The following is a 55,276-nucleotide window of genomic DNA, read 5'->3' as shown; positions in this document are numbered from 1 at the left end:
ATGCCGTCGGTGAAGACGAACACCTCGTCCCGGTCGACCTCGATGAAGACGGTCAGCTCGGGGTTCTTCAGGTCGACGGGCAGCCGGTACTCGTCGTTGATCGCGCCGCCGACGAGCCGGTCGAGCTCGTTGGAGGTCAGCGGGAAGCGCTTGTCGCGGCGGCGGGAGCGCACCGCGAAGCGGGCCCCGCGGGCGACCTCCTCGCGGTCGCGGATCAGTTCCAGGCCGGCCTTGAGCACGGTGTCGGGGTCCTTGGCCACCCGCCAGGCGCGGTGGATCCACACCAGGCCGGGCACGTCGGCGACCCGCCGGGCCACCGCGTCGGCCTGCTCGACGTCCGACCCCTCGGGCAAGAAGATCGCGACGACGCCGTGGCGCCGGCGGACGTCCGTCTTGAGGCCGAGATCCTGGAGCGCGAAGCGGATGTTGTCGATCAGGCGGCGCTCGAACAGTTCACGGTTCTTGCCCTTGAGAACGATCTCGCCCAGCTTGAGCAGAACGCATGGCTCGCCCAGGGCGGACATCGTCATGGTGGAACCTCCGGGGAAGACGGGGAAGGCGCGGCCGCTAGGAAGGCAACGCCGCGACCCATCGAGTTTAGTCCGCGTCGAGGCCCTGCTCGATCGCATATCGGACCAGTTCCACCCGGTTGTGCAGCTGGAGCTTGCTCAGCGTGTTCTGCACGTGGTTCTGGACCGTGCGGTGGGAGAGCACCAGGCGGTCGGCGACCTGCCGGTAGGTCAGGCCCTTGGCGACCAGCCTGAGCACCTCCGTCTCGCGCTCGGTCAGCCTCGGGCCGTCGTCGTCGGCGCGTCCGGCGGGGCGCGCGGCCAGCCGCCGGTACTCCCCCAGCACCAGCCCGGCCAGGCCCGGCGTGAAGACGGCGTCGCCCTCGGCGGTGCGGCGGACGGCGTCGAGGAACTCCTCCCGGCTCGCCGACTTCACCAGGTAGCCGGACGCGCCCGCCTTGACGGCCGCCAGCACGTCGTCCTGCTCGGCGCTGGCCGACAACACCAGGACCTTGGGCGCCGGCTCGGCCCCGGCCAGCCCGGCGGCCACCTCCGCGCCGGACATGTCGGGCAGGCGCAGATCCAGCACGACGACCTGGGGGCGCACGGCCGCGGCCGCCCTGATCGCCTGCCGCCCCTCCCCCACCACGGCCACGACCTCGTAGCCCGCCTCGGACAGATCCCTGGCCACGCCGTCGCGCCACATGGGATGGTCGTCCACCACCATGACCCGCACCATGACGTCACTCTAACCGGGCCGGTCCCCGCCCATCCGCGCCTGTCCGCAGGGAAGACTGATCTCGATCTCGGTCCCGGACGGCGTGGAGGCGACGGCGACCGTCCCGCCCAGGTCGGCGACGCGCCCGCGGATGGACTGCGCGACGCCCAGGCGGCCCTCGGCGGCGGCCCGCTCCAGGCGCCCCTCCGGGATGCCGGGGCCCTCGTCGCGCACGGTGACCATGACCACGTCGTCGCAGGACTCGGCGAACACCCAGGCCCGCGCGTCCGCGCCGCAGTGCTCGCGCACGTTGTCCAGTGCGGCCCCGACCGCGGCCGCCACGCCCTCGGCCGCCGGCGTGGGCAGGACGAGCGGCGTGGCCGGGGTGGAGACCGTCACCAGCGGCGAGCCGTGCCGCATGAGCAGGGAGCGCAGGTCCGTGGCGCCGGTCGGGGCGGGGCGGGCGGCGATGAGCTCGCGCAGCGCGGCCTCCTGCTCACCTGCCAGGCGGCCCAGCTCGGCCGCCTCGCCGCCGATCTGCCGGCCGCGCCGCTGGACCAGGGCCAGCACCTGCAGGACGGAGTCGTGCAGGTCGCGGGCCAGCCGGTCGCGTTCGCGCTGGGCGGCCTCCATCTCGGCCGCGCGCTGCATGCGCTCCTCGGCCTCCTTGGCCAGCCGGGCCACGTGTCCGACAACCACTCCTGACAGGAACAGCAGGACCGCGCCGTTGATCATCACGGGCGCCTCCGGGGCGCGCACGCGCAGCCACAGGTCCGCGGCGGCGACCAGGGCCGCCGCCACCGCGCCCGCGCGCCTGCCGCCGTACACGGCCCAGGCCAGGACGGGCGCGGCGACCCAGGTGGCGGGCACGGGCATGGTGCCCGCCACGCCCTGACGGGCGCCCTCCACGTACGGGGACGCCAGCAGGCAGGCCAGCGCCGCCAGCAGGTCCACGGCCAGCAGCGGCCACCCGCGCAGCCTTTCCGACGCGTACGCGTACGTGGCTCCGGCCGTCCACAACGCCATCAGGGCGATCACCAGCCAGCCGGCGACCGGCTGCTCGTACCCGCGGTACTGGGCCATCAGCACGGCGGCGTACAGCAAAGACGCGGCGCGGAAGACGGCGATCGCGCGCCAGAAGGGCCCCTCGATGCTCATGAGACCCTCTCATGTTTCCGACACGCTGGTTGACAGATAGTTGCGTTATCCATGCGGAAGGGACAGACCGGATGACACAATCCGTCAACCCCTAATCACAAGGAATGTCGATATATGACCGCTGTTAATCATTTCACCCACGGACCGCTCACACCGCTGCTGGCGTACCTGATGTCGTGCCTGGGTTCGATGCTCGGACTGCGGCTCACCGCACAGGCGCACGCCAGCCGCGGCGCGTCGCGGGTGCGCTGGTTGATCGGCGCGGCCATCTCCATCGGCGGCACCGGCATCTGGGTCATGCACTTCGTCGGGATGATGGGCTTCGCGGTGGAGGGCACGCAGATCAAGTACGACGTGCCGCTCACCGTCGCCTCGGCCGCCGTGGCCGTGGTGGTGGTCGGCACCGGGCTGTTCCTGGTCTCCTACGGCCGCGGCCGGGCGCTGGCGCTGCTCGGCGGCGGCCTGCTCACCGGGCTCGGCGTGGCCAGCATGCACTACCTCGGCATGTACGCGATGAACATGAGCGCCCACGTCTCCTACGACCGCACGATCGTGGCCGGGTCCGTGGTGATCGCCGTCGTGGCCGCGACCGCCGCGCTCTGGTTCACGCTGCGGGTCAAGAAGCCGGTCTGGATCACCGGCGCGGCGCTGGTCATGGGCGTGGCCGTCTCGGGCATGCACTACACCGGCATGTACGCCATGCGGGTCACCGTCGACGCCGAGCCCGGCATGGTCACCGGCGCGGACGCCCTCGACTTCCTCGTCCCCCTGATGACCGTGATCAGCCTGATCACGCTGACCATGCTGCTCATGGTGATCCTCGCGCCCTCGGAGGAGGAACTGCACGAGGACGCCGAGATGGTCGCCCGCCTGGAGCTGCGCCGGCGCGCCGCCCAGCAGCAGCAGCGCCTGGCCTACCCCGCGCCGCAGGCCGCCCCCCGCCCGCAACAGCAGCAGATGATGCGCACCCGCCGCAGGTAGCCCGCGGCGACGAGCGTCCGGACGGGGCCGGACGCGACGAGGGCGCGCCGGAGGTGGATCACCTCGGCGCGCCCCGCGGTTGAGCTATCTCCTGGGTACGGCTTGCGGCGCAAAGTGGGCCGCCGACTCGCTGCGCCCCAAGCCGTACCCCGAGGGGGGTTGTAAGCGGTAACCCCGCTGCCCAGAAAGTACGGCCCGGCGCTTGCAAGCCGCTTTCAGCCAGCCGTAGAGAGCCTCACCCGAAGAACACCTCGGCCTCGGAGTACCGGGAGGCCGGCACGGTCTTCAGCTCGGCCGTCGCCTCGTCGAGCCCGACCCGGACGATGTCGGTGCCGCGCAGCGCGACCATCGTGCCGTAGTCGCCCTCGTGCGCGGCGTCGATCGCCTGCAGCCCGAACCTGGTGGCCAGCACCCGGTCGTAGGCCGTCGGGGTGCCGCCGCGCTGGATGTGGCCGAGCACGGTGGTACGGGCCTCCTTGCCGGTGCGCTTCTCGATCTCCTTGGCCAGCACCTCGCCGATGCCGCCGAGCCGGACGTGCCCGAACGCGTCGAGGGTGCCGGTCTGCAGCTCCATCTGGCCCTCGATCGGGTGGGCGCCCTCGGCCACGACGATGATCGGCGAGTAGCGGGTGCGGAAGCGGGACTCGACGTACTCGCAGACCCGGTCGATGTCGAACGGCTTCTCGGGGATGAGGATCACGTTCGCGCCGCCGGCCATGCCCGCGTGCAGCGCGATCCAGCCCGCGTGGCGGCCCATGACCTCGCAGATCAGCGCGCGGTGGTGGGACTCGGCGGTGGTGTGCAGCCGGTCGATGGCCTCCATCGCGATGTTGACCGCGGTGTCGAAGCCGAAGGTGTAGTCGGTGCCGGACAGGTCGTTGTCGATGGTCTTGGGCACGCCCACGACCTTGACGTCGCGGTCGTAGAGCTGTTTGGCCACGCCGAGCGTGTCCTCGCCGCCGATGGCGATCAGGGCGTCGACGCCGGTGGCGGCGAGGTTCTCCTTGATGCGGTCGACGCCGCCCTCGATCTTGATCGGGTTGGTGCGGGAGGATCCGAGAATGGTGCCGCCCCGCGGCAGGATGCCTCGTACGGCCTGGATGTCGAGCGGCATCGTGTCGCCTTCCAGGGGCCCGCGCCAGCCGTCGCGGAAGCCCACGAACTCGTGGCCGTACGTGCTCACCCCCTTACGCACCACGGCCCTGATGACGGCGTTGAGACCCGGACAGTCTCCGCCTCCGGTGAGCACTCCTATACGCATGGCGGGTTCCTCCCGATGGGGTTCACGAACCATTGCTCGGTGACTGCTCGCATTGTGCCTGCCGCGACGCTCAGTGGTCTAGACCAAACGCGCGGCCCTCGATCATTTCCTGTAAGCGGCGATCGTCAACCCGGGGTTGACGGCACTGCGGCGTCAACCTATGGTTGACGCATGGACGAAACCGTACGTCTCGACGACCTCATCGCCGCCATCAAAAGCCGTCATCCGGACGGCGACCCGCTCGGCCAGCTCTCCGACGCCGTCACGCTGGGCGAGCATCTCGGAGAAGTGGCCGACCACCTGATCGGCCACTTCGTGGACCACGCCCGCCACTCCGGCGCCTCCTGGACCGACATCGGCCGCAGCATGGGCGTGACCAAGCAGGCCGCGCAGAAGCGGTTCGTGGTCAAGGAGGGCGGCTCGCTCGCCGACGACCTGCGCAACTACGCCCGCTACACCGACAAGGCCCGGGTCGCGGTGGTCAAGTCCCAGGAGGAGGCGCGCCTGTCGGGGCACGACCACATCGAGGTCGGGCACCTGGTGCTCGGGCTGCTGCACGTGCCCGAGGCGCTGGCCGCCTCGACCATGGCCACGCTCGGGGCCTCCCCCGAGGCGGTCAGGGAGGCCGTCACGGCGGCCATGGCGCCCGGCGGCGGGCAGTCGCCCGTCACCCTGCCGTTCTCCGCGCAGTGCGCCAAGGCGCTGGAGCTGACCCTGCGCGAGGCCCTGCGGCTCGGGCACAACTACGTCGGCACCGAGCACCTGCTGCTCGGCGTGCTCTCCCTGGAGGAGGGCCCGGTGGTGCGGGCCCTGGCCGATCTCGGCGTGCACAAGGAGGCGGCCGAGCGGGAGATCAGGGAGCGGCTGGCGGCGATCCTGCGCGAGCGCCGCTCATAGCCGCCTCCGGCCGCCCTCGGGCCGCTCACGGGGGCCGCTCACGGCCGCCCTCGGGCCGGCCCCGGGGGCGGCGTTCCCCGGCGGGCCCGCGCGGCCCTGAGGAGGGTGGGCGGGCCGGCCGGAGCGTCCGGCCGGGCCGGCGGCGAACCGGGTCAGCACGTTCGCCGTGGCGCGGCGGGTGAAGGCGGCCGCGGACTCCGGGACGCCGTGGCCGCAGCGCTTGCCGCGCATCGCGCACACCCACCGCATCGTGCCCGAGGCGAACACCCCGGCCCCGCTCGGCGCCGTGTAGTACGTGCTCTGCGACGTCGTCCCGCGTCCTCCGCACGAGAACGGCGAGTCGGCCAGCACCTCCACGCCCTTGGGCGAGCCGCGCGAGACCTTGTCGGTCTCCGGGCCGACCATGCCGGGGAAGCGCCGCCCCCGGGTGCCCGCGAAGATCCAGTGGCCCGGCCTGCGGACCGTGTAGGCGCCCTGGGCGGGGAAGCAGTCGTACATCTGGCCCACCAGGGCGCTCTCCGGGCGGGAGTCCCGCCACAGCGGGCACAGCCGTTCCTTGTCGCAGGCGACCGTCCTGCCCTTGATCGCGATGCGCCAGTAGACGGCGTTCGCGCCGAGGAAGGCGAGGTTCGTCCCGCTGTCCCTGGCCCTGGTGACGGCCGTGCGCATGGCGGGCGACCAGTACTCGTCGTGGCCGAGCGAGACCACGGCCCGGGCGCCGTCCAGCACGCCGGGGCCGAGGTCGAGGCTGGTGAGGTAGGCCAGGGGCACGCCGCTGCGCTCGGCCACGGCCAGGGCCGACTGCTCGAAGTCGAGGAACAGGCGGGCGCCGCCGCCGTCGTACGGGCGGTCGAAGGTGACCTCGCGCGAGCGGTCGGCGAACCCGCCGGGGCCCAGGTACAGGCTGCGGCCGCCCCACAGGTTGTACGCCTGCCAGGTGGTGACCGCGTTCACCATCACCACCCGGCCCCGGGTGGAGGCCGAGCGGACGGTGATCGGCACGTACCGCTGGGCGCCGGTCGAGGCGTCGAGCCTGATCAGGTACGCGCCCTCCGTCCAGCCGCGGGTGTCCACGGTGAGCGAGGGCTTCCAGTGGGCGGCGGTCACCATGCCGTGCACGGTCCTGGCCGGAGGCTGGCGCACGCCCTCCACCTGCGGCGACTCCCACACCTTGGCCGGGTGCGCGCCCATCCTGAACGCGCCGGCGGTGAAGCGCGGGGCGGTGGTGGAGACGTGCAGGGCGAAGGGCTGGCCGGGCAGGACGCTCACGTGGTCGGCGTAGCCCTCGATCTCGTGGTCGGCCCCGCGGGTGGTGATCCGCCAGGACTCCCCCGCGTCCACCGGCGGCGGCGACGGCCGGCCCGTCTCCGACGGCTGCGGGACGGGCGGGGCGGGCGACGCGGACGGCGCCGGCCGCACGGGACCGCCGCCGCATCCGGCGGCCGGCAGGACGGCGATCAACAGGGTGAGGAGCAGCGAGAGCTTGCGCACCCGGCCATCGTCGCGGCCCGCCTCGGGGCCGGGCCACGACTTGGCCAGATCCTTACACCGGGCCGCTTCCCGCCCGGCGTCCCTATGCGGGCAGCACGCAGGACGGGCTGGGCACCTCGTACGACTGACCGGCCGGCTCGGGCACCCCGTCCTCCAGCGTGAACACGGTCACCTCGCCGGAGTTCTGGTTGGCGACGTACAGGCGGTCGCCGGCGATGGCGAAGTGCCGGGGCCAGGCGCCGCCCGAGGGCACCTCGGCCACCGGGGACAGGTCGGCGGCGCGCAGCACCGAGACCGTGTCGGGCCCGCGGTTGGCGACGTAGACCAGGTCGCCGTCGAGCTGCAGGTGGCTGGGCGCGTTGTCGCCCCCGGCGCGCGAGGCGGGCACGACGGTGCGGCGCTCGCCCTCGACGAGGGTCACGGTGCCGTCCAGCTCGCCGGCCACGTACAGGCGGTCGCCGGCGAAGGCGAAGTGGCGGGGGCCAGTGCCGGGGGCCAGGGTGATCGGGTCGAGCGGGGAGCCGTCCAGGCGGTAACGGCGGATCTCGTCGGTGCCCAGGTCGGAGACGTGCAGGACGTCGTCGTGGAAGACGCACATGTGGGCGTGCGAGCCGGCCTGGCGGTCGGGGTCGGGGCCCGAGCCCTCGTGCCGCAGGACGACGGGGTCGCCGGTGAAGGCGCCCCGCTCGTCCAGGTGGTGCAGGCCGGCGGTGCCGTCGCCGTAGTTGGCCACGGCCAGCAGGCTCCCCGAGGGGTGGACGGCGACGTGGCAGGGGCTGTCGCCGTCGCTGGACCGTTCGTCCAGCGGGGACAGGCCGCCCTCGGTGGTGAAGGCGGTGAGCCAGCCGCGCTGCAGCTCGCCGGCCGCGTACAGCACCGGCAGGGTGGGGTGGGCGGCCAGGAACGACGGCGAGGCCACGCGGGTCAGCTCGCCGCCCACCGTGACGATGCCGGGACCGTAGCCGCCTATGTAGAGGTTCACAACGGGATCCTTCTTATGGTTGACTGGGGCAATGAATTCGTTGACGGAGGCAAGGGTTTCTGAGATCAGAGCCTTCAACCGGTTCTATACGAAAGTGATCGGCGTCCTCCAGGCAGGCATGCTCGACTCGCCCTACTCGCTGACGGAAGTCAGGGTGCTGTTCGAGCTCGCGCACGCCGAGAGCATGGAGACCGGCGAGCTGCGCGGCCTGCTCGACCTCGACGCGGGCTACCTGAGCCGGATCCTGGCCCGCTTCGAGGGCGACGGGCTGGTCGCCCGCGAGCGGTCGGCCGCCGACGCCCGCAAGCAGCTCGTCCGGCTGACCGAGGCGGGCGCGGCCACCTTCGCCGGGCTCGACCGCCGTTCGGCCGAGGAGATCGAACGGCTGCTCGGCGGCCTGCCCGAGGCCGACCGGGCGCTGCTGGTCGGCAGCATGGCGACGATCCGGCGGCTGCTCGGCGAGCCGGCCGCCCGCCCGTACGTGATCAGGCCCCCGCGGACGGGCGACCTCGGCTGGGTCGTCTACCGGCACGGCGCCCTCTACAGCGCGGAGTACGGCTGGGGCACCGAGTTCGAGCAGCTCGTGGCCAGGATCGTGGGCGCCTACGACCCCGCCCGCGACGCCGGCTGGATCGCCGAGGTCGACGGCGAGCGCGCCGGGTGCGTGTTCTGCGTGCACCAGGACGACACGACGGCCAAGCTGCGCATGTTGCTGGTCGAGCCGTCGGCGCGGGGCCTCGGGATCGGGCGGCGCCTGGTGGCCGAGTGCCTGCGCCACGCCAGGGACCGGGGCTACCGGCGGATCACGCTGTGGACGCGCGACTGCCTGGTGAGCGCGCGGCGCATCTACCAGACGGCCGGGTTCGAGCTGGAGTCGGCGGAGCGGGGCGTGGAGAACGGCGCCGAGGTCACCGAGGAGATGTGGTCGCTCGACCTCGCGGCCACCAGTTGAGCGGCCCGGCCAGGCGCATCATGCTCGGCACCAGCACCGCCCTGATCACGGTGGCGTCCGCCAGCACCGCGACGGCCATGCCGACCCCGAGCATCTGCACGAACGCCACCCGCGCGGTGGCGTAGGCGGCGAACGTGAGCGCCAGGATGCCGCCCGCCGCGGTGATCAGGGGCGCGCCGCGCTGCATGCCGGTGGCGACGGCCTGCCCGGTGTCGCCCGTCCTGTCGTACTCCTCCTTGATCCTGGACAGCAGGAAGACCTCGTAGTCCATCGACAGGCCGTAGGCGACGCAGAGCATGAGGATCGGGATGCTCGGGTCGAGCGTGCCGGTCGGGGTGAAGCCGAGCAGGCCCGACAGGTGGCCCTCCTGGAAGATCCAGACGACGGCGCCGAACATGACGCCGAGGCTGAGGACGTTCAGCAAGGTCGCCTTGAGCGGGAGCACCAGGCTGCCGGTCATCAGGAACAGCACGGCGAACGTGACGCCCAGCATGAGCGCCAGCACCAGCGGCAGGCGGTCGACGACCGAGGCGCGGTAGTCGGCCAGCTCGGCGGGATAGCCCCCGACCAGGACCTCGAAGGGCGGCGGCACGGCCCGTACGGACTCCACCAGCCGGACGGGGTCACCGGCCAGCGCCTCGGCGGAGGGCACCACCGACAACCACGCGCCCGGCCCGCGGAAGCGGGCCGGGTCGCCGTCGCCGACCCGCCGCCCGGCCGCGTGGGCGCCGGCGGCGGAGTCGACCTGGGCGACCCCGGGAACCCGCGAGAGCCGCATCGCGTACGCCGAGACGTCGGCGGCCCGCGCCGCACCCGTCGAGACGATCTGGATGGCGTCGGTCTCCTCCGCCGGGAAGGTCTGCCGGATGACCTCCTGGGTCTGCCGCGAGGACGCCTCCGGCGGCAGGATGCGGTCGTCGGCCGTGCCGAAGCGCAGGCCGAGGAACGGCGAGGCGAGCACCAGCAGCAGCGCCGCCGCCAGGCCGCCGGACACCACCGGCCGGCGCATGACCCGGACGGCCAGGCCGTGCCAGAACCCGGCTCCCCGGGTCTCGGCTCCGCCGCGCCCGGGACGCCCCGGCCCGGGCAGCATCGCGCCGCCGGCCGAGGCCAGCACTGCGGGCAGCACGATCATCGCCGCGAACAGGCCGCCGACCACGACCGCGATGCCCGCGAAGGCGAAGGAGCGCAGGAAGTCGAAGGGCAGCGCGAACAGCACGGCCAGCGAGGCGGCCACCGTGAGGCCGCTGAACAGCACGGTCCGCCCGGCGTGCTCGACGGCTCCGGCGACGGCCGCCGCGCGGTCGCGTCCGGCGCTCACCTCCTCGCGGAAACGCTGGACGACGAACAGGCAGTAGTCGATGCCGAGCCCGAGGCCCATGGCGAGGGTGAGGTTGAGGGCGAAGGTGGAGACCTCCGCGAACACCAGGACGCCGCGCAGCAGCGCCAGGCCGACCACCATGGCCAGCACCCCCGCCAGGATCGGCGCCAGGGCGGCCATCACCCGCCGCTGGTAGAGCCAGAGCAGCACGAACGCCAGCGGGAAGCTGACCAGCTCGGCCCGGACGAAGTCCTGCCTGGCCAGCGGCACGGTCTCGCGGAACACCTCCTCCCCTCCGCCGGCCCGCACCTGGAGCGGGCCCTGCTCGCCGACGATCCGCGGCACCAGCGCGGGCAGCACCCGCGCCCGCACGTGGTCGGCGTCGCCGGGGACGCGCACCACGATCAGCGCGTGCCGGCCGTCCCGGCTGCGCAGGGTGGCGGGCCTGCCCCTGGTCCAGTACGAGGAGGACTCCGCGACGCCGTCCGAGCGGCCGATCCGGTCGGTGAGGGCGCGGCCCGCCGCCTCGGCCGCGGGGTCGTCGACGGTGCCCGATCTGGGGGTGACCAGGAAGACCAGGTCGGGGCTGCCGGTGCCGAACCGGCGGACGAGCTCGGCCTGGGCCCGGTCGGACTCCGAGCCCGGCGCCTCGAAGCGGGCCAGGGAGAGGCGGGAGACCGTACCGGCGGCCAGGACACCCGCGACGACGAGCAGGAGCGCGGACAGGGCCAGCACCAGCCGGCGGCGGCGGACGAGGAGGTGGCCCAGCCTGCGCAGCGGCGGCTCGGCGGCGGCGCGCGGGCCGCGGGTGGCGACGTTCACGGCCACGCGGGCACCGCCCGCGCCGGGCCTGATGGGCAGGTTCGCATGGGATCTCCGGAAAACTCGGTAAACTACTCGTGTTTCGCTGTCGAACCCAGAAATACAAGTAAATGCTCGCATTTGTCAACGAGGTGGCCCATGCCTGAACGCACGGTCCGCAGGCAGGCGCGCGGCCTGAAGCGGATGGCCGAGATCCTCGACGCCGCGGAGTCGGTGATCGCCGAGATCGGCTACCCGGACATGACGACGAACCAGGTCGCCGCGCGAGCGGGGCTCTCCCCCGGGTCGCTGTACCAGTTCTTCCGGAACAAGGAGGAGATCCTGGACGGCCTGGTGTCCCGCTACACCGACGACCGGGACGAGTTCTGGGCGGCCCGGCTGGCGGCGATCACCCCGGACGTCCCGCTGGAGGCACTGGTGGGGCAGCTCGTGGACGAGAGCGTGGCGTTCAAGGCCGACTCACCGGCGTACTGGTCGCTGCTGTACGGGTCGGCCACCGGCGACCGGCTCGCGGCGGCCTCCCAGCGCATGCACGCCTCGCTGGCGGAGCGGATCGCGGCGCTGCTGCGACGGCGTTCGCCCGAGCTGCCGCAGGAGCGGGCGCTGCTCAACGCGACGATGGCGCTGGCCATGGTGAAGGCGGTGCTGCCCATGCTGGGGCCGGCGACGCCCGAGCGCGGCGCGGAGCTCGTGGCCGAGCTCAAGCTCATGCTGGTCCGCTACCTGACCTGAGCCCGCGGTCAGGGACGGAAGGGGCCGCGGACCTCGAAGGTGTGGCCCTCGGTGCGGCCGCGCCTGGCCGAGAAGTAGAGCCGGTCGCCCCTCGGCGAGAACGCCAGCCCCGTGAGCTCGGCCCCCTCGTGCCCGGTGAGCCGCAGGAACGGCGTGACGGCCCGGTCGGGCGCGATGACGTCGATCTCCGTCGTCTCCCTGGCCACGTAGAGGTCGCCCGAGGGGGCGGCGGTGATCGCGCGCACGCCCTCGCACAGCCGGTCGAGCGTGGAGGTGTGGGCGTCGTAGGCCCACAGGCCGGTGTCGCCCTTGGTGGTGAAGTAGCAGACGCCGCCCGCGTAGTGGCAGCCGTCGCCGCCGTCGAAGTGGCGGGCGTCCTCGACCTGGTGGCGGGCCGCGGTGAGCAGCGCGGCCGGGGACGGCACCGGCCGCCATCCGCCCGACGCGCACAGCACCTCCAGCGTGCCCTCCGTCAGGTCGCCCCAGTCGCCGGGACGGAAGCGGTAGAAGCAGCCGTCGTGCTCGTCCTCGGTCATGTAGACGACGCGCCGCTCGGGGTCGCAGGCGGCGGCCTCGTGCCGGAAGCGGCCCATGGCCAGGCGGGGGCGGGCGGCGCGGGCGCCGTAGGGGTCGCACTCGAAGACGCGGCCGCGGTCGCCGAGCTCGCACGACAGCCAGGTGTGCCACGGCGTGGCGCCGCCCGCGCAGTTGAGGTCGGTGCCGGACAGGATGCGGTAGGCGTCGGCGACCGTGCCGTCGGCGTGGAAGCGCAGCGCGGAGGCGCCGCCGAGCAGGGGCAGCTCGGAGTTGGAGACGTAGATCCAGCCTGCGCCGTCGGGGAAGCAGGCGCCGCCGTCGGGCGCGGCGTGCCAGGTGAGCCCGGCCACCTTGTCGCCCGACCGGGCCACCACCCGGCCGGTGAAGCCCGGCGGGAGCGCGAGCCCGTCGGCGGACGCCGGCGTGAGCGGCCCGTACGGGCTGATGCCGCCCTGCAAGAGCGGGCCCGTGCGGAGGAGAGTCTTGTGGGACATCGTGGGGCCTCCCTCTAGGTGCCACGCTAGTCGACCGCACCGACATGAATGGCAAGGACTCGTGACATCAAACTCTGCGCAAACCCCGCGCTCCGTCGTGGCGTGAGATCGCCGGAGGCCCTGGACGATGCGTGACAGTCCGTACCCACCGGACGGAAGATCGCCCGCCTTGGGGGCGGACACGCGAAAGCCCGGGCACTGTGGGCGTGCCCGGGCTTTTCGGGTGATGCGGCCGGCGGCCGCGCGCGGTCAGCGCTGGGCCTGGAACATCCAGTGCTGCTTGTCGATGTCCTGCGTCACGGCGATGAGCAGGTCCTGGCTGACCGGGTCGGCCTCGTCGGTGGCGCGGATGCGCTCGTACATGCGCTTGCTGATGCCGTCGAGGATGTCGGTGATCGTCGCCACCACCTTGCCGTCCTCCAGCCAGCCGCGCTCGGGCTGCTGGAGCTTGGTGGACTTGGCGACGGTCGCCGAGCGCCCGTCGGGGTTCACGCCGAGGGCGACCGCCCGCTCGGCGATGGTGTCCATGTGGGCACGGGCCAGGTCGGTCAGCTCGTCGAGCTGGAGGTGAATCGGGCGGAAATGGGCGCCGACAAGGTTCCAGTGCGCCTGCTTGGCGATCAGCGACAGATCGATCAGATCGACGAGGGCGTCCTGCAGGGCTTCGGCGACAGTGTTCTTGGCTTCACCCGAGAGCGGACCGGTGATCGTAGCCATGTCGTATTTCCTCCCCTTCAGTGGTGCTTATGCCTGTTTAGAACGTCATCCGGGGCTGGATTCTTCCGATCTTCCGGTCGTTGACAGTGTAATAGTGACAGTGTCATTGTGGAGGTATGAGCGACACCTGGACCATCGGCGAGCTGGCCGAGCACGCGGCGCGGGCGCTGCCCGCGGGCGCCCAGCCGGTCAACGGCCGGGTCCGCGACGTGCCCGGGGAACGCCTGATCAGGTGGTACACCACCATCGGCCTCGTGGACCCGCCCCTGACCCGGCGCGGCAGGATCGCCCGCTACGGCCGACGGCACCTGCTGCAACTGGTGGCCGTCAAGCGCATGCAGGCGGCGGGGCACTCGATCGCCGAGATCCAGACGGCGCTGGCCGGCGCGACGAACGCCACGCTGGCGGCGGCGGCCGGTCTCGCCGACGTGCCGTCCGCGGGCGACGGGCGGGCGGTCCCTGGTTCTCCGCCGGACAGCCCGCGCTCGGCGGGGCCCGCGTCCGTCATCGCCGCGACGACGAACGTGACGTCCGGCGGCGAGGCGAACGGGGCCTTCGACGGTCAGGCGCGTGCGGCGCGACGCCCGCCGGACGGGCGAGCCGGAGGCGGCGGCGAGCCGGGGCGTGCGAGGTTCTGGGCCGAACGGCCGGTCCGCCGCGCCCCGGCCGGGAGCGAACGCCCCGCCGACGCGGAAGCGGGGCATGCCGGGGGCGGGCCGGCCGCGGGGGTCGTGCTCGCGGACGGGGTGCGCATTGTGTGGGACGGGGGGCGGCCTCCGTCCGAGGACGACGTTCAGGCGGTGCTGGCGGCGGCTGGGCCGCTGCTCGCGGTGCTCGTAGAGAGGAGACTGCTGTGAAGATCACTTCGCTGGAGCCCGCACGGTGCCTGCCGGTGCCGGAGGCCGGGTTCGGCGCGCTGCTGACCGAGCGCGGCAACCTGCCGCTGGACAGCGTGGACGTGCACGCCGACATCGCCGGGCTCGTCGCCGGGGTCGAGGTCGAGCAGGGGTTCCGCAACCCGTTCGACGTCACGCTGGAGGCGACCTACGTCTTCCCGCTGCCCGACCGGGCGGCGGTGACGGCCTTCAGGATGGAGGCCGACGACCGGGTCGTGGAGGGCCTGCTGAAGGAGCGCGGCCAGGCCAGGGCCGACTACGACCAGGCGCTGCGCGAGGGCAGGCGGGCGGCGATCGCCGAGGAGGACCGGCCCGACGTCTTCACCATCAGGGTGGGCAACATCCTGCCCGGCGAACGCGTCTCGATCAGGCTGACCATGAGCCAGCCCCTCCCCTACGAGGACGGCGCGGCGACCTTCCGGTTCCCGCTCGTCGTGGCTCCGCGGTACGTCCCGGGCACCCCGCTCGACGGCGACCCGGCGGGCTCCGGGGTGGCGCCGGACACCGACGCCGTCCCCGACGCGTCGAGGATCACGCCGCCGGTGCTGCTGCCCGGCTTCCCCAGCCCCGTGCGGCTCTCGCTCACCGCCCGCGTCGACGCCTCCGGGCTGGACCTGCGGGAGGTGGCCTCCAGCCTGCACGTGGTCGAGGAGGACGGACACACCGTGCGCCTGCGTCCGGGCGAGCGCCTCGACCGTGACTTCATTTTGCGGCTGTCGTTCGAGGCGTCCACGTCCCTGCAGTTCGACGGGCGGGGGACGTTCGCGCTCACCGTCGTCCCGCCCGCCCTCCAGGCCGCCCGCGCGCCGCGCGACGTGGTGCTGGTGCTCGACCGTTCGGGCAGCATGGGCGGCTGGAAGATGGTCGCGGCGCGGCGGGCGGCGGCGCGCATCGTCGACACGCTGACCGCGCACGACCGCTTCGACGTGCTGACGTTCGACTCGGTGGTCGAGGCGGCGTTCGAGGGGCTGGTGGAGGCGTCCGACCGCAACCGGTACCGCGCGGTCGAGCACCTGGCGCGGGTCGACGCGCGCGGCGGCACCGAGCTGCTCGAACCGCTGCGCCGCGCCATCGCCCTCCTCGGCGCGCCCGGCGACAGGGAGCGGGTGGTGGTGCTGGTCACCGACGGCCAGGTGGGCAACGAGGACCAGATCCTGGAGCAGGCCGGCGGCGCGCTGTCGGCGATGCGGGTGCACACGGTCGGCATCGACCGGGCGGTGAACGCCGGCTTCCTCGGCCGGCTCGCCGGGCTGGGCGCCGGCCGGTGCGAGCTGGTCGAGTCCGAGGACCGGCTCGACGCGGCGATGGAGCAGATCCACCGCAGGATCGGCGCGCCACTGGTGACGGACCTGTCCCTGAAGGGGCTGGAGACCGAGCCCGGCACCGTGACCCACCTCGGCTCGATCTTCCCGGGGGTCCCGCTCCGGGTGTACGGACGGTGCCGCGAGGGCGGCGGGGCCGTCACCGTGCGCGGCACGTCGGCCGGCGGGCCGTGGGAGGAGCGGGTCACGGGGGTGACCACCGGCAGTCCGGCCCTCCGCGCCGTCTGGGCCCGCGCCCACCTGCGCGAGCTGGAGGACCGGTACGCCATGGGCGAGCACGGCCTGGAGTCGCGGATCGTCGAGGTCTCGCTGGAGAACGGCGTTCTGTGCAGGTTCACGGCGTACGTGGCGATCGACACGAGGCAGGTCGCGGAGGGCGCGCCCGAGCACCGGGTGATCCAGCCGGTCGAGCCGCCCAGCGGGTGGGAGCTGCCGCCGAACCCGTCCATGGGCGGGGGGTTCGTGGCGCAGGCGATGACGATGGCGCGTCCCGCGAGTGCCGCCCGGATGATGCCGCCGGCCCCGCCGGCCCCGTCGTCCTTCGACCAGGGCTTCGGCGCGCCGGGTTCGCTCGGCGGCCCCTCCCCGGCCGACGCCCCCTTCCCGGCCCCGCCTCTCGCGGGCGGCCCTGCCGGGCCTGCGCCGTCCGCACCCGGCTCCGGTGGCGGCCCTGGGCATGGAGCCTCGCCCAAGTTCGCGCCTCCGTCGTCGCCGCGCCCGGCGCACCGGCTGGAGTCGGTCAGGCCGCAGCTGAAGGCCGAACTGGACCGGCTCAGGGCGATGCGCGTACCGGACGCGCTGTACCTGGCCGACCTGGGCTCGCGTCTGGCGGCGCTGGCGGCGTACCTGGGCGGGAACGAGGCGCTGGCGACGCTGGCCCGCGACCTGGAGGCGGCCGAACGTCCCGGCACGGACCTGCGCGCCCTGCATGACCACGCCCTCGAAGCGCTGGCCACCCTCACCGGCACCCCCGCCGACCACGCCCCGGCCGACCCCACTCTCCCGGACGCCCCCATCGCGCCGGGCGACCCGCTCCCCGAGGACGGCCCGCTCGCTCCAGGCGACCCCGAGCCCGGCAAGCGCCACCGTCCCTTCTGGAAACGAGGCTGACGCCCACTGACCCCCGGCAGCGCTGCACCACCCCGCAGCGCTGCCACCTCCGTCCATGAGCGGTCCGACGCGGGAACACGCCGCAGCGCGGCCCGGCGGCGCGGCTGTGCGGCGTCGGGCAGTGCCCCAGCGGGCTGGGCGGTGATCGGCGGGGCTCGTGTTCACGGACACTTGGGGTGAATGGCTAATCGGCCACTAACAGGTCCAACCGTGCCGCACCGGACTTGGCGGTAGCGCCGTTTCCAGAACCGCCGTTTCCGCCAAAGGCGGGGGATTCTGGATTCTTTGCTGATTTCGCTGCCTAATCATCTGCGAGCCCGGCGTAACGGGCCGTGGCGGGCGTCCAGGGAACGATGGCACGCCATGACGGGTCCCGCTGTCGCGACCGACCCGGCACACCCGCGTACCGGCGCACAAATTCCCCCACGACCCATTATGAATTCCACGCCCGGCGATATCTCCGCCGCGATATTCAGGCGTCCCCGGGAAAAGGCGTGTCATTCCCATGTGCCACCATCCCCCGCGGCCTCCTATTCTGGACGGGTGAGCACACTCGTCCTGGACGGCGGCCTGTCCACGCATCTGGAGTCGCTCGGCGCGGATCTGCGCGACGAGCTCTGGTCGGCGCGCCTGCTGCTGGAGCAGCCCGAGCTGATCAGGCGGGTGCACGCCGACTACTACGCGGCGGGCGCCGACGTGGCGACCACGGCGAGCTACCAGGCCACCATCCCCGGCTTCCAGCGGCGCGGGCTCGACCGGTCCGAGGCCGAGCGGCTGATCAGGTTGTCCGTCGAGCTGGCCGGGCAGGCCCGCGACGAGGCCGGTCGCGGCCTGGTGGCGGCCTCGGTCGGCCCCTACGGCGCCTATCTGGCCGACGGCGCCGAGTACACCGGCGACTACGACCTCGACGAAGACGGCCTGCTGGCCTGGCACCGTCCGCGCTGGGAGATCCTGGCCGCCGCCGGCGCCGACCTGCTGGCCTGCGAGACCATCCCGTCCTACGCCGAGGCGCGGGCGCTGGCCGGGCTGCTGGCCTCCACGCCGGGGGTCAAGGCGTGGGTGAGCTTCTCCTGCCGCGACGCCGAGCGCATCAACGACGGCACCCCGATCGACCGGGCCGCCGCGCTGTTCTCCGGAAACCCGCAGGTGGTGGCGGTCGGCGTCAACTGCACGGCGCCGCGGCACATCCCCGGGCTGGTCGCCCGCCTGTCCGGCGGACTGCCCGTCGTGGTCTACCCGAACTCGGGCGAGACGTGGGACGCCGAGCAGCGCCGGTGGCTGGGCCTGTCCGACCCGGTGGAGTACGGCCTGGCCGCCAAGGAGTGGGAGCGCGCCGGGGCGTCGCTGATCGGCGGCTGCTGCCGCACGACCCCCGAGCACATCAGGCAGATCCGCGCCCACCTGACCTGACGCCCCAGGCCCAGGCCCCAGCGAGACGTCACCGGCACACCCGGCGCCCCCGCACACGCCGTACGGACGAAGCCCCGACCGCAGGACCCCGCGCACGCCGTACGGACGGCAGCAAGGCCGCAGACCCCCACGCGTGGGCGCGCGGGGGTCCTGAGCGGCCGGAACGGGCGGGTCGCTAGGCGGCGGCCGGAGCCGTGGTGCGGCGTCGGCCGAGGAGGGCGTCGAGCGCCAGGGCGCCGCCGCCGGTGAATCCCACCGCCAGGCTCGCCGCCGCCAGCGCGAGGACGAACTCGTAGCCCCCTTCACCGGCCCCGAAGCCGCTGGAGCCGTGGACGAACACGATCGCCCCGATCATGTCGAGGGCCAGCAGCGTGCCCGCGATCGGCAGCGCGGCGCCGAGGATCAGCGCGATGCCGCCGACCACCTCCAGCACCGCCACGGCCGGCGCGGCCACCCCGGCCAGGGGGATGCCCGCGGACTCGAAGAACTTCGTGGTGCCCGCGATGCCCATGTCGGCGAACTTCTGGTAGCCGTGCACCAGGAAGATCACGCCGACGGCGATCCTGGCCAGCAGCAGGGCGATGGGACGCGCCTGGTCGATCATGGACCCTCCAAAGGGAGTCGTTCAGATTTGAACAACCACTCTACCGGTAGTTCAAATCTGAACAACAAGTACACTTGGGACGTGACGGACACCCGCTGGCTCGACGAGACGGAGATGGCCGCCTGGCGCGCCTTCCTGTCGGCCTCCCACCTGCTCGAACGGCGCATCGAGGAGCAGCTCAAGGCCGCGGCCGGGCTGACGCACCCGCAGTACGAGATCCTGGTGCGGTTGTCGGCCGCCCCCGAGCGCCGGATGCGCATGACCGAGCTGGCCCGGGGCGTGGTGGTGTCGAAGAGCGCGCTGACGTACCAGATCACGCAGCTGGAGAAGGCGGGGCTGGTGGAGCGCGCCACGTGCCCGTCCGACGACCGCGGGGTGCTGGCGGTGCTCACGGAGGCGGGCGAGCGCTGCCTGGAACGCGTCGCTCCCGGGCACGTGGAGGTCGTGCGGGACTACCTGATCGACCGGCTCACCCGCGCGGAGCTGACCTCACTGACCAGCGCGATGACGAAGAGCGAACGGGCTCTCAGAAGCTGACCGCGAAGCCGCCGGGAACCGGCCGGAGAACGGACAGGCTCTCAGAAGCTGACCGCGAGAACGGAAAAACCCTCAGGAGCCGGTCTTGGCGGCGGCGCGGCGGGCGCGTTCCATCTCGACCCGGGCGCTGGCCGCGTACTTGTCGACGTACTCCTGGCCGGACAGCTCCATCAGCGCGTACATGATCTCGTCGGTGACAGCGCGCAGGACCAGGCGGTCGTCCTCCATGCCGTAGTAGCGGGAGAAGTCGAGCGGCTTGCCGAACCGGACGCCCGGCCGGATGCCGAGCTTGGGGAACAGCCGCCCGGGCGGCATCATCTCGTACGTGTTGACCATCGCCCACGGGATGACCGGCACCCGCGACTCCAGCGCCAGCCGGGCCACGCCGGTCTTGCCCTTGTAGAGGCGGCCGTCCGGCGAGCGGGTGCCCTCGGGGTAGATGCCGAGGACGTTGCCCTCGCGAAGGATGCGCAGGCCGGTGCGGAGCGCGGCCTCGCTGGCCTTGCCGCCGGAGCGGTCGATCGGCACGGTGCCGACGCCGCTGAAGAACAGCCGGGTGAAGAAGCCCTTGATGCCGGTGCCGGTGAAGTAGTCGGCCTTGCCGAGCGAGATCACCTTGCGGCGGATCTGCAGCGGGCCGAAGAAGTGGTCGGCGAAGGAGAGGTGGTTTCCGGCCAGGATCGCGGGCCCCTGCTTGGGTACGTTGTCCCCGCCCTCCGTCCACGGGCGGAAGAGCATGAGGATCGGCTTCAAGATGGCCTTGACCACCCAGTAGAACACCCGGCCACCTCTTCCCCAGGACATCGTGATTGAGCAGAGTCATCTTCCCATCCCTGGCGAGATGCAACTACACCAGCTCTCGCACAATCACCCCTGAACGTGCGACGATCGGGCAGTTCCGGGATGAAATTGCGTCAAGGAGCCGTTATGCCGCTCATGCCAGGCGCGGAGCCCTACCACCACCGAGCGGGTCAGGTCGGTGTGCTGCTGTGCCATGGGTTCACCGGCACGCCGCAGTCGCTGCGGCCCTGGGCCGAGTACCTGGCGGGCCATGGGGTCAGCGTCTCGCTGCCCCGCCAGCCGGGGCACGGCACCACGTGGCAGGAGATGAACCGCACCCGCTGGGAAGACTGGTACGCCGAGGTGGAGAAGGCGTTCGCCGACCTCCAGGGCCGCTGCTCGGAGCTGTTCGTGGCGGGCCTGTCGCTGGGCGGCTGCCTGGCGCTGCGGCTGGCTGAGGTGCACGGTGACGCGGTCAGGGGCGTGGTGGTGGTCAACCCGTCCATCGCCAGTGACGTGCCGCTGCTGAGGCTGGCGCCGCTGCTGAAGTGGTTCCTGCCGTCGGTGCCCGGCGTCGCGGGCGACGTCAAGAAGCCCGGCGTGACCGAGCTGGCCTACGCCCGCACGCCCGTCAAGGCGGCCGCGTCGCTGCCGGGGCTGTGGTCGCTGGTGCAGGCCGACCTGGCGAAGGTCACCCAGCCGCTGCTGGTCTTCCACAGCCGCGACGACCACGTGGTGAAACCGACGAGTGTGGCGATCATTCGCCAGAAGGTCCCGCAGGCCACGATCGAGGAGCTCACGGACAGCTACCATGTTGCGACGCTTGACAACGATGCCGACAGGATCTTTGCCGGTAGCCTCGACTTCATCCGGACACATGCCTCGGTACCCTTGCAGAGGGACTGATCGCACCCAGGGGGAAGTCGCGATCGCTGCGGAGAGGCCCATCTAGGTGACGCCCCAGAGTGACGAGGACGAGGTCTGGCGGCAGATCGTCGCGTCCTTCAACGACACAGCCGAGCGCGACTCGGCCGACCAGCCATGGCCGGACAGCGAGAACGTGCCCGCCGAGCCCACCCGCAGGGTGGTCAAACCGTCCGAGGAGCCCGAACTCGACCAGGACGCGCCCGACCACGACGACCGCGACGAACTCGCCCGCGACGACGACGAGGACGAGGGGCACTTCGAGCCGCCTCCCCCGCCGCCGCTGCCCAAGCTCGACCTGCCCACCAAGCTCGCCTGGGTGGCGCTGTTCGGCGGGCCCGCCTACCTGCTGGTGGCGGCGATGGCCAGCTGGCAGATGGAGGGGTGGGCGCTGTTCACCGCGGTGGCGGCGTTCATCGGCGGGTTCGTGGCGCTGGTCGTGCGCATGGGCGACGGCCCGCCCAACGACTCCGGCTGGGACGACGGCGCCGTCCTGTAGGCCGGCCCGTCACGACTTGGCCGTGGTGGTGCGGGGGGCGAAGGACTCCACGACGTCGGTGTAGCGGTCGGCCGCGTCGACGGCGTGGCCGACCGCCCACAGCGCCCCCTTGCCGGCCAGGTAGGCCACCGCCTGGAGGCGTACGCTGCTGCGGCCCTTCTCCGCGGCGCCGCGAATGATCTGGCAGGCGTCCTTCTCGCAGCGCATCACGAACGGCTGGGCCGCCTGCTCCGGGTCGTAGCCGGTCATCCAGTAGCGGCCCTTGCCGTCGCCGGTGACGCCGTAGAGGCGGGCGCCGGTGGCCGGGATCGCCAGGCGCTGCCAGCGCTTGCCGTTCCAGGTGAGCACGAGCGGCGAGATCTCGCCGGGGCCGTGGTAGACCCCGCCGACGGCCACCGCCCGCTTGGAGCTGTCGACCTGGATGTCCCGCAGGTAGCCGCCGGGGACGGCGGGCACGGACATCGACTTCCAGGCACCCGACGTGTAGTGCATGATCAGCGGCGCGCCGCCGGTGTCGCCGACGGCGAAGCCCGAGGCGACCGCGTAGAGCGCGCCCTTCTCCTTGGTCTGCTGGACGGTCCAGGTGTTGCCCTGGCCGGTGAGGATGAGCCCGGACTTCTCCCGGCTGCCGACCGCGACCACCCGGCCGGACTTGGCGTCGATGCCGCCCAGCCAGTCGCCGGCGTGCAGCCCCTGCGGCCGGACCCGGTCGAAGCCGGTGACGTCGCCGTGGGCCAGGTAGGGCAGGCCGTCGTGGCCGTCGCCGACCGCCCACACGTCGGAGGCCCCGGCGGCGGCCAGGCCGCGCAGGTTGCCCGCGGCGGTGGCGTCGCGCACGGCCACCTCGTTCCAGGAGGTGCCGTTCCAGTGGCGGATCGTGCCGCGGTTCTTCCAGACGTCCCAGATCTCCTGCTGGCCGACCGCCCACACGTCGCCCGGCGAGACGGCGAGCACGTCGGAGAGCGAGCCGTCCGCGTCGAGGCGCGCGCTCGTCGACTTCTGCCACGCCTCGGCGGCGGGGCGGGGCTCGGCATGCGCGGCGGGCGTGACCTGCGGCAAGGCCACGGACGTCGCCAGAAGGACGGAGAGCGCACGCCGCTGAGAGCGACGGGTCATGAACAAATGCTACGGGCTGGCCCGGGCGGCTCGCCCGTCAGAGTCCAACCTGCAACTCGGCGAGCACCGGCAGATGGTCGCTGGCCCCGGCCAGATCGGCGTTCCCGGCCGCCACTCCCCCACAGGACAGGACGCGTGCCTCGCGCGCGGCGAACACCGCGTCGATGCGCTCGGCGGGCCGCGCGGCGGGGAAGGTCAGCCCGTCGCCCGCGGGCGCGACGGCGTGGCAGTCGGACAGCCGGGCGGCCAGGAGACGCCAGGCCGGCTGGTGCCCCCGCTCGTTGACGTCGGCGCCGACGACGACGGCGGCGTCGTGCGCGGCGGCCGCCCGTTCCATGAGGGACATGGCCTCGCCCGCGTGCCGCAGCCGGGCGGCGAGGTGCAGGTCGAGGTGGAGCGAGCCGACGGCCAGCCGCGCGCCGCCGATCTCGACGACGGCGACGGCCAGCACCCGGCGTTCCAGGCCGGGGAACGCCTTGAGCCGGTGCAGCCGCGCCTCCAGCACCCGGGCCCGCGGCCCGGCCAGCACGCACACGCCGCCGGCGCGTCCCGGCGTGGCCACGCGCAGGCCCCCGGCCTCGGCCAGGGCCCGGCGCCTGGCCCGCCACCGGGCGAACCTCGGCGCCTCCTGGACGCACACCAGGTCGGCCCGCATCGCGGCGAGCACCCGGCGCAGCGCGGGCACGTCGTCGCGCATGCTGCGCACGTTGTACGAGGCGACCCTGACCAGCACGCCGTCGCGCATGCCCCGCGCGCCGGACGGGGGAACCACGGCGGGCACGCGCTAGCGCCGCCTGGCCAGGTCGGCGGCCCCGACCACCCCCGCGGACGCGCCCAGCTCGGCCAGCCGGATGTCGGCGAGCGGGCGGTGGCCGTGGCCGGTGAGCTGCCTGGCGAACACCTCGCGGGCCTCGTCGAGGAACAGGTCGGCGGCCCGGGAGACGCCGCCGCCGACGATGAAGCAGCCGGGGTCGAGCACGGCGGCCAGGTCGGCCATGCCCTGCCCGAGCCAGTCGGCCAGGCTGCGGAAGGCGGCCAGCGAGGCCTTGTCGCCCAGCCGGGCGGCCTCGGTCACCTCTTCGCCCTCGATCCGGCCGCCGGCCAGGCCGAGCAGGATCTCGGCGCGGTCGGGCTGCCGGGCGGCGATCTCCCTGGCCTCCTTGACCAGGGCCTGGCCGCTGGCGTACTGCTCCCAGCAGCCGATGTTGCCGCAGCCGCACACCCGTCCGTCGGGCACGACCTGCATGTGGCCGAGCTCGGCGCCCATGCCCCAGCGGCCGCGGTAGAGGGCGCCGTCGATGACGATGCCGCCGCCGATGCCGGTGCCGAGCGTCAGGCAGACCACGTGGGACTGGCCGCGCCCGGCGCCGAACCTGGTCTCGCCCCAGGCCATGGCGTTGGCGTCGTTCTCGATCACGACGGGCAGGCCGACCAGGTCGCTGATCTTCTTCTGCAGCGGCTCCTCGCGCCAGGCGAGGTTGGGGGCGAAGCGCACGATCGAGCGGGTCTCGTCGACGAACCCGGCCGCGCCGACGCCGACCGCCTCGACGTCCCTGCCCTGCGACAGCTCGCGGACGACGTCCGCGACCGTGTCGGCGACCACGTCGGGCCGGTCGGCCGCGGTCGGCCTGAGCGTGTGTTCGACGATCTCGCCGTTGTCGTCGACCACGCCCGCGGCGACCTTGGTACCGCCGATGTCGACACCGATCGTGAGCATGCCGCGTGTCTCCCTATCCCAGATCTATGTGTTCCACGTCGCCGCGGTCGCGGTCACGGGTGTCGCGCGGCCCGCGGGGGGCGGGCCTGCTCAGCGCGTCGAACGCCCCGCGCACCGCGGCGAACAGCTCGCCGCCCGCGGCCACCAGGTGGCCGGTCACGTCGGAGCCCGACTCCCGCTGCGCCGCGATCGCCCGGCACACCGGGCAGGCGCGGCAGATGTACTCGTCGTGGGGCTCGGACACCGCCTCGCTCCACACGTCCCGCTCCTTGCGGGCGCCGCCGCCCGTGAAGGAGTTGTAGACGGTCTTGCCGACTTGGCGCGTGGCGCGCCCCTGGATCGTCTCGAACAGCTTGCGCGCCTCGTCGGCCACGGTGCCGATGGGGTCTCTGTCGTTGTTCTCGGTCATCTGGCCCTCCCTGCGTATGGTTCGCTCATCCTGCTCAACTCATTCGGAGCCGGATTCGCTCCCCACACTGAACCGTATTCTCAGCGCGCCGTCGCGAAGCACGGCGGAGCCGATCTTCCTGCGGGCCAGCGCCGCGGGCAGCGCCAGGATCCTGCGGTACGGGCCGGCGGTGATGATGAGCTCGTCGCCCTTGCGGGCCAGGTCGACGTCGTCGTGGTCGGCGCCGGGCAGGGCGAGCGTCAGCTCGTCGGCGCTCAGCCGTAGCGGCGGCTCGACGGCGGGCGCCGCGAAGGGGTCGGTGTCCCCGTAGACGGAGGCGCCCACCTCGGCCAGCGCGCGCCGGCCGACCGGCTCGGCGGGCAGGTACGGAACGGTGTGGACGGGCAGCGGCGCGAACGACTCCTCGGCCTCGGCCAGCAGCCTGGCCTGGGCGCTCACCCAGTTGGCCCGCCACTCGTCGGCGCCGCCGGCCGGGAAGACGCGGTTGGCGATGACGGCGTCGACGCGGTAGCCGTACAGGTTGAGCGAGGTGAGGGTGCGCCTGGCCTCGGCGAGCACCACGGCCTCGGGGGTGAGCACGAGCCGCACGGACGCGCTGTCGCCGGTGAGCAGCTCGCGCACCTCCATCAGCCCGCGGTGGAACCGCTCGGCGGCGTTCATGACGTCGTCGCCCGGCGCGCTGACCCGGGCCACGCTGCGCATGAACGGCGAGACGACCTTGACCAGCTTGCGGCCGACCGGCATGAGCCTGGTGACGTGCCAGTCGAGCGCCTCGGGCAGGGCCAGCAGCCGCAGCGTCTCGGCGGTGGGGGCGCAGTCGATGACGATGACGTCCCAGGCGCCGTGGCGGGCGTGCTCGCGCAGTTCGAGCAGGGCGATGACCTCCTCGGCGCCGGGCAGCACGGTGATCTCCTCGGAGGTGATCTCGTCGAGGCCCAGCTCGGTGAGCACGCCCCTGGCGTAGTGCTGCAGGTCGCCCCAGTGGCGCTCCAGGGTCTTCTGCGTGTCGACCTGGTGCAGGTGGAGGCCCGGCGCGATCTCGCCGGGCTCGACGGCGAGCGCGTCGGCCAGCGAGTGGGCGGTGTCGGTGGAGACGATCAGCGTCTTGAGCCCGCGTTCGGCTGCCAGCGTGGCGGTCGCGGCGGCGGCGGTGGTCTTGCCCACGCCGCCCTTGCCGGTGAAGAGCAGGACCCGGGGGCTCACCGCGTACGGCCCTCGACGCGCTTCTTCAGCCCCTTGAGCGCGGTGTCCACGATCACCTTCTCGGCCTTGCGCTTGATCATCCCGATCATGGGCACCGTGAGGTCGACGGTGAGCTCGTACGTCACGTCGGTGCCACTGCCCGTCTCGGCGAGCTGGTAACTTCCGCGCAGGTCGCCGACCATCTTGCCCGGCTCGACCACCTGCCAGCGCACGTTGTCGTCGCCGTCCCAGGTGTAGGCCAGGGTGTAGGTGTCGTTGATCACGCCCGCGTCGAGGACGAACCGCACCTGCTCGGGCCGCCCGTCGGCGCCCGTACTGACGACCTCGGCGCGCTTGATCGATCCGGCCCATTCGGGATAGGCGGGGAAGTCGGCGATGACCGCCATGACCTCTGCGCGGCCGGCGCCGATGGTGGTGCTCGAAGTGGTGCGATCAGCCATGCGACCACCGTAATGCAGAATCCGCCCGTTGCGGCGGAGCGCCGGTCACGGGCCGTCCAGCTCACCATTCCAGGACGAACGGCTCACCATTCCAGGACGAACGGCTCACCTTTCCCGCGGAAGTGGCCGACGTTCACGCACTCGGTGCGGCCGACGCGGGCGCGGCGGTGGAGGGGCTGGTGGACGTGGCCGAACAGGGCGTAACGCGGCTGGGTGCGCCGGATGGCCGCCAGCGTGGCCTCGCTGCCGCGCTCGAAGCGCCTGGCCACGACGTCGTAGAGCAGCTCGGGCAGGGCGGGCGGGATGTGGCAGCACAGCACGTCGACCTCGCCGATCGCCTCGACCTTGGCGGCGTACTCCTCGTCGCCGATCTCGTACGGGGTGCGGTAGGGGGTCTTGAGACCGCCGCCGACGAAGCCGAAGCGCAGGCCGCCGATCTCCACCACCTCGCCGTCGAGCACCTGATGGCCCGGTTTGAGGTAGTCGGGCCACAGGCGGGGAATGTCCACGTTGCCGTAGGTGAGGTAGGCGGGGGTGGGCATGGCCGCGAAGAGGGTGGCGTACTGGGCGCGCACGTTGCGCTCGATGTGCTCGCGCGGGTCGCCGTCGAGGGTGGCCCACAGCCGCGCCGACATGGCCCTGGCCTCCTCGAAGCGCTTGGCCGTGCGCAGGGCGATGAACTCGGCGGCCCGCTCCGCGCCGAACAGGTCGGCGAAGATGCCGTTGGCGTGGTCGTCGTAGTCGATGAAGAGGATCAGGTCGCCCAGGCACACCAGCGCGTCGGCGCCCTCGCCCGCGCGGGCCAGCGCGTCGGCCCTGCCGTGCACGTCACTCACCACGTGGACCCTCATGGGGAAATCCTAGGTGGGACGGCTGCTAGCGTGATGAACGCCCTTCATAACGCTCCCATGACGATGCTACCGGCGCGTAACTTAAGGCGGTAACGTCCAGGCGGTCCCCGTAGAGGAGTTGAAAGTTCGTGCGCGAGTACAGCGTCCCCGTCCTGGTCGATGTGCCTGCCTCAGCAAGCCTGCCGGACACGGTCTTCGACCGGGCCGAGCGGGAGCCCGGCACCGTGATCATGCGCCGCAAGACCGACGACGGCTGGCCCGTCGTGACCGCGGGCGAGTTCCGCGACCAGGTGGTCGAGGTGGCCAGGGGGCTCATCGCGGCCGGGATCGAGCACGGCGACCGGGTCGCGCTGATGTCGCGCACGCGTTACGAGTGGACGCTCGTCGACTACGCCCTCTGGTCCGTCGGCGCGGTCACCGTCCCCATCTACGAGACCTCGTCGGTGGAGCAGGTCCGGTGGATCCTGGCCGACAGCGAGGCCAAGGCGGCCTTCGTCGAGCTCGACGCGCACGAGGAGACCGTCCGCGAGGCCGCGCCCGAGCTGAAGGCCGTCTGGCGGGTCGAGGGGCGGCTCGACGCGGAGGGCGTGCCCGACTCGGCCGTGGAGGAGCGCAGGAAGAAGGTCGTCGCCGCCGACCTGGCCACGATCGTCTACACCTCGGGCACCACCGGCCGTCCCAAGGGCTGCCGGATCACCCACGACAACCTGCTCTTCACCGCGCTCAACGTGCTGCGCGGGCCGCTCGACCGGCTGTTCAGCTCGAACGCCCCGGCGGCGCTGCTGTTCCTGCCGCTCGCGCACATCTTCGCGCGGATGATCCAGGTGGTGCTGGTCGAGGCCGGCGCGATCATGGCGCACACCCCGAACATGAAGAACGTCGCCCCCGACCTCCAGGACTTCAAGCCGACGTTCCTGCTGGGCGTGCCGCGCGTGTTCGAGAAGGTCTACAACGGCGCCGAGCAGAAGGCCGCCGCGGGCGGCAAGGGCAAGATCTTCGCCCGCGCCGTCGACGTGGCGGTCGCCTGGAGCAAGGCGGAGGCGTCCGGCGGCGCGCCGCTCGGCCTGCGGCTGCGTCACCTGCTGTTCGACCGGCTGGTCTACGCCAAGCTGCGGGCGGCCACCGGCGGCCGGCTGTCGGCCGCCGTCTCCGGCGGCTCGGCGCTCGGCGACCGGCTCGGCCACTTCTTCCGGGGCGTCGGCATCGAGGTCTTCGAGGGCTACGGCCTGACCGAGACCTCCGCCCCCATCTCGGTCAACATGCCGGGCGGGAACAAGATCGGCACGGTCGGCAAGCCGCTGCCCGGCGTCTCGGTCCGCATCGGCGACGACGGCGAGATCCTGGCCAAGGGCCGCAACGTCTTCCACGGCTACTGGAAGAACGACGCCGCCACCGCCGAGGCGGTCGACGCCGACGGCTGGTACCACACGGGCGACGTGGGCGAGCTCGACGCCGACGGCTACCTGCGCATCACCGGCCGCAAGAAGGAGATCCTGGTGACGGCCGCGGGCAAGAACGTCGCCCCCGGCCCGCTGGAGGACGCGCTGCGCGCCCACCCGCTGGTGTCCCAGGCGATGATCGTCGGCGAGGGCCGTCCGTTCGTCGCCGCGCTGGTCACGCTCGACCCCGAGGCGACGCCCGCCGGCCGCAGCGCGGCCGAGCTGCGCACCGACCCGGCGATCCTGGCGCAGGTGCAGGAGGCCGTCAACCGGGCCAACGGCACGGTGTCGAAGGCCGAGCAGATCAAGAAGTTCACGATCCTCGACACCGACCTCACCGAGGAGAGCGGCCACCTGACGCCCACGCTGAAGGTCAAGCGCAACCTGGTGATGCGCGACTACGCCAAGGAGATCGACGAGCTCTACGGCCACTAGCCGTCAGGCGGCCCCGACCAGCTCACCGGCCGGCTCACCGGCCGGCTCATCGGCCGGGTCGCCGGCCCGCTCGGTCGCGGTCAGGATCGCGGCCAGGGCCTGGCGGGTGGCCTGGAGCTCGGCCAGCTGCTCGTCCAGGCCGGTGAGCCGGCCGCGGAGGGCATCGAGGGTGCACGCATCCAGCACCTCGCCGGAGCCGGAGGCGCACGGGAGCACGTCCCTGATCACTTTGGTCGGCAGTCCCGCGGCGAGCAGCGTGCGGATGCGCCGGACCACGACGGGCGCATCCGTTCCGTAGCGCCGGTGACCGCCGTCGGCCCGGTACGAGGTCAGCAGCCCCTGCTCCTCGTAGTAGCGCAGCAGCCGGGGGCTGACCCCGGTCTCCGCGGAGAGCGCGCCGATCTTCACGTGATGCTCCTCACACCGCTTGCATCTCACATCGATGTGAGCTTCTAGCGTGACGCCCATGAGAGAAATTCCTCGCAAGACTGTACAGACGTTCACCATTGGCGGAGACCTGGAGGTGCGCCGGATCGGCTACGGGTCGATGCGGTTGGCCGACGCCCCCGACCCCGCGCGCTCGGCGATGGAGGCGCCCATCTGGGAGGCGCCGGCGGACCGGGCGGGCGCCGTGGCCGTGTTGCGCCGGGCGGCCGAGCTGGGCGTGAACCTCTTCGACACCGCCGACTCCTACGCGCTGGGCGCCAACGAGGAGCTGATCGCCGAGGCGCTGCACCCGTACGGGGACGGAGTGGCGGTGGCCACCAAGATCGGCGTGCTGCGGCCCTCGCCCGCCGAGTGGGTGCCGCTCGGCCATCCGGCCTATCTGCGCCAGCAGGCCGAGCTGAGCCTGCGCCGGCTGCGGGTGGAGCGCATCGACCTGCTCCAGCTGCACCGCCTGGACCCGGCCTACCCGCTCGCCGACCAGATCGGCGCGCTCAAGCAGCTCAGGGACGAGGGCAAGGTCCGGCACATCGGCCTGTCGGAGGTGAGCGCCGAGGAGCTGCGCCAGGCGGCGGAGATCACGCCGATCGCGGCCGTGCAGAACATGTACAACCTGGCCACCCGGCAGCACGAGGACGTCCTGGACCACGCCGCCGCGCACGGCATCGCGTTCCTGCCGTTCTTCCCGATCGCGGCGGGCTCCCACGCCGGGCCCGGCACGCCGCCGGCGGCGGTGGCGGCCGAGATCGGCGTCACCCCGGCCCAGGCGTCGCTGGCCTGGCTGCTGCGCCGCTCCCCCACGGTGATCCCGATCCCGGGCACCTCCTCGATCGGGCACCTGGAGGAGAACGTGGCGGCGCTGTCGGTCGAGCTCACCGACGAGCAGTACGACCGGCTGTCGGCGGCGGTCGCTTGAGGCCGCCGCCCGGAAGCGGGGGCGCGACGCGGCCCCGCAGCCGGCGACGGGCCTCATCTCGGGACGGGCCCCATCTCGGGACGGGCCCCATCTCGGGACGGGCCCCGTCTCGCGACGGGCCTCATCTCGCGACGGGCCGCGCCTCGGCCAGGACGAGCCGACCCGCCCGCTCCGACAGCGCCTGCCTGGCCGGCTCCGGCAGGCCGGTGTCGGAGACGACCACGTCGGCCTCGCCGAGCTCGGCGATCGTGCTGATGCCGACGGTCCCCCACTTGGTGTGGTCGGCCAGCACGACGAGCCGGGAGGCCGCCTCGACCAGCGCGCGGTCGGTCTCGGCCTCCATCATGTTCGGGGTGGTGAAGCCCGTCCTCGCGGTCATGCCGTGCACGCCCAGGAAGAGCAGGTCCACGTTGAGCCGGCGGATCGCGGCGACCGCGACCGGGCCGACCAGGGCGTCGGACGGGGTGCGCACGCCGCCGGTGAGCACGACCGTCTGGTCGGGACGGCCGGCGTGCTGGAAGACGTCGGCGACGCGGACGGAGTTCGTCACGACGGTCAGGCCGGGGACCTGGCCCAGGTGGTGGGCGAGCGTCCAGGTCGTGGTGCCGGCCGACAGGGCCACGGCCGTGCCGGGGCGCACGAGCGCGGCGGCGTGCCCGGCGATGGCCTGCTTCTCCTCCTCCTGCTGCACGGACTTGGCGGCGAATCCTGGCTCGTTCGTGGCGCCGATGGTGGTCGCGCCGCCGTGCACCTTGGCCAGCAGGCCGCGCTCGGCCAGCAGCTCCAGGTCGCGCCGGATCGTGATGTCGGAGACGCCGAACGTGCGCACCAGGTCCACGACCCTGACGCCGCCGTTCTGCCGGACGAGGTCCAGGATCGCCTGCTGACGCTGCGGGGCGAGCATCGCATCACCAGATCCCAACAGGTTCCGACACATCCCGTCCGCATCATGACATGACACCGACCTGGTGAATGCGTCAAAAACGACATGAAACAGTGCGTTGACAGCGGTAGGGCTTCGTCTTTCGATGAATGGGTGTGAGCGAACTCGGGGGAATCTGAAGGGTCCGGCAAGGAGGAACCACCATGGACCGACACATGCCGATCTCCCGCCGCCGTCTACTCCTCGGAGCCGCCGCGTTCGGCGTGCCCGCCGTCCTCGTCGGGTGCGGGTCCGGCAGCCCCTCCACCGGGTCCGGCAGGTCGTCCGGCGGCGGGACGGGCACGGTCACGATCGGCTCGAACGCCTCCGACGAGGTGCCCAAGAAGGCCCTGGAGACCGTGCTCAAGGGCTTCACCCAGGCCGTCCCGAAGGTCAACACGGTCGACCACAACACGTTCCAGGAGAACATCAACCGCTATCTCAAGGGCACGCCCGACGACGTGTTCACCTGGTTCGCCGGCTACCGGATGCGCTTCTTCGCCGAGCAGGGCCTGGCGACCGACATCTCGGACGTCTGGCGGGAGATCGGCGGCGGCTACACGCAGGCGTTCAAGGACCAGTCGACCGGCACCGACGGCAAGCAGTACTTCGTGCCGTTCACCTACTACCCGTGGGCCGTCTTCTACCGCAAGAGCCTGTGGCGCGCCAAGGGGTACGAGCCCCCGAGGACCCTGGACGAGTTCACCGCCCTGGCCAGGAGGATGAAGGCCGACGGGCTGGTCCCGATCGCGTTCGCCGACAAGGACGGCTGGCCGGCGATGGGCACGTTCGACATCCTGAACATGCGCACGAACGGCTACGACTTCCACATCTCGCTCATGGCCGGCAAGGAGTCGTGGACCGACCCCAGGGTCAGGCAGGTCTTCGACACCTGGCGGGGGCTGATGGAGTACCACCAGCCGGCCGCGCTCGGGCGCACCTGGCAGGAGGCCGGGCAGTCGCTCGCGCAGAAGAAGACCGGCATGATCCTGCTCGGCATGTTCGTCGCCCAGCAGTTCCCCGAGGCCGACCGCGACGACATCGACTTCTTCACCTTCCCCGAGATCGACCCCGCCCACGGCACCGACTCCATCGACGCCCCCATCGACGGCTACATGATCTCGGCCAAGGCCCGGAACGTGGACGGCGCCAAGGCCCTGCTCAAGCACCTGGCCAAGGGCTCGTCCCAGAACGAGGCGACCAAGCTCGACCCGGGCACGCTGGCGTCCAGCTCCAAGGCCGACACCAGCGGCTACAGCGCCCTGCAGAAGCGCGGCGCCGAACTGGTCTCCCAGGCCACCCACCTGGCGCAGTTCCTCGACCGCGACACCCGGCCGGACTTCGCCTCCACCGTGATGATCCCGTCCCTGCAGGCGTTCGTCGGCGCGCCGAACGAGATCGACTCCCTGCTGGCGGGCATCGAGAAGCAGAAGGCCAACATCTTCCGCTGATGACCGTCAAAACCCGTCGCTACTCCGCCCGGGACGTGACCGTGCTGGTCATCGGGCTGGGGATGGCCGTCATCGTCAACGTGGGCCTCATCTGGGGGCCCGCGCTGGCCTCCGTCGCGCTGTCCGGCACCGACTGGAACGGCATCGGGCCGATCGAGTGGGTGGGCGGGCGCAACTACCACGACCTGGCCACCGCCTACCCGCCGTTCTGGTCGGCGGTGCGCAACAACGTGTTGTGGCTGGGCTTCCTGGGGCTGGTCGCGACGCCGTTCGGGCTGTTCTGCGCGGTGCTGCTGGACCGGCGGCTGCGCTGGTCGCGGGTCTACCAGAGCGCGCTCTACCTGCCGGTCGTGTTGTCGCTGGCCGTGGTGGGCTTCATCGCCCAGCTCGTCTACTCCTCCGACTACGGCGTGCTGAACGCGGTCACCGGCCTGACCGTGGACTGGCTGGGCGACCGGTCGATCAACATCTGGGTCGTGATGGTCGCGGCCGGCTGGCGGCACGTCGGCTACGTCATGATCATCTACCTGGCCGGGCTCAAGGCCGTGGACCCGGCGCTGAAGGAGGCCGCCGCCATCGACGGGGCCACCGAGGCGCAGGCCTTCTTCCGCGTGGTGTTCCCGACGCTGCGGCCGGTCAACGTGATCGTGCTGGTCATCACCGTGATCGAGGCGCTGCGCGCGTTCGACGTCGTCTACGCCGTCAACAAGGGCAGGAACGGCCTGGAGCTGCTGTCGGTGCTGGTCACCGAGAACATCGTGGGCGAGGCCGGCCGCATCGGCTTCGGCTCGGCCATCGCCGTGATCCTGCTGGTGATCTCGCTGGGGTTCATCGTCACGTACCTGTCGCAGCTGTTCAAGGAGGAGCGATGACGCTCACCGCGCCCGCCGCCGCTCCCCCGGCCCAGGACCGGCGGCCGCCCCCGCGCCGGCCCGTGCGGCCGCTGCGCGTCCTGCTGCACGTCTTCCTCGCGCTGGTCGCGCTGGGCTGGGTGCTGCCGCTGGCCCTGTCGGTCTACGCCTCGCTGCGGCCGTACGCGGAGACGGCCCGGCTGGGTTACCTGTCGGTGCCCGAGCACCTCACGCTCGGCTACTACGCCGAGGCGTGGAGCCGGGCCGAGCTGCCCCGCTACTACCTGAACACGCTGATCATCGTCGTCCCCGGGGTGCTGGTCACGCTCTTGCTGGCCTCGTTCACGGCGTTCGCCGTCGCGCGGGTGCGCGTCCCGGGGCGCAAGGCGCTGCTGATCGTGTTCACCGCCGGGAACCTGATGCCGCCGCAGGTGCTCATCACCCCGCTGTACACCCTCTACACGCTGGTGCCGCTGCCCGCCTGGCTGTCGGACTCCCAGTCGCTCTACGACTCCTACCTCGGGCTGATCCTCATCCACGTGGCGTTCCAGTTCGGCTTCTGCGTCTTCGTCATCGCGAACTTCATGCGGACGATCCCGGAGGAGATCACCGAGGCGGCGCTCGTGGACGGCGCGAGCGTGTGGAAGCGCTACTGGCGGCTCACGCTGCCGCTGTGCAGGCCGGTGCTGGCGGCGCTGGCCACCCTGGAGTTCACCTGGATGTACAACGACTTCCTGTGGGCGCTGGTGCTGATGTCCTCGGGCGACAAGCTGCCGGTGACCTCGGCGCTGAACAACCTGCGCGGCCAGTTCTTCACCGACTACAACCTGCTGGCGGCCGGGTCCCTGCTGGTGGCGCTGCCCACGCTGGTCGTCTTCCAGCTCCTGCACAAGCAGTTCGTCGCCGGGCTCACGCTGGGCTCGACCAAGGGCTAGGTGTACCTGGCCAAGGTCAGGAGGGTCGGAGCAGGGCGTGGAAGCGGGTGGCGACCTGCTCCCACGTCCACTCGCGGGTGATCCAGTCGCGGCCGCGGGCGCCCATCTTGCGTGCCCGCGCGGGGTCGGAGAGCAGGTCGACGACGGCCTGGGCGACGTCCGCGACGTCCGCGCCGTCCACGACCAGGCCCGTCTCCCCGGGCCGGACGGCGTCCGGCGCGCCGCCGGAGTTGCCCGCGACCACCGGCAGGCCGGTCGCCGACGCCTCCAGGAAGACGATCCCGAGGCCCTCGACGTCCACGCCGTTCCAGCGGGTGCGGCAGGGCATCGCGAAGACGTCGGCCGCCGCGTAGTAGCCGGGCAGGCTCGCGGCGGGGACCGTGCCGGTGAACCTGATCGACTCGTGCCCGCCCGCCAGGCGCTCCAGCCTCGCCCGGTACGGGCCGCCGCCGACGAGCAGCAGCACCGCGTCCGGCACCGCGCGCAGCACCCTGGGCCAGGCCCGGATGAGCTGGTCCTGGCCCTTGCGCGGGACCAGCCGGGACACGCAGGCCACCACCGGCCGGCCGTCGAGGCCCAGCGCCGCCTTGGCGGCCCGCGGGTGGAACTGGTCGACGTCGACGCCGGGCGCCAGGCGTACGAGCTTGTGCGGGGGGATCGCCGCGGCCAGCCGCTGCCGCGTGTAGTCGCCCAGGTAGGTCACCACGTCGGCGTGCGCGCCGATCCTGCGCAGCACCGAGCGGAAGCCCGGCGCGCCCGCCCACGACGCCTCGTGGCCGTGGGTGAGCATCACCACCCGCCGCGCCCCCGCCGCGCGCAGACGGGGTGCGAGCAGGCCGAGCGGCGCGGCCGCGCCGAAGACGACGGTCTCGGCGCGGTGCTCGGCCACCAGCCCGGCCGCCCTGCGCGCGACGGCCGGGGTGGGCAGCATCAGCCGCGTCGGGTGCCGGACGACCCGGTACGGCTGACGCCGGTCGAACTCCTCGCATCCCGGCCAGGCGGGGGCGTAGACGGCCACCCCCGGCGTGCGGAGCGCGAGTCCGTGCACGAACGACTGGATGCCGCCCGGCCTGGGCGGGAAGTCGTTCGTCACGAAGACCACGTCGGTCACGGTTCGGGGACGCCGTTCAGTCTCGCCCACGAGCGGGCCAGGGCGTTGCGCTCGGGGCTGGAGGGATGGGAGGCATAGAGCACATATTCCACCGCATCCGGCGACAAGTCGGAAATGTTGGTTATGGCGAGGCGTTTCTGCATCGCGACGAACGTGGCCGGATCCCTGGTGAGGTCGAGGGCGTGCACGTCGGCCCGCGCCTCCACGTGCCGCGTGATCAGGTTCTGGGCCGGGTCGGAGACCAGCGAGGCCAGCGTCATCAGCCCCATGAGCACGCCGATGGCGCGCGGGTCGGCCACCGAGGCGATCCCCGTGCGCCGCCGCAGCGGCCCGACCAGCAGGAACAGGCCGATCGCCCCGAAGGCGGCCAGCAGTCCGCCGAGCAGCGTGCCGTCGAGCACGTCGGCGTGCTTGGCGTGGCCCAGCTCGTGCGCGACCACCAGCTCGACCTCCGACTCCGGCGCCTTGAGCAGCGTGTCGTAGACGACGATCCGGCGGGTGGCCCCGAAGCCCGACACGTACGCGTTGAGCGCCGTGGTGCGCCGCGAGGCGTCGGCGACCAGCACGTCCTCGACCGGGACGCCGTCCCGCTCGGCCATGGCCAGCAGTTCCGACCGCAGCGAGCCCTGCGGCATGGAGGTGAAGTCGTTGAACAGCGGCTCGAACACCACCGGGTAGACGTACGACACGCCGAGGGTGAGCGCGAACGCGCCCACGGCGGCCGGGATCCACCAGCGGCGCACCTTGCGGGCCAGCGCCACGAGGGCGAGCAGCATGACGGCCGTCAGCAGCACGCCGACGCCGGTGTTCTTGAGCCGGTCGGCGGTCCAGCCCGCCCAGTCCTGGGTGGACAGGCCGTAGTCGCGCAGGATCGTCTCGAACCACATGCCGAGCGGCCACCTCAGCACCTCGGTGATCGCGGTGAGCACCACCACGCCGAGGATCACCCGCACCCACCACGGGCCCCTGAGCACGCCCAGCACCTTGGCCGCGAACGGCGTCAGGACCAGCAGCCCGGCGAACAGGACCGTGAGACCGAGCGAGATGTAGCCGGGCAGGGTGGTGGCCGCGTCGAACGCCTGCGCCCTGGCGATCTGGGCGGCGCTGAAGTCGCGGGCGGGGTCGGGGGCGACGGCGGGCGCGCCCGCCGCCAGGACCCGCCAGGGGGTGGCGAACGCGGCCACCGCCAGGATCACGCCGCCGACCAGGGCCAGGGCGGCGCCGGCGGCGCGCCTGGAGCGGGATTCCGCGCGTTGCCGTTCGCGGGCGATCAGGTGCTCCGCCGTTCCCGTCAGCTTGCCGGTTCCCGGACGGGCCTCGACGCCTTCGGCGAGGGGGCCGGCGGGATCGCCCGCGCCCTTGCCGCCCTTGCCCTTGCCGCCTCCTTCGCCGCCCTTGCCCTTGCCGCCGCCTTTGCCCTTGCCGCCGCCTTTGCCGCCCGTTCCCGGGTCGACGGGGGGCTCGGGGCTCTTGCCGGGGGTGTCCGTGTCCTCGGCGGCCTGCGCGGGGGGCTGGGCGTCGGTGGCGGGGGCGTCGGCGTGGGGGCGGTCGTCGGGGGTGGGGGGTCGGGGGTGACGGGGGTCCTCGGTGTCGGGGTCGGCGTCCGCGTCGGGGCGGGCGTCCGGATAGTCCGGGTCGTCGGGGTGGCCCGGGGACTCGGGTGGCTCGTTGGTGCCGGACGGCTCCCGCGGCGCACCTTCACCGGGCCGGTCCCCGCCGTCGTCCCTGATGGCCACACCGCCGCCGTGCGCCGCCGCGACCGCCGTGCCGGGCTCATCGGCCCCTCCGGCGACCGCTCCGGCGGGCTCGTCCCCTTCCCGGGACGGGTCGTTCCGCTCGCTCATCTGCCTCCCCTTCACGCGAGCTGCTCTCGTACGTACTCGCGCCACCGTGCCGCCAGCGTCTCGGCGGTGAGCCCCACGGAGGCGAGCGCCTGATCGACGCCGGCCACGCGGGCATCACGGTAGAGCCGTACCAGGGTCCCGTCACCGAACCGGTCCGCGAGGAAGCGACACGCCATCCAGGCCTCCTGGTACGCCCGCGCGAGCCGTCCGGGATCGGCGGCCGTGGGGGCGAAAGCCGCAGGTCCGGGCAACTCGCTCGGCAGCCGGCCGGCCCTTACGTCGGCGGCGAGTTCGGCGGCGGCCGTCCCGACGGGGAGTCCGGCGTCGCGGTAGGCCACGTAGTCGGCAAACCCCTCGTAGAGCCAGACGGGCAGCCGGTCGGTGCCCGCGGCGACGTGGGTGAGCTCATGGGTGAGGACAACGTCACGTCCCGTGGAGGTGAGCCGGGCGAACGAGCCGGGCACGACGATCACCCTGGCGCCGTCGGCCACCGCGGCCAGCCCGTCCAGCGGGCCCGTGCGCGCCAGCCCGGCCGCCTCGGCGTCGGAGTCCGGCACGACGACCAGCGCGCGCACCGGCCGGCCGAGCATCGCGGACACCCGCCGTCCGGCGAGATCCGCGCGGCGGGCCAGATCGGCGAGCACGCCGGGCTCTGCGCGGTGCCCCACGACCACGGACCGCGCGCCGCGGGCCACCTGACCGCCGTCGCTCCACAACCCGCGCGCCCCGGCGGGCAGGACGGCGGCGGGCGGCGCGTCGGCCACCACGAGCACCGCCGTCGACAGCAGCAGGACCGAGAGGAGCAGCCGCGGACCGCGAAGGGACGGACGCACCTGCGAGGACACGGCCCGATGCTAGTAGGCCCACGCCCCTCCCGGCCCCTTCCCGAGGCCGAGCCCTTCGCCGGACCGATCCCGTCCCGGAGCCGAGCCCTTCGCCAGACCGGGTCCTGCTCGGGGCCGGGCATGCGACAGGCCCCGGCCCGGACCGGGGAGGGTCCGGGCGGGGCCCGTTGTCACGCGCCGGGACGCACCGCGCCGACGAACGACGACTTCCGCCATCCGCCCAGTTTGTCGATGCGCACCCGTTCGCCGGTCCGCGGCGAATGGACCATCTTGCCGTGGCCGACGTACATGCCGACGTGGCCCAGCCCGTTGAAGAACATCAGGTCGCCCGGCTTGAGATTGCGCCAGGAGACCTTGCGCTTGATGCGGGCGAACTGGCTGTTCGTCACGCGCGGGAGTCGTACCCCGGCCTTCTTCCAGGCGTACTGGACGAGTCCGGAGCAGTCGAACGCACCAGGGCCCGTGGCCCCGTACCGGTACGGGTCGCCGACCTGATGCTTGGCGACGGCGACGGCCCTGCGGGCCTTCGACGCCTGCCGCGCGGCCTTGGCCGACTTGGCAGACCTGACGGTCTTCGCCGACCTGGCCGACTTCGCAGTGGCCGCCTTGGCGGTGCTGGACACCGCGGTGAGCCTGGCGGCCGATTCGCTCACCGTCTGCGCCCCGGCCGGTACGGCATGGAGAACCGCACCTCCGGCCGTCACGGTCATCGTGAGTGCGACGCCCCTCAGGGCAAGACGGGACAGACGGGGGTTATGCAGGGAGGTAGACAGGATTTCTCCTTGTGTCTTCCACGAACGCCTACCGGGTTAGCTGACGGATTCGGGCCTGGAAGTCGCCCTACGGCGCGAAAGACGCGCCGATTCACCCCTGATCCCGGGGGATGACGGGATCTTTGGGTCCCCGGCTCCGTGCCTCCTGGCTGCACGGACTCGGCAGGTCGCCGCCCGATGGTTGTGCCTGAACGGGGATATCGGCGGCGACCGCTGGATTTTTATCTGGTCCGCATCGGGGTTCCGATGTCGATCCGCGGTGCGCATGGCTTGCTGACCGCGACGCCAGAAACTACGCCGAGGGGTCAAGATTTGGCAAAGGGAGACTCGGCCTGTAAAGATCAGATAAAGGTGCAAGTCAAGGGTGAAACCCCTGCTGGACCTCAGGACTCCGTTACCGCTTTGTGACCCTTCTCACACTTCCCGGCACACCTGATTGTCAGGGCCCTTTCGCCCCGTTTGTCCCGTTCGCCGCAGCGCTCACGGGCACGCCGAAGCCGCCCGAGATTTCGGGCGGGGGCCGAGTCAGGGGCGGATGGCTCCGACGAGCGGGCGACCGTAGTCGGCGAGGCGGACGACCTTGACGACGTCGCCCGTCTGCGGCGCATGAACGATCTTGCCGCCACCCGCGTAGATGCTGACGTGCCCGAGCCCCTCGCTGAAGATGAGGTCACCCGGCTGGAGGTCCTTGAGGTCCACCTTCCGGCTCGCGCCCCAGGCCCACTGCTGCCACGTCGTACGCGGCAGTGAGACGCCGGCGGCGCGCCAGGCGGCCTGCGTCAGCCCTGAGCAGTCGTAGCCGCGCGGGCCCGTGCCCCCGTAGATGTACGGCTTGCCCACCTGGGCGAAGGCGAAGTTCAGGACGGCCGCCGCGCTGCCCGAGGCGGGACCGGTGTACTTGATGCCGGTGCTGTTGGGATTGCCCGGGTTGTAGGCCCCCAGCTTGTCCAGGAGCTTCTTCTGCTGGCCGACCAGCTTCAGCACCTCGGCCCGCTCCCGCTGGACGGCGTCCCGCTCCTTGTCGGCGTCGGCGAGCGCGGTCTCGGCATTGTCGCGCTCGGCCTTGAGCCCCTTGTTCTCGCGGTCGAAGGCGGCCAGCTTCTCCAGCCGCTCGCGCGAGAGCTGCCCGGCCATGGCCAGCCCGGCCAGCAGGTTCTCGGGATCGTCGACGCCGACCATGCCGGGCAGGGAGGTGACGTCCCCGCCCAGCTTGTAGGAGTCCACCGCCACCCTGATGATCTCGGCGCGGAGGTCGGCGACCGTCTGCAGCTTCTGCTTGTAGCGGTCGTTGAGCCTGATGTAGGCGTCCTTGGCCTTCTTGTAGTTCTCGGTCGCCGTGTTGTACCGGTCGACCACCTTGTCGGCCTTGTCGTTCAGCTTCTCCAGCTTGGCCTTGGCCTGTTTGAGAGTGGGCTTGGGATCAGCGAGCGCCGCACCCATCGGGACCGTCATCAGTCCGATCGCGAGACCCGCGGCCACCGTCACCCGGCCAAACCTCACAGCGTCGCCTCCCAGGGATTACACCTGGGGCGAAATAGTACAGAAGTGGCGGGTTGGGTCTCGCCAATAGTGCTAATTCGTAACTTATGCGCGGCCCAGCCGGCGCAGCAGCAGACCGGACGGAACCGGTCTGGCGCCCATCCGGCGTACGGACTCGGCTACCTCGCGGTCGGAGGAGACGACGGCCACGGCCCGGCCGGGCGGCTCGGCCCGGACGAGCTGGCGGATCAGGTCGTCGGCGATCTCCCCCGGCGCGCTGAACAGCACCCGCACCCCGCGCGGCGCCACCACCTGCACCGGCGCGTTGAGCTCGGCGCCGTCGAAGACCACCGTCACCTCGACCCGGGTCTGGGCGACCAGCCCGCCGAGGCCGGTCATCAGCCGGTTGCGCTGGTCGGCGAGGGTGAGCGTGCCGTAGCCGGTCTTCGTGACGTTGTAGCCGTCGATGATCAGGTGGACCTGCGGCAGCGCCAGGAGCTGGTCGAGGAGCTGCGGGTCGTCGTCGGCCAGGGCCCGCGCGGGCACCCCGCGCACCCCGGGACGCTCGCCGGTGCTGGCCGCGACCGAGTCGGCGGGCCTGCTGATCGTGGTGGGCAGCGCCAGCTCCCTGCGCAGCCCGGCCGAGGCGTCCTGAAGGGCGTCGAGCAGCACCCTGATGCGGGCGTCCTCGATGCTGCGGCCCTCGCGGGCGGCCCGGCGGGAGGCTTCGAGCTGCCTCTCCACGTCGGCCAGGCGCTCGCGCAGGCGGCGCAGCTCGGCCTCGCCCGCGTTCCCGGCGGCGGAGGCGGCGTGCCGGGCGTCGTCGGCGGCCTGTTCCATCTCCTCGGCCCTGCGGGTGGCGGCCTTGGCCCGCTCGCGCGCGTCGTGGAGCTTGCGCCGCAGGTCGGAGTTCTCGGCGCGGGCCGCCTTGATCTGCTCGCGCAGCCGGTCGGCCTCCTCCTTGGCGGCGGTCTTCTGCGCGGCGAGCTGCTCACGCAGCCGCGTGACGGCCTCCTCGCGCTCGGACCCCTCGGCCGCCACGGCGGACTGCTCCAGGTCGGCGCGGGCGGTTTCGATCATCTCCGCCCAGCCGGGGGGCCTGGTGAGATAGGCTGCGGCAGCCACCAGCACGGGGTCGGCGGCGGGCGGCACACTGCCCTCGGCCAGCGCGGCGACCAGCTCGGGCCATCCGGCGGCGACGGACTCCGCGACCAGTTCGCGGAACTTCTTGTCGTTCTCCAGTTGCGCGGCGATCGGCGCGCTGCCCAGCTTGGCGCGCTTGCGCGGGTCGAACTTCGCGATGCCGCGCAGCGGCGGCGGCACGGAGACGGCGGGCATCGTGCCGAGAACCTGGGCGGCCAGGTCGACGACGTTGAGGCGCACCTGCTCGGGAAGCGGGCGAGACAGGCCTTCACCCGCTGAACTCATCCCACTTGTCCCTTCGTGACATGCCCTTTCAGACAAGGGTACGGCTCTTGCGTACCTGACCGTAACGGTCCCTTGAACCTAGACAAGCGCTTGGTAGGGGGTATACGACTGAGCCGGGGCAGCGGTGCGGCCTGGAGGTGAGCGGTGACGGAACAGATGCGCACGTCCACGCGTGACCTGGCGGAACTGCGCGAGCGGGCGTCCCGCTGGCTGCGCGGACGGGTCGGCGGGGACGCCACGGTGTCGGAGCTGTCGCGGCCCTCCGGCAACGGCATGTCGAGCGAGACGCTGTTCTTCACCGCCACCTGGGCCGCCGGGACGCGGCGGTGCGTGGCCAGGCTCGCACCTGCGGCGGAAGCCGTTCCGGTGTTCCCCTCCTACGATCTGCGGGCCCAGTTCGAGGTCATGCGGCTGGCCAGGGAGAAAGCTGGGATCCCAGCGCCGAGACCGCTCTGGTTCGAGCCCGACCCCGCGCCGCTCGGGACGCCGTTCTTCGTCATGGAGCGGGCCGAGGGCGACGTGCCGCCGGACGTCATGCCGTACACGTTCGGGGGCTGGCTGCACGACGCCTCCCCCGGCGACCGGCGGCGGCTGCAGGAGGCGAGCGTCGGGCTCGTGGCGGCGCTGCACGAGACGCCGTACACCGGGCAGGAGGTCGCGGTGCTCGGCCCGCTCGCCCCCGGCGGCACGGACGGCCTGCGCGCGCACGTCGAGGCCCAGCGCGCCTACTACCGGTGGGCGCACGGCGCCCGGCCGATCCCCATGCTGGAGCGGGCCTTCGACTGGCTCGGCTCACACTGGCCGGACGACCCCGGCCCCGACGTCCTGACCTGGGGCGACGCCAGGATCGGCAACGTGATGTACCGCGACTTCACGCCGGTGGCGGTGCTCGACTGGGAGATGGCCGCCGTGGGCCCGCGCGAGCTGGACCTCTCCTGGATGATCTTCCTGCACCGCTTCTTCCAGGACCTCGCGGTGACGATGGGCCTGCCCGGCATGCCGGACTTCATGCGCCGCGACGACGTTTGCCAGAAATATTGCGAAATAACTGGCTACGAGCCCCGCGACCTCGACTTCTACGAGATGTACGCCGCCCTCCGCCACGGCGTCATCATGGCCCGGGTGTGGCAGCGCAGGATCCACTTCGGCGAGCAGCCCATGCCGGACGACCCCGACGACCTGGTGCTCCACCGGGCCGCCATCGAGGAGCTGCTCACCCGCTAGCGTCGTAGACCAGCAGCGCGATCTGCACCCGGTTGTTCAGGTCGAGCTTGGTCAGGATGCGCGAGACGTGCGCCTTGACCGTGGGCACGCTCATGAACAGCTCCCGCCCGATCTCGGCGTTCGACCTGCCCTGCCCCACGGCCAGCGCGACCTCGCGCTCCCGCTCGCTCAGCCGGCCGAGCAGCCCCCGCGCCCGCTCGGTGCGGTCGCGGCCGCCCCCGTCGGACACGTGCGAGATGAGCTGCCGGGTCACCGCCGGCGACAGGATCGGCTCCCCCGCGGCCACCCGCCGGACGGCGTCGACCAGGTCGCCGGGCGGGATGTCCTTCAGCAGGAAGCCGGCCGCCCCCGCGCGCAGCGCCCGCACGACCTGGGCGTCGGCGTGGAACGTGGTCAGCACCACGACCTCGGGCGGCGAGGCGGTGCGGCGCAGCGCCTCGGTCGCGGTGAGCCCGTCGACGCCCGGCATGCGGATGTCCATCAGGACGATGTGCGGCCGGTGCTCGGCCACCCGCGGCGGCACCTCGGCCCCGTCGGCCGCCTCGCCCACGATCTCGATGTCCGCGGCCCCGCCGAGGATCATCGACAGCCCGGCCCGCACCATCGCGTCGTCGTCCACGATCAGCACCCTGATCGGCGCGTCCATCTGCCCTCCGTCGGTCAACGTCACTCCCCGTCCTGCTCCGGCGGCCACGGCAGCCAGGCGCGCACCCGGAACTCGCCGCCGGTCACGCCGTGCTCCAGCCGGCCGCCGGCCAGCTCGGCCCGTTCGGTCAGCCCGATGAGCCCGGCGCCCGCCCCCGGCATGCGCGGCCCGTGCCGCGACCACACCGGGTTGCGCACCTCGGCCGAGACCCCCTCGCCCGGCTCGCCCGCCACGGCCACGGCCACCGGGGCGCCGTCCGCGTGCTTGCGCGCGTTGGTGAGCGCCTCCTGCACGATGCGGTAGACGTTGCGGCCCGCCCCGGCCGGGACGCCGTCCGCGGCGCCCAGGTCGAGGCGGACGTCCATGCCGGCCTGGCGGCACTCCTCGACCAGCGCGGGCAGGTCGGCGAGCGTCGGCTGCGGCCGGTCGGGCACCGGGTCGGCGGCCCCCGGCGGGGTGTGGCGGAGCACGCCGATCACCTCGCGCAGGTCCTGGAGCGCCAGGTGGGCGTTGCTTCTGATCGCCCCGGCGGCCCTGGCGACGTCCTCGGCGGGCGCGTCGGGACGGAACTCCAGCGCCCCGGCGTGCAGGCTGAGCATCGAGATGCGGTGGGCCAGCACGTCGTGCATCTCGCGGGCGATGCGCTCGCGTTCGAGCCGCTTGGCGTCCTCAGCGGCGGTCTCGGCCCGTTGCCTGAGCGACCAGACGAGCTGCCGCCTGGCCCGGATGACGATGCCCCAGGCGTAGACGGTCAGCACGATCGTGACCCCGAACGCCGCCCCCCACAGCGGCGTCAGGTCCTCCTGGGGCCGCAGCAGCACGTACGGGGCCAGGGTGACCAGCGCCAGCAGCGTGACGGGCCCCGACACCTTGAACGGCCGGTGCACCGCCACGGTGAACAGCGCCACCAGCGAGGCCCCGCCGACCAGCTCCAGGTAGGACGACAGCAGGATCGTCACCAGCGCGAACCCCACCGGCCAGCGCCGCCGCAGCCACACCCCCGCGCACGCCAGCGCCCCCACGATCTGCTCGACGACCAGCAGCGGCTCGGGCTCGTTCCTGATCTCCTCCAGGCTGATGAACGTCACGCCGCAGGCCAGCAGGAACAGCGCGATGTCGGAGACCCAGTCGAGGGTCGAGCGCCGCACCCGGCCCCCGCGCCCGTCGCCGAGCAGCGTGGACGGCAACGCCCACCGGTATTCCAGGGCCGGATCGCCCTCCCCCCGCAGTTCCCTCACATTCGTCGAGGTTATGCCCTGCGCGGGAGCCGGCGACAGCGACCAAAGTCGGTGTCGCCGCAGACCGATGGCCGAGGCCGGCGGGCCGCCGCGGCGGCGAGTGTGGACGGCATGAAAGCGGTGGTGGAGGTGTTCGGCTGGCTGCTGATCCTGCAGGGGGTCGGCGGGCTGCTCAACACGCTGTTCGGCTGGTGGGGGTGGGCGCACGGCCTGCTCGTCGTCAATGTGCTGCCCTTCCTCGACGGTTACGAGGTCTTCGCGGCCGTCGTGATCGGCGTGCTCGGGTTCGCGCTGCTCTCGGTGGCCGGCACGGCCGGGCGGACGGCCGGCGGGGCGGAGGAGGGCCGATGAGCGGGACCGCGCTGCGTCCGCCGCGGCACCGTCCCGACCGCCGGGCGGTGGCGTGGTGGACGGTGCAGTGGCTCGTCCTCATGGTCCCCGTGGCGGCGGCGGCCGTGGGCGCGTACCTGGTGTTCACGCCGCGCACGCCGGGGCTGGGGGTGGCGGCGGCGGCGTTCGCGGCGGCGTGCCTGCTGGTGGCGCTGGCCGAGCCGCGGGCGGCCTACCGGGTGCAGCGGTGGGAGGTGACCGAGGAGGCGGTCTACGTCCGCCAGGGGTGGCTGACGCACACGTGGAAGGTGGCGCCGATGTCGCGGATCCAGCGGGTCGACACCGAGCGGGGGCCGGTGCAGCGGCTGTTCGGGCTGGCCGACGTCACCGTGACCACCGCCTCCTCCGCCGGAGCCGTCAAGATCACGGCGCTGGACCACCGGCTCGCCGCGGACCTGGCCGAACGGCTCACCGCGCGCACCCAGGCGACGCCCGGGGACGCGACGTGACCGGCTGGCAGCGGCTGTCGGGCCGGGGCCTGTGGAACGCGGCCGCCAGGTCTCTGGCGTTCGCGGCCGGTGCCGTGGCCGCGCTGGCGCGGTTCCTGGTGGGCCAGGACTGGGAGGCGGGCGGCGTCGTCGCCGCGTGCGCGGGGGCCGCCGTGCTGATCGTGGCGGGGGCGGTGGCCTACGAGGCGGCCCGGCTGCGGACGACCGCCTGGCGGCTCACGTCCGACCGGCTCGAACTGCGCTCGGGCGTGACCGTGCGGCAGCACCGCGCGGTCCCGCTGGACCGCGTGCGCAGCGTGGACCTGCGCGCCGACCCGGTGCGCCGGGCGTTCGGCCTGACCGTGGTCAAGGTCGGCACCGGCGAGCGCGCGGCCGAGGGCTCGGAGCTGGTGCTGGACGCCCTCGACCGGCATTCGGCCGAGATGCTGCGCCGCACGCTGCTGCGCCAGGACGCGCCCGCGCCCGCGGACGGTCCCCTGGCCGAGCTGCGCTGGTCGTGGATCCGGTACGCGCCCCTGTCGGTCTGGACGTTCACCGGCGCGGCGGTGGTCCTGGGCGCGGCCTACAAGGGGCTCGGCGCCGTCGGGCTCAAGGACTTCACCGACCGGGCGGCGAGCGGCCTGTGGGGCTGGGTGAGCGCGCAGCCGTGGCTCGCCGTCCCGCTGGTCCTGGCGCTCAACGCGGCTGTCGGCGCGCTCGGCGCGTTCCTGCTGTACGCCGAGTCCTGGGGCCGCTACCGCCTGGAACGCGAGCCCGGCCGGCTCAGGCTGCGCCGCGGGCTGCTGACCACGCGTTCGCTGACCCTGGAGGAACGGCGGCTGCGCGGCGTCGAGATCAGCGAGCCGCTGCTGCTGCGGCTGGGCGGCGGCGCCCGGGTCAAGGCCGTCGCGACCGGCCTGGCCAAGACGGAGGACGAGACCGAGGACGTGGCCGCCCTCACCCCGCCGCTCCCCCGCGCCGAGGCCGCCCGCGTCGCCGCCGCGATCGCGAACACGACGACGGGCGCCGGGACAGGCCCGGAGATCGGCGCGGGGGCGGAGATCGGCGCAGGTGCGAGGGTCGGCGCGGGGGCGGAGATCGGCGCAGGTGCGAGGGTCGGCGCGGGGGCGGGGATCGGCGCAGGTGCGGAGATCGGCCCGGGTGCGGGGATCGGCGCGGGGGGCGCGTCTTTGGTCGTGCATCCGGTGGCGGCCGGGCGGCGGCGGGTCGTGCGGGCGCTGGTGGCCACCGTCGTGCTGGCGGCGGGCGCGGGGCTCGCCTGGTGGCTGCTGCCCGCGTCGTGGCCGCGCGCGTGGGTGTGGACGGCGCCCGTCCTGGCGCTCCCGGTGGGGTTGTGGCTGGCCGCCGAGAGCCGGCGCGCTCTCGGTCACGCGCTGGGCCCGCGGCACCTGGTCACGCGCCGCGGCGCGCTCGTCCGCCGTACGGTGGCGCTGGACCGGGCCGGCATCACCGGCTGGACGTTCCGGCAGTCGTTCTTCCAGCGGCGCTCGGGCCTGCTGACCGTCTCGGCCTGCACGGCCGCGGGGGGCGGCCACTACGAGGTCCTGGACGTGGGCCGCAGCGACGGGCTCGACCTGGCGGCACGCGCGGTCCCGGGCCTGCTGGAGCCGTTCCTGACCGGCGGGCAGGGCGGCGGGCAGGGCGGCGGGCAGGGCGGCGGGCGGCAGGCCGCGTGATCCACCACGGTTGCCCATGCCCCTGTAGCGGGCAAGCCGTGATCGCGCGGCCCGGCGGCTTTCTGGTCAATACGCTATTTGTCGCGCTTGCAACCGAGTTGCAGCCTTGTTGACCGTCGACGTAGATCGCCCGCCAGGAGGGTGATCCCCGCGTGGTGCCAGAACTGGCGTCGTCTGCCGGTCGCGGGGGCCGCGTGGGATCAGCTTCCGGCCGGCTGTTTGGCCAGCTCGGCCAGGTACGCCCTGGCCAGGGCGAGCGCGCCGTCCTGCGCCTCCTTGCGGGGCATGAGCCGGGCCTTGGGCGAGTTCGCCGGCTCGCCCTTGGGCCGCTCGGCGCCGGAGTAGTCGACCCTGACCACCAGCGCGCCGGTACGCGCGACCACCGTGCCGCTGGAGGCCGACACCTCTCCCTGCCTGGTCTGCACGAACTGGCCGTAGGCCTGCTCGCCCAGCCCCTCGATGTCGCTCAGCTCGCCCCACGTGATGCCGCCGATGGACGATTCGGCGGTCTTCTTGGCGCCGCCGTACTCGCCGGCGTAGTAGGCCTTGGCCGCGCCCGGGTCGATCGCGCCCGCCCGGTTGGTGAAGCGGTGGGTGGTGATCAGCATGCTGCGGATCCTGACGTTCCCGGCCGCGCCCGGCAGGTCGAGGTTGAGCCAGCGGCACTCGGTCTCGTCGTCGTTGCCCGACTCGGTGGCGCGCGCCCTCGTGGTGGGCTTCGGCACCAGGCGGGTGGCGGCCTCCGTGACGGCCTGGCAGGCGGGCGGGAAGGCGGCCAGCTCCGTGGGCGAGGGCGTCGGGCGGGCGGCCGGGCTCTGGGTGGCCGGGGCCTGGTCGGCCTTGGCCAGCACGCCGGGGTGTTGCGCCTGCCAGGCGGCCACGCCCTTGGCGAAGTACGCGATCAGGCCGCTGACCTCGCGGATCGCGTTCTCCTCGGTGATGGACCTGGTGCTCTCGTTGGACAGGATCTGCGCGTCCTTGCGCTGCTGCCCGGCCTGGAACTTGACCCGGATCGTCATGTCCCCGACCTGGGCGTGGGCCTGGCCGAAGGAGTACCACAGCAGCTTGCCGTCGCGCCGCCAGGTGTACTGGGCGAACGCCCCCTCGCCGACGCCGGTGACGTCCTTGACCGGGGAGACGTACTCCTTCTCGTCGGGGTCGAGCGAGGGCTTGGCGGTGGCTCCGTACTTGGCGCCGCGGTAGTCCATCTCGTAGGAGTTCTGGGCCATCGAGCGGCCGGTCTTGGCGCCCTCGCCCTTGTGCTGCTCGATCCTGACGTCGATCTCCCTGCTGCGCCAGAACTCGCCGAACGAGATGCGCTGGTTCTGCCAGTTGCAGGTGAAGGCGACGGTGTAGTCGGAGTCCCTGGAGGACTTGGTCACCGTCGCGCCGGGCGCCAGCCGTTCGGCCTCGTCCGCGGGCAGCATCGAGCAGGCGTCCGGGCCGGGCGCGGCGGCGGCCGGCGCCACGGACCGCGCCGCCGACGACGACGGCCCGGCGGCCGTCCCGCCGCCGCCCTTGCCGGACAGCAGCAGGTAGGCCCCCACGCCGCCGCCGGCCACGACCACCACCAGGGCCGCGGCGAGGGTGGGCAGCAACCACGCCGGGCGGCGTCCGGGCCGACCGGCGGGCGGCCCGCCCATCGGCCCCGTGGGCGGCTCCGGCGGCGGCCCCCACTGCGGCCCTGACGGCGGCCCCCACTGCGGACCGGACTGAGGAACAAGCTGAGGAACAGGCTGCGGGCCCGGCTGTGGGCCCGGCTGCGGGTGAGGCTGCGGGCCCGGTTGCGGGCCGGGGGGCGGGCCGGGGGGCGGTGTCGGCGGCCTTCCCTGCGGCTCGAACCGCCGGCCCGGCACCGGATGAGGGGTGGTCGGCGGCTCGTAATCGCTACCGGGATTCACTGCGACTCCTGAGATTGCCCTGACTTGCGGTGAGACATGGCGAAACGCCCCTTGCAGCACGCACGACGATCATCCCGGCAGCGCCCCGGAGACCACCCGGGCGATCCGCAGCGCCGTCTCCTTGTCGACCGGCGCCTTGACCGACACCTCGTCGCGGTGCCAGATCACCTCGCCGAGCAGGTTGCTGGACCGGAAGAGCACGATGCTGTCGAACCGGCCGACCGTGCTGGAGGACATCAACAGCTCGAACCGGTTCTGCACGAACGCCGCCTCCCCCACCCCCGCGACGTCCACGACCTCACCGGCGGCCATCCGCGCCCGGGTGCCCTGCGCCGCGTTCCTGGTGCCCTTCTCGCTGGTGAACCGGCGCGCGGCCACCTGCGGCCCGCCGAGGTCGCCGTCGGGCTTCTCGATCCAGGTCCGTACGGTGATCCGCCGGCCCCGCCGCTCCTCGAGCCCCGCGACCCACTGGCACTCGCCGTCCCGCGTGGCGCTGCGCCGGACGGCGCCCTTCGCCAGCTCGGCGGCCTGGGCGTCGCTCAGCAGGCGGCAGGGGTCGGGGGCGGCGGCGTACCGGCCGGTCTCCGGCTGACCGGCCAGGGCGTCCACGGCGTACCAGCCGGCGCCGAGCACCGCGACGCCGGACGCGACGGCCACCGGCAGCAACCACCGCCGGCGACGCCCGGGGACCGGGCCGGAGCGCACCGGCGCGCCACTGAGCACCTGCCGGACCTGGGCCGCCGTGGGACGGGCGGCGGGCTCCTTGGCCAGCATCGCCATGAGCAGCCCGCCGAACTCGCGGCCCGCCCGCGCGGGGAAGGGCGGGTCGTGCAGCAGCACCGCCGCCGCGACCGCCGCGGGCAGCTGCCGCTCGAACGGCGCCCGACCCTCCACGGCGGTGTACAGGCTCGCGCCCAGCGACCACAGGTCGGACTCCGGGCCCGGCGCCTGCTCGTTGAGCCGCTCGGGCGCCATGTAGCCAGGCGAGCCGCCGTTGCCGGCGCCGTCGCCCTGACCGCCCATGGGGACGGCGATGCCGAAGTCGGTCAGCATGGCCGAGCCATCGGCGTCGAGCAGGATGTTGGCCGGCTTGACGTCGTGGTGCAGGATGCCGTGGGAGTGCGCGACCTCCAGCGCCGACAGCACCTGCAGCCCGATGCGGGCCGCGTACGGGGGCGGCAGCGGCCCGTTCTCCCTGATCACCTTGTCCAGGGACCGGCCGGTGACCAGGTCCATGATGATCCACGGCTGGTCGCCGTCGAGCACCACGTCGTGCACCAGCACGATGGCCGGGTCGCGCAGGCGTCCGGCCGACCTGGCCTCGTGGATGGCGCGGTCGGCGAACTCGGCCCGCTGGTGGGGGCTCAGCCCCGGCGGCACCCGCACCTGCTTGACGGCGACCTCGCGGTCGAGCATTTCGTCCAGCGCCCGCCACACCGTGCCCGCGCCGCCCTGCCCGAGCTGCTCGACCAGCCGGTAGCGGCCGGCCAGCAGATAGTGGTCACTTCGCACGGCGCAACGCCTGCTCGCTCGCCCGGGCCGCCTTGATCGCCGCCTGCCGGACGTCCTCGTCGGTCGGCTTGTCGGCCAGGGTGGCGTACTGGACGGCCACCACCAGGTTGGCGATCCGGTAGTAGACGTGAGCCGAGTGGACGCGGCCGGTCTTGCCCTTCAGCTCGAACGCGAACGCCTCCTCGCCGAGGCCCGCCAGGTCGTGGACGGGGGTGCGGGTGGAGCGCATGTCGGTCTTGACGCCGATCTCCGGCCAGGTCCAGTCGATCTGGTCGTACTTGGCCCAGTAGCGCTTCTGGTTCTGGAACAGGGTGCGGGCCGTGGCGGCGGTCATCGACCAGGGATCGACGGTGTCGGAGTCCTTCTGCACCTGGAGCCCGATGCCGGTGCCGGCGGTCGGCCAGCCGCATTCGGGGCCCACCTCGTTGCTGTCCGGCTGGGCCTTGGGCGGGCTCTGGGTGCGCAGCAGGCCGCCGACGTCCTGCGGGGTGAGCAGGGTGCACACGTCCATCGGCACGGTGAACGCGGCCGGCGGTCCGTCGTCGTCGCGCAGCACGACGAAGCCGGTGGCTCCGGCGGCGACCACGAGCACGGCCGCGACCGCGCCCCACAGCAGCAGCGGCCGCCCGCGCCGCCCCACCGGGCGGGGCGCGGTGGCCTGCTCGCCGGCCGCCAGGACCGGCGGCGGGCCGCCCGCGGCCAGCTGCCTGAGCGCGTGCACGACGTTGCGCGGATCGGGACGGGCGTCAGGATGGCGCGCCATCATGGCGGCCAGCAGCGGCCCGAGCGGCCCCGGCGCGACCGGCACCGGCTGCGTCACGGTCGCCCTGACCCGCTCGGCGACCGAGCCCTGGTAGGCGTTCCCGCCGGTCACGGCGGCGAACAGGGTCGCGCCGAGCGACCACAGGTCGCTGGACGGGCCGCCGGGCTCGCCCTCCAGCCGCTCGGGCGCGATGAACCCGGGCGAGCCGATCATGAGCCCCTGCTCGGTGAGCGCGGCCTGCCCCTCCTGCCGGGCGATGCCGAAGTCGGTCAGCACCACCCTGCCGCTGTCGGTCAGGAACACGTTGCCCGGCTTCACGTCGCGGTGCTGCAGCCCCTGGGCGTGGGCGGCCTGCAACGCCTCCAGCACGTCGGCGCCGACGCGGGCGGCGTACTCGGGGGGCATCGGGCCGAACTCGCGCACGGTGTCGGCCAGCGTACGGCCCCGCAGCAGCTCCATGACCAGCCACGGCCGCTCGTGCTCGACGATGACGTCGTGCAGCGCCACGATGCCGGGATGGCGCAGCCGGGCGGTGGCCTGCGCCTCGCGCACGGCCCTGGTGACCGCGTCGGCGCGATCCTTGGACGGCATGCCCTCGGGCAGGGTGAGCTCCTTGACCGCGACCTCGCGGTCGAGCATCTCGTCCTTGGCCAGCCACACCTTCCCCATGCCGCCGGCGCCGAGTGGGCGCAGCAGGGTGTAGCGGCCGGCAAGTCTTCCCGCGGACATAAAGGGAAGGGTAACTAAGGATCAAGAAGGATGGTTATTCGAGCACGTCCCCCCATGCCGTCCCGGGCCCCCTTCCCCGCGCTCCGGCGTGGTCCGGCGGAGTAACTGTCGGTCCCCCTCTCTATGGTCTTGGAACGTGGACGCGGTACAAGGCACCCTCGACGAGCTCGGCACCCCGCTGAGCGACGTCACGTTCGTCGTGTTCGACCTGGAGACCACCGGCGGCTCGCCGGCCGAAGACTCGATCACCGAGATCGGCGCGGTCAAGGTGCGGGCGGGTGAGGTGCTGGGCGAGTTCTCCACCCTGGTCGACCCCGGCGGGCCCATCCCGCCGTTCATCTCGGTGCTGACCGGCATCACCGACGCCATGGTGGTGGCCGCCCCGCGCATCGAGGCGGTGCTGCCGAGCTTCCTCGAGTTCATCAAGGGCTCCACGCTGGTGGCCCACAACGCGGGCTTCGACACCCGCTTCGTCAAGGCCGCCTGCGCCGCCCACGGCTACCCGCCGCCCGCCAACCCGGTCGTCGACACCGTCGACCTGGCCCGGCGGGTGCTGACCCGCGACGAGACACCCAACGCCAAGCTGTCCACGCTCGCCCGGTTCTTCCGCAGCCCCACCGAACCGTGCCACCGCGCCCTGCAGGACGCCAGGGCCACCGTCGACGTGCTCCACGGGCTGATCGAGCGGGCCGGCTCCTTCCAGGTCCACACGCTGGAGGAGCTGAAGTCGTTCGTCCGCGCCCCCACACCGGAGCAGCAGCGCAAGCGCCACCTGGCCGAGTCCGTCCCGCACGCCCCGGGCGTCTACTTCTTCGAGGACGACCGCGGCGAGGTGCTCTACATCGGCAAGAGCACCAACCTGCGCAACCGGGTGCGCTCCTACTTCACGGCCGCCGAGACCCGCCCGCGCATCCGCGAGATGATCGGCATCGCCGAGCGCGTGCGCCACGTCGTCTGCGCCACCGGGCTGGAGGCCGAGGTCAGGGAGCTGCGGCTGATCGGCGGCGCCAAGCCGCGTTACAACCGCCGCTCGCGCTTCCCGGAGAAGGTCGTCTGGCTCAAGCTCACCGCCGGCCCCTTCCCCCGCCTGTCGATCGTGCGCGAGCTGAAGGACGACGACGCCACCTACCTCGGCCCGTTCAGCAGCTCCCGCCTGGCCGACGAGGCCCGCATCGCGCTGCACGAGGCCGTGCCGCTGCGCCAGTGCACGCAGCCGATCAGCCTGCGCACCCGCCGGGCGGCCTGCGTCCTGCACGAGATGGGCCGCTGCGGCGCCCCCTGCGCGGGCAAGGAGAGCCCGGAGGAGTACGCCGCGCACGTCGAGAGCGCCCGCCGGGCCATGACCTCCGACGCCTCGCTCGTCTACACCGCCGTCGCGGCCCGCATGGAGCGCCTGTCGGTCGAGCAGCGCTACGAGGAGGCGTCCGTCGACCGCGACCGGCTGGCCGCGTTCGTCCGGGCGGCGGCCCGGATGCAGCGCCTGAGCGCCATCACCCGCATCCCCGAGCTCGTGGCCGCCAGCCCGGCCTTCGACGGCGGCTGGGACATCCACGTCGTCCGCTACGGGCGGCTGGCCGCGGCGGGCGTGATGCCGAAGGGCGCCCACCCCACACCGTTCGTCGCCTCGCTCAAGGCCATGGCCGAGGCCGTCATCCCGGGCCCCGGCCCGGTCCACGCGGCCAGCGCCGAGGAGACCGAGTGCATCCTGCGCTGGCTGGAGTCGCCGGGCGTGCGGCTGGTCGAGGTCGACGGCGTGTGGTCGATGCCCGCCCGGGGCGCCGCCCGCCACAAGGCCCGCATCGACCTGGCCTACCGCGGGCTTGATCAGCGGCGCGACCGAGAGGGACGTCCTTTGCGATGACCGGATACAGTTAATACATGGTCACGGCAATCGTCCACATCAAGGCCGAGGTAGACCGGATCCCGGAGGTCGCCCAGACGATCGCCGAGATCGACGGGGTCAGCGAGGTCTACTCCATCACCGGCGAATGGGATCTGCTCGCCATGGTCAGGGTCGCCCGCTACGAGGAGGTGGCCGAGGTCATCCCCGGGCGGGTCAACAAGGTCGACGGCGTCGAGCACACCGAGACGCACATCGCCTTCCGCACCTACTCCAGGCACGACCTCGACGCCGCCTTCTCGATCGGCTTCCCCGAATCCGACTGACCCGCTCCCCCGCGGTCCCCGCGTAAGCCCCCGCATCCGCTTCAGCGTCGGCGTCTGCGCTCGCTTCTGCTGCTGCGTCCGTCTTGGGCGCCCACCTTCGGCGTCCGTCTTCGGCGTCCGTCTTGGGCGTCCGACTTCGGCGTCCTTCCTCGGTTCCGTCTTCTGGGCCCGGCCGTCCTTCGGCCGGGCCCGACGCGTTTCCCGGGCCCGATCGTCCCCGGCCGGTGGGCCGGAACGCGGAACGGCCCGGACGGGGAAACCCCGTCCGGGCCGTTCTCGATCAGGCGAAACCCTAGTGGGTGAGGCTCCGGTCGTCGCC

The 55,276-nt window shown here is 72.9% G+C and carries 53 protein-coding genes and 1 riboswitch (2 of these 54 cut by a window edge); of the genes, 21 read left to right on the top strand and 32 right to left on the bottom strand.

What is annotated here, in order from left to right; all coding sequences use genetic code 11:
• From thiI to macS, 3 genes are all read right to left on the bottom strand, one after another.
• A protein-coding gene (gene thiI, locus ACFYUV_RS08000) for a tRNA uracil 4-sulfurtransferase ThiI (RefSeq protein WP_358294072.1) crosses the window boundary here: on the bottom strand, positions 1 to 530 show its 5' end (the start). The gene continues 667 nt to the left of window position 1, outside the view; only the first 530 of its 1,197 coding nucleotides appear in the window; the start codon lies at positions 528 to 530; its stop codon lies off the left edge, out of view.
• A gap of 67 nt (positions 531 to 597) precedes the next feature.
• Positions 598 to 1,248 (bottom strand): response regulator, encoded by a 651-nt coding sequence (locus ACFYUV_RS07995; protein WP_387666242.1) that lies wholly within the window; start codon positions 1,246 to 1,248, stop codon positions 598 to 600.
• 9 nt (positions 1,249 to 1,257) lie between these two features.
• Positions 1,258 to 2,385 carry a MacS family sensor histidine kinase gene (gene macS, locus ACFYUV_RS07990; RefSeq protein ID WP_387666239.1) on the bottom strand — a complete coding sequence of 376 codons (1,128 nt, stop codon included), beginning with the start codon at positions 2,383 to 2,385 and terminating at the stop codon, positions 1,258 to 1,260.
• Between the two features lie 114 nt (positions 2,386 to 2,499).
• On the opposite strand from macS, the gene ACFYUV_RS07985 reads away from it, so the two are divergent.
• Positions 2,500 to 3,366 (top strand): MHYT domain-containing protein, encoded by an 867-nt coding sequence (locus ACFYUV_RS07985; protein WP_387666236.1) that lies wholly within the window; start codon positions 2,500 to 2,502, stop codon positions 3,364 to 3,366.
• Between the two features lie 235 nt (positions 3,367 to 3,601).
• Here the strand turns inward: ACFYUV_RS07985 and ACFYUV_RS07980 are convergent, their stop codons facing one another.
• Positions 3,602 to 4,627: a 6-phosphofructokinase gene (locus tag ACFYUV_RS07980; RefSeq protein WP_352331196.1), complete on the bottom strand. Its 1,026-nt coding sequence runs from the start codon at positions 4,625 to 4,627 to the stop codon at positions 3,602 to 3,604.
• Between the two features lie 171 nt (positions 4,628 to 4,798).
• Here ACFYUV_RS07980 and ACFYUV_RS07975 point away from each other — a divergent pair, with 171 nt between their 5' ends.
• Positions 4,799 to 5,524, top strand: coding sequence for a Clp protease N-terminal domain-containing protein (locus ACFYUV_RS07975; protein WP_358294079.1), 726 nt, complete (start codon positions 4,799 to 4,801; stop codon positions 5,522 to 5,524).
• On the opposite strand, the gene ACFYUV_RS07970 is transcribed toward ACFYUV_RS07975, so the two are convergent.
• Entirely contained in the window at positions 5,519 to 7,015 is a 1,497-nt protein-coding gene (locus ACFYUV_RS07970) for a N,N-dimethylformamidase beta subunit family domain-containing protein (protein WP_387666233.1), read from the bottom strand. The two genes, ACFYUV_RS07975 and ACFYUV_RS07970, sit on opposite strands and share 6 nt — an antisense overlap.
• 82 nt (positions 7,016 to 7,097) lie before the next feature.
• Entirely contained in the window at positions 7,098 to 7,997 is a 900-nt protein-coding gene (locus ACFYUV_RS07965; protein ID WP_387666230.1) for a lactonase family protein, read from the bottom strand.
• A gap of 94 nt (positions 7,998 to 8,091) precedes the next feature.
• Between ACFYUV_RS07965 and ACFYUV_RS07960 the strand changes: the two genes are divergently transcribed.
• Complete coding sequence (locus ACFYUV_RS07960; protein ID WP_387666227.1) at positions 8,092 to 8,949, top strand: GNAT family N-acetyltransferase; 858 nt, start codon at positions 8,092 to 8,094, stop codon at positions 8,947 to 8,949.
• On the opposite strand, the gene ACFYUV_RS07955 is transcribed toward ACFYUV_RS07960, so the two are convergent.
• A complete protein-coding gene (locus ACFYUV_RS07955) occupies positions 8,906 to 11,098 on the bottom strand; it encodes an MMPL family transporter (protein ID WP_387666225.1) in 2,193 nt (730 codons plus the stop codon). The two genes, ACFYUV_RS07960 and ACFYUV_RS07955, sit on opposite strands and share 44 nt — an antisense overlap.
• Positions 11,099 to 11,230: 132 nt before the next feature.
• Here ACFYUV_RS07955 and ACFYUV_RS07950 point away from each other — a divergent pair, with 132 nt between their 5' ends.
• Complete coding sequence (locus ACFYUV_RS07950; protein WP_358294087.1) at positions 11,231 to 11,824, top strand: TetR/AcrR family transcriptional regulator; 594 nt, start codon at positions 11,231 to 11,233, stop codon at positions 11,822 to 11,824.
• 8 nt (positions 11,825 to 11,832) lie between these two features.
• Here the strand turns inward: ACFYUV_RS07950 and ACFYUV_RS07945 are convergent, their stop codons facing one another.
• A complete protein-coding gene (locus ACFYUV_RS07945; RefSeq protein ID WP_364331674.1) occupies positions 11,833 to 12,855 on the bottom strand; it encodes an alkaline phosphatase PhoX in 1,023 nt (340 codons plus the stop codon).
• Positions 12,856 to 13,104: 249 nt separating this feature from the next.
• Complete coding sequence (locus tag ACFYUV_RS07940) at positions 13,105 to 13,572, bottom strand: Dps family protein (protein WP_387666223.1); 468 nt, start codon at positions 13,570 to 13,572, stop codon at positions 13,105 to 13,107.
• 116 nt (positions 13,573 to 13,688) lie between these two features.
• Here ACFYUV_RS07940 and ACFYUV_RS07935 point away from each other — a divergent pair, with 116 nt between their 5' ends.
• The 3 genes from ACFYUV_RS07935 (at position 13,689) to mmuM (ending at position 18,310) form a co-directional block, all read left to right on the top strand.
• Positions 13,689 to 14,429, top strand: a complete 741-nt coding sequence (locus ACFYUV_RS07935) for a helix-turn-helix domain-containing protein (protein WP_387666221.1) — start codon at positions 13,689 to 13,691, stop codon at positions 14,427 to 14,429.
• Positions 14,426 to 16,900, top strand: a complete 2,475-nt coding sequence (locus ACFYUV_RS07930) for a VIT domain-containing protein (RefSeq protein ID WP_387666218.1) — start codon at positions 14,426 to 14,428, stop codon at positions 16,898 to 16,900. Before ACFYUV_RS07935 ends, ACFYUV_RS07930 begins: the two co-directional genes overlap by 4 nt.
• A 543-nt stretch (positions 16,901 to 17,443) precedes the next feature.
• Complete coding sequence (gene mmuM / locus ACFYUV_RS07925) at positions 17,444 to 18,310, top strand: homocysteine S-methyltransferase (RefSeq protein ID WP_387666216.1); 867 nt, start codon at positions 17,444 to 17,446, stop codon at positions 18,308 to 18,310.
• Positions 18,311 to 18,485: 175 nt separating this feature from the next.
• On the opposite strand, the gene ACFYUV_RS07920 is transcribed toward mmuM, so the two are convergent.
• A complete protein-coding gene (locus ACFYUV_RS07920; RefSeq protein ID WP_387666214.1) occupies positions 18,486 to 18,914 on the bottom strand; it encodes a DoxX family protein in 429 nt (142 codons plus the stop codon).
• Between the two features lie 81 nt (positions 18,915 to 18,995).
• On the opposite strand from ACFYUV_RS07920, the gene ACFYUV_RS07915 reads away from it, so the two are divergent.
• Entirely contained in the window at positions 18,996 to 19,451 is a 456-nt protein-coding gene (locus ACFYUV_RS07915; protein ID WP_387666211.1) for a MarR family winged helix-turn-helix transcriptional regulator, read from the top strand.
• Positions 19,452 to 19,523: 72 nt separating this feature from the next.
• Here the strand turns inward: ACFYUV_RS07915 and ACFYUV_RS07910 are convergent, their stop codons facing one another.
• Positions 19,524 to 20,231 carry a lysophospholipid acyltransferase family protein gene (locus ACFYUV_RS07910; protein WP_387666209.1) on the bottom strand — a complete coding sequence of 236 codons (708 nt, stop codon included), beginning with the start codon at positions 20,229 to 20,231 and terminating at the stop codon, positions 19,524 to 19,526.
• 147 nt (positions 20,232 to 20,378) lie between these two features.
• On the opposite strand from ACFYUV_RS07910, the gene ACFYUV_RS07905 reads away from it, so the two are divergent.
• Both ACFYUV_RS07905 and ACFYUV_RS07900 read left to right on the top strand, forming a co-directional pair.
• Positions 20,379 to 21,137: an alpha/beta hydrolase gene (locus tag ACFYUV_RS07905; protein WP_387666207.1), complete on the top strand. Its 759-nt coding sequence runs from the start codon at positions 20,379 to 20,381 to the stop codon at positions 21,135 to 21,137.
• Between the two features lie 46 nt (positions 21,138 to 21,183).
• A complete protein-coding gene (locus ACFYUV_RS07900; protein ID WP_387666204.1) occupies positions 21,184 to 21,654 on the top strand; it encodes a hypothetical protein in 471 nt (156 codons plus the stop codon).
• 9 nt (positions 21,655 to 21,663) lie between these two features.
• Here ACFYUV_RS07900 and ACFYUV_RS07895 read toward each other — a convergent pair whose 3' ends face one another.
• The 7 genes from ACFYUV_RS07895 to ACFYUV_RS07865 form a co-directional block, all read right to left on the bottom strand.
• Complete coding sequence (locus tag ACFYUV_RS07895; protein ID WP_387666201.1) at positions 21,664 to 22,770, bottom strand: hypothetical protein; 1,107 nt, start codon at positions 22,768 to 22,770, stop codon at positions 21,664 to 21,666.
• A 37-nt stretch (positions 22,771 to 22,807) separates the two neighbouring features.
• On the bottom strand, positions 22,808 to 23,551 hold the full coding sequence (locus ACFYUV_RS07890) for an endonuclease/exonuclease/phosphatase family protein (RefSeq protein ID WP_387666199.1): 744 nt from the start codon (positions 23,549 to 23,551) through the stop codon (positions 22,808 to 22,810).
• 3 nt (positions 23,552 to 23,554) lie between these two features.
• A complete protein-coding gene (locus ACFYUV_RS07885) occupies positions 23,555 to 24,487 on the bottom strand; it encodes an ROK family glucokinase (protein ID WP_387666196.1) in 933 nt (310 codons plus the stop codon).
• A 13-nt stretch (positions 24,488 to 24,500) separates the two neighbouring features.
• Positions 24,501 to 24,896 carry a DUF5304 family protein gene (locus ACFYUV_RS07880; protein ID WP_357967786.1) on the bottom strand — a complete coding sequence of 132 codons (396 nt, stop codon included), beginning with the start codon at positions 24,894 to 24,896 and terminating at the stop codon, positions 24,501 to 24,503.
• Positions 24,897 to 24,935: 39 nt separating this feature from the next.
• The gene (locus tag ACFYUV_RS07875) at positions 24,936 to 26,099 is read right to left on the bottom strand and encodes an ArsA family ATPase (RefSeq protein ID WP_358294108.1); all 1,164 of its coding nucleotides are present in this window, start codon (positions 26,097 to 26,099) and stop codon (positions 24,936 to 24,938) included.
• Positions 26,096 to 26,539, bottom strand: a complete 444-nt coding sequence (locus ACFYUV_RS07870) for an SRPBCC family protein (protein WP_352353271.1) — start codon at positions 26,537 to 26,539, stop codon at positions 26,096 to 26,098. The genes ACFYUV_RS07875 and ACFYUV_RS07870 overlap by 4 nt, the downstream gene beginning before the upstream one ends.
• Before the next feature lie 83 nt (positions 26,540 to 26,622).
• A complete protein-coding gene (locus ACFYUV_RS07865) occupies positions 26,623 to 27,390 on the bottom strand; it encodes a metallophosphoesterase (protein WP_387666192.1) in 768 nt (255 codons plus the stop codon).
• 128 nt (positions 27,391 to 27,518) lie between these two features.
• Between ACFYUV_RS07865 and ACFYUV_RS07860 the strand changes: the two genes are divergently transcribed.
• Entirely contained in the window at positions 27,519 to 29,264 is a 1,746-nt protein-coding gene (locus ACFYUV_RS07860) for an AMP-dependent synthetase/ligase (RefSeq protein WP_387666189.1), read from the top strand.
• 3 nt (positions 29,265 to 29,267) lie between these two features.
• On the opposite strand, the gene ACFYUV_RS07855 is transcribed toward ACFYUV_RS07860, so the two are convergent.
• On the bottom strand, positions 29,268 to 29,672 hold the full coding sequence (locus ACFYUV_RS07855) for a MerR family transcriptional regulator (RefSeq protein WP_387666187.1): 405 nt from the start codon (positions 29,670 to 29,672) through the stop codon (positions 29,268 to 29,270).
• Between the two features lie 58 nt (positions 29,673 to 29,730).
• On the opposite strand from ACFYUV_RS07855, the gene ACFYUV_RS07850 reads away from it, so the two are divergent.
• Positions 29,731 to 30,624, top strand: coding sequence for an aldo/keto reductase (locus tag ACFYUV_RS07850; protein ID WP_387666185.1), 894 nt, complete (start codon positions 29,731 to 29,733; stop codon positions 30,622 to 30,624).
• 121 nt (positions 30,625 to 30,745) lie between these two features.
• Here the strand turns inward: ACFYUV_RS07850 and ACFYUV_RS07845 are convergent, their stop codons facing one another.
• Positions 30,746 to 31,528: a DeoR/GlpR family DNA-binding transcription regulator gene (locus ACFYUV_RS07845; RefSeq protein WP_387666183.1), complete on the bottom strand. Its 783-nt coding sequence runs from the start codon at positions 31,526 to 31,528 to the stop codon at positions 30,746 to 30,748.
• A gap of 182 nt (positions 31,529 to 31,710) precedes the next feature.
• Here ACFYUV_RS07845 and ACFYUV_RS07840 point away from each other — a divergent pair, with 182 nt between their 5' ends.
• The 3 genes from ACFYUV_RS07840 to ACFYUV_RS07830 are packed head-to-tail and all read left to right on the top strand — an operon-like array spanning position 31,711 to position 34,783.
• A complete protein-coding gene (locus tag ACFYUV_RS07840; RefSeq protein WP_387666180.1) occupies positions 31,711 to 32,997 on the top strand; it encodes an ABC transporter substrate-binding protein in 1,287 nt (428 codons plus the stop codon).
• Positions 32,997 to 33,869, top strand: coding sequence for a sugar ABC transporter permease (locus ACFYUV_RS07835; RefSeq protein ID WP_352322927.1), 873 nt, complete (start codon positions 32,997 to 32,999; stop codon positions 33,867 to 33,869). Before ACFYUV_RS07840 ends, ACFYUV_RS07835 begins: the two co-directional genes overlap by 1 nt.
• Positions 33,866 to 34,783: a carbohydrate ABC transporter permease gene (locus ACFYUV_RS07830; RefSeq protein WP_387666177.1), complete on the top strand. Its 918-nt coding sequence runs from the start codon at positions 33,866 to 33,868 to the stop codon at positions 34,781 to 34,783. The genes ACFYUV_RS07835 and ACFYUV_RS07830 overlap by 4 nt, the downstream gene beginning before the upstream one ends.
• Before the next feature lie 16 nt (positions 34,784 to 34,799).
• On the opposite strand, the gene ACFYUV_RS07825 is transcribed toward ACFYUV_RS07830, so the two are convergent.
• The 6 genes from ACFYUV_RS07825 to ACFYUV_RS07800 all read right to left on the bottom strand — a co-directional run bounded on the left by ACFYUV_RS07825 (position 34,800) and on the right by ACFYUV_RS07800 (position 42,263).
• Entirely contained in the window at positions 34,800 to 35,894 is a 1,095-nt protein-coding gene (locus ACFYUV_RS07825) for a glycosyltransferase family 4 protein (protein ID WP_387666175.1), read from the bottom strand.
• Entirely contained in the window at positions 35,891 to 37,738 is a 1,848-nt protein-coding gene (locus ACFYUV_RS07820; RefSeq protein ID WP_387666173.1) for a M48 family metalloprotease, read from the bottom strand. The genes ACFYUV_RS07825 and ACFYUV_RS07820 overlap by 4 nt, the downstream gene beginning before the upstream one ends.
• Positions 37,739 to 37,749: 11 nt before the next feature.
• Positions 37,750 to 38,583: a hypothetical protein gene (locus tag ACFYUV_RS07815; protein ID WP_387666170.1), complete on the bottom strand. Its 834-nt coding sequence runs from the start codon at positions 38,581 to 38,583 to the stop codon at positions 37,750 to 37,752.
• Positions 38,584 to 38,753: 170 nt separating this feature from the next.
• Positions 38,754 to 39,236: a C40 family peptidase gene (locus tag ACFYUV_RS07810; protein ID WP_387666167.1), complete on the bottom strand. Its 483-nt coding sequence runs from the start codon at positions 39,234 to 39,236 to the stop codon at positions 38,754 to 38,756.
• A 130-nt stretch (positions 39,237 to 39,366) separates the two neighbouring features.
• Positions 39,367 to 39,531: riboswitch (cyclic di-AMP (ydaO/yuaA leader) on the bottom strand.
• A 350-nt stretch (positions 39,532 to 39,881) separates the two neighbouring features.
• Positions 39,882 to 40,808 (bottom strand): NlpC/P60 family protein, encoded by a 927-nt coding sequence (locus tag ACFYUV_RS07805; RefSeq protein WP_387666165.1) that lies wholly within the window; start codon positions 40,806 to 40,808, stop codon positions 39,882 to 39,884.
• 132 nt (positions 40,809 to 40,940) lie between these two features.
• The gene (locus ACFYUV_RS07800) at positions 40,941 to 42,263 is read right to left on the bottom strand and encodes an NYN domain-containing protein (RefSeq protein ID WP_387666162.1); all 1,323 of its coding nucleotides are present in this window, start codon (positions 42,261 to 42,263) and stop codon (positions 40,941 to 40,943) included.
• A gap of 144 nt (positions 42,264 to 42,407) precedes the next feature.
• Here ACFYUV_RS07800 and ACFYUV_RS07795 point away from each other — a divergent pair, with 144 nt between their 5' ends.
• On the top strand, positions 42,408 to 43,487 hold the full coding sequence (locus ACFYUV_RS07795; RefSeq protein ID WP_387666159.1) for a phosphotransferase family protein: 1,080 nt from the start codon (positions 42,408 to 42,410) through the stop codon (positions 43,485 to 43,487).
• On the opposite strand, the gene ACFYUV_RS07790 is transcribed toward ACFYUV_RS07795, so the two are convergent.
• Positions 43,477 to 44,133 carry a response regulator transcription factor gene (locus ACFYUV_RS07790; RefSeq protein WP_352353303.1) on the bottom strand — a complete coding sequence of 219 codons (657 nt, stop codon included), beginning with the start codon at positions 44,131 to 44,133 and terminating at the stop codon, positions 43,477 to 43,479. The genes ACFYUV_RS07795 and ACFYUV_RS07790 overlap by 11 nt on opposite strands.
• A 20-nt stretch (positions 44,134 to 44,153) precedes the next feature.
• Positions 44,154 to 45,371, bottom strand: coding sequence for a sensor histidine kinase (locus ACFYUV_RS07785; RefSeq protein ID WP_387666156.1), 1,218 nt, complete (start codon positions 45,369 to 45,371; stop codon positions 44,154 to 44,156).
• Positions 45,372 to 45,482: 111 nt separating this feature from the next.
• On the opposite strand from ACFYUV_RS07785, the gene ACFYUV_RS07780 reads away from it, so the two are divergent.
• Genes ACFYUV_RS07780 through ACFYUV_RS07770 form a run of 3 tightly spaced genes read left to right on the top strand, consistent with a single transcriptional unit; the run spans position 45,483 to position 47,886 of the window.
• Positions 45,483 to 45,722, top strand: a complete 240-nt coding sequence (locus ACFYUV_RS07780; protein ID WP_387666154.1) for a hypothetical protein — start codon at positions 45,483 to 45,485, stop codon at positions 45,720 to 45,722.
• On the top strand, positions 45,719 to 46,210 hold the full coding sequence (locus ACFYUV_RS07775) for a PH domain-containing protein (protein ID WP_387666152.1): 492 nt from the start codon (positions 45,719 to 45,721) through the stop codon (positions 46,208 to 46,210). Before ACFYUV_RS07780 ends, ACFYUV_RS07775 begins: the two co-directional genes overlap by 4 nt.
• Complete coding sequence (locus ACFYUV_RS07770) at positions 46,207 to 47,886, top strand: PH domain-containing protein (protein ID WP_387666149.1); 1,680 nt, start codon at positions 46,207 to 46,209, stop codon at positions 47,884 to 47,886. The genes ACFYUV_RS07775 and ACFYUV_RS07770 overlap by 4 nt, the downstream gene beginning before the upstream one ends.
• A gap of 200 nt (positions 47,887 to 48,086) precedes the next feature.
• Here ACFYUV_RS07770 and ACFYUV_RS07765 read toward each other — a convergent pair whose 3' ends face one another.
• The 3 genes from ACFYUV_RS07765 to ACFYUV_RS07755 all read right to left on the bottom strand — a co-directional run bounded on the left by ACFYUV_RS07765 (position 48,087) and on the right by ACFYUV_RS07755 (position 52,791).
• Positions 48,087 to 49,529, bottom strand: coding sequence for a hypothetical protein (locus tag ACFYUV_RS07765; RefSeq protein WP_387666146.1), 1,443 nt, complete (start codon positions 49,527 to 49,529; stop codon positions 48,087 to 48,089).
• Positions 49,530 to 49,856: 327 nt separating this feature from the next.
• The gene (locus ACFYUV_RS07760; RefSeq protein WP_387666144.1) at positions 49,857 to 51,299 is read right to left on the bottom strand and encodes a serine/threonine-protein kinase; all 1,443 of its coding nucleotides are present in this window, start codon (positions 51,297 to 51,299) and stop codon (positions 49,857 to 49,859) included.
• Positions 51,289 to 52,791, bottom strand: coding sequence for a serine/threonine-protein kinase (locus ACFYUV_RS07755; protein ID WP_387666142.1), 1,503 nt, complete (start codon positions 52,789 to 52,791; stop codon positions 51,289 to 51,291). The genes ACFYUV_RS07760 and ACFYUV_RS07755 overlap by 11 nt, the downstream gene beginning before the upstream one ends.
• Before the next feature lie 136 nt (positions 52,792 to 52,927).
• Here ACFYUV_RS07755 and ACFYUV_RS07750 point away from each other — a divergent pair, with 136 nt between their 5' ends.
• Both ACFYUV_RS07750 and ACFYUV_RS07745 read left to right on the top strand, forming a co-directional pair.
• Complete coding sequence (locus ACFYUV_RS07750) at positions 52,928 to 54,652, top strand: DEDD exonuclease domain-containing protein (protein ID WP_364331775.1); 1,725 nt, start codon at positions 52,928 to 52,930, stop codon at positions 54,650 to 54,652.
• Between the two features lie 17 nt (positions 54,653 to 54,669).
• A complete protein-coding gene (locus ACFYUV_RS07745) occupies positions 54,670 to 54,957 on the top strand; it encodes an Lrp/AsnC family transcriptional regulator (RefSeq protein ID WP_125630767.1) in 288 nt (95 codons plus the stop codon).
• A 292-nt stretch (positions 54,958 to 55,249) separates the two neighbouring features.
• Here the strand turns inward: ACFYUV_RS07745 and ACFYUV_RS07740 are convergent, their stop codons facing one another.
• On the bottom strand, positions 55,250 to 55,276 hold the 3' portion of the coding sequence (locus ACFYUV_RS07740; protein ID WP_387666139.1) for a cytochrome bc complex cytochrome b subunit. 1,632 nt of this gene lie beyond the right edge of the window; only the last 27 of its 1,659 coding nucleotides appear in the window; its start codon lies off the right edge, out of view; it ends in the stop codon at positions 55,250 to 55,252.

Origin of the sequence: Nonomuraea sp. NPDC003560 (genome assembly GCF_042878785.1) — a bacterium.
Classification (GTDB): Bacteria; Actinomycetota; Actinomycetes; order Streptosporangiales; family Streptosporangiaceae; genus Nonomuraea.
The sequence above is the reverse complement of the archived record's forward strand: the minus strand, read 5'-3'. Positions and strand labels throughout refer to the sequence as shown.

Coding starts and splice junctions, on each gene's coding strand:
- ACFYUV_RS07820 (WP_387666173.1), bottom strand. CDS start 37,738: ATGAGCGAGCGGAACGACCCGTCCCGGGAAGGGGACGAGCCCGCCGGA.
- ACFYUV_RS07830 (WP_387666177.1), top strand. CDS start 33,866: ATGACGCTCACCGCGCCCGCCGCCGCTCCCCCGGCCCAGGACCGGCGG.
- ACFYUV_RS07985 (WP_387666236.1), top strand. CDS start 2,500: ATGACCGCTGTTAATCATTTCACCCACGGACCGCTCACACCGCTGCTG.
- ACFYUV_RS07995 (WP_387666242.1), bottom strand. CDS start 1,248: ATGGTGCGGGTCATGGTGGTGGACGACCATCCCATGTGGCGCGACGGC.
- ACFYUV_RS07780 (WP_387666154.1), top strand. CDS start 45,483: ATGAAAGCGGTGGTGGAGGTGTTCGGCTGGCTGCTGATCCTGCAGGGG.
- ACFYUV_RS07805 (WP_387666165.1), bottom strand. CDS start 40,808: ATGACGGTCCCGATGGGTGCGGCGCTCGCTGATCCCAAGCCCACTCTC.
- ACFYUV_RS07755 (WP_387666142.1), bottom strand. CDS start 52,791: ATGTCCGCGGGAAGACTTGCCGGCCGCTACACCCTGCTGCGCCCACTC.
- ACFYUV_RS07920 (WP_387666214.1), bottom strand. CDS start 18,914: ATGATCGACCAGGCGCGTCCCATCGCCCTGCTGCTGGCCAGGATCGCC.
- ACFYUV_RS07880 (WP_357967786.1), bottom strand. CDS start 24,896: ATGACCGAGAACAACGACAGAGACCCCATCGGCACCGTGGCCGACGAG.
- ACFYUV_RS07940 (WP_387666223.1), bottom strand. CDS start 13,572: ATGGCTACGATCACCGGTCCGCTCTCGGGTGAAGCCAAGAACACTGTC.
- ACFYUV_RS07865 (WP_387666192.1), bottom strand. CDS start 27,390: ATGAGGGTCCACGTGGTGAGTGACGTGCACGGCAGGGCCGACGCGCTG.
- ACFYUV_RS07775 (WP_387666152.1), top strand. CDS start 45,719: ATGAGCGGGACCGCGCTGCGTCCGCCGCGGCACCGTCCCGACCGCCGG.
- ACFYUV_RS07870 (WP_352353271.1), bottom strand. CDS start 26,539: ATGGCTGATCGCACCACTTCGAGCACCACCATCGGCGCCGGCCGCGCA.
- ACFYUV_RS07835 (WP_352322927.1), top strand. CDS start 32,997: ATGACCGTCAAAACCCGTCGCTACTCCGCCCGGGACGTGACCGTGCTG.
- ACFYUV_RS07845 (WP_387666183.1), bottom strand. CDS start 31,528: ATGCTCGCCCCGCAGCGTCAGCAGGCGATCCTGGACCTCGTCCGGCAG.
- ACFYUV_RS07980 (WP_352331196.1), bottom strand. CDS start 4,627: ATGCGTATAGGAGTGCTCACCGGAGGCGGAGACTGTCCGGGTCTCAAC.
- ACFYUV_RS07935 (WP_387666221.1), top strand. CDS start 13,689: ATGAGCGACACCTGGACCATCGGCGAGCTGGCCGAGCACGCGGCGCGG.
- ACFYUV_RS07745 (WP_125630767.1), top strand. CDS start 54,670: ATGGTCACGGCAATCGTCCACATCAAGGCCGAGGTAGACCGGATCCCG.
- macS (WP_387666239.1), bottom strand. CDS start 2,385: ATGAGCATCGAGGGGCCCTTCTGGCGCGCGATCGCCGTCTTCCGCGCC.
- ACFYUV_RS07895 (WP_387666201.1), bottom strand. CDS start 22,770: ATGACCCGTCGCTCTCAGCGGCGTGCGCTCTCCGTCCTTCTGGCGACG.
- ACFYUV_RS07975 (WP_358294079.1), top strand. CDS start 4,799: ATGGACGAAACCGTACGTCTCGACGACCTCATCGCCGCCATCAAAAGC.
- ACFYUV_RS07800 (WP_387666162.1), bottom strand. CDS start 42,263: ATGAGTTCAGCGGGTGAAGGCCTGTCTCGCCCGCTTCCCGAGCAGGTG.
- ACFYUV_RS07840 (WP_387666180.1), top strand. CDS start 31,711: ATGGACCGACACATGCCGATCTCCCGCCGCCGTCTACTCCTCGGAGCC.
- ACFYUV_RS07790 (WP_352353303.1), bottom strand. CDS start 44,133: ATGGACGCGCCGATCAGGGTGCTGATCGTGGACGACGACGCGATGGTG.
- ACFYUV_RS07885 (WP_387666196.1), bottom strand. CDS start 24,487: ATGCTCACGATCGGTGTCGACATCGGCGGTACCAAGGTCGCCGCGGGC.
- ACFYUV_RS07950 (WP_358294087.1), top strand. CDS start 11,231: ATGCCTGAACGCACGGTCCGCAGGCAGGCGCGCGGCCTGAAGCGGATG.
- ACFYUV_RS07945 (WP_364331674.1), bottom strand. CDS start 12,855: ATGTCCCACAAGACTCTCCTCCGCACGGGCCCGCTCTTGCAGGGCGGC.
- ACFYUV_RS07765 (WP_387666146.1), bottom strand. CDS start 49,529: ATGGGCGGGCCGCCCGCCGGTCGGCCCGGACGCCGCCCGGCGTGGTTG.
- ACFYUV_RS07905 (WP_387666207.1), top strand. CDS start 20,379: ATGCCGCTCATGCCAGGCGCGGAGCCCTACCACCACCGAGCGGGTCAG.
- ACFYUV_RS07850 (WP_387666185.1), top strand. CDS start 29,731: ATGAGAGAAATTCCTCGCAAGACTGTACAGACGTTCACCATTGGCGGA.